The organism is Sphingomonas sp. GW821-FHT02B09 (assembly GCF_059421875.1).
On sequence record NZ_JBWKVV010000013.1, the window covers coordinates 1 to 57,141 of the forward strand.

General features: G+C 68.4%; 46 protein-coding genes, 2 tRNA genes and 1 pseudogene. 25 read left to right on the forward strand and 24 right to left on the reverse strand.

The annotated features are described in order from the left end of the window. Window positions 1–77: transfer RNA gene (locus AC07U4_RS23455), tRNA-Met, on the forward strand. Window positions 78–279: 202 nt separating this feature from the next. On the opposite strand, the gene AC07U4_RS23460 is transcribed toward AC07U4_RS23455, so the two are convergent. Genes AC07U4_RS23460 through AC07U4_RS23475 form a run of 4 tightly spaced genes read right to left on the reverse strand, consistent with a single transcriptional unit; the run spans window position 280 to window position 4,798 of the window. Continuing rightward, window positions 280–1,701 (reverse strand): efflux transporter outer membrane subunit, encoded by a 1,422-nt coding sequence (locus AC07U4_RS23460; RefSeq protein WP_495197363.1) that lies wholly within the window; start codon window positions 1,699–1,701, stop codon window positions 280–282. Beyond that, a complete protein-coding gene (locus AC07U4_RS23465) occupies window positions 1,701–2,591 on the reverse strand; it encodes an efflux RND transporter periplasmic adaptor subunit (RefSeq protein ID WP_495197364.1) in 891 nt (296 codons plus the stop codon). Before AC07U4_RS23465 ends, AC07U4_RS23460 begins: the two co-directional genes overlap by 1 nt. A gap of 36 nt (window positions 2,592–2,627) precedes the next feature. Further along, window positions 2,628–2,822, reverse strand: coding sequence for a DUF1656 domain-containing protein (locus AC07U4_RS23470; protein WP_495197365.1), 195 nt, complete (start codon window positions 2,820–2,822; stop codon window positions 2,628–2,630). Continuing rightward, window positions 2,816–4,798 (reverse strand): FUSC family protein, encoded by a 1,983-nt coding sequence (locus AC07U4_RS23475; protein WP_495197366.1) that lies wholly within the window; start codon window positions 4,796–4,798, stop codon window positions 2,816–2,818. Before AC07U4_RS23475 ends, AC07U4_RS23470 begins: the two co-directional genes overlap by 7 nt. A gap of 110 nt (window positions 4,799–4,908) precedes the next feature. Here AC07U4_RS23475 and AC07U4_RS23480 point away from each other — a divergent pair, with 110 nt between their 5' ends. Beyond that, window positions 4,909–5,604, forward strand: coding sequence for a FadR/GntR family transcriptional regulator (locus tag AC07U4_RS23480; RefSeq protein WP_495197367.1), 696 nt, complete (start codon window positions 4,909–4,911; stop codon window positions 5,602–5,604). 3 nt (window positions 5,605–5,607) lie between these two features. Here the strand turns inward: AC07U4_RS23480 and AC07U4_RS23485 are convergent, their stop codons facing one another. Further along, window positions 5,608–5,925, reverse strand: coding sequence for a hypothetical protein (locus AC07U4_RS23485; protein WP_495197368.1), 318 nt, complete (start codon window positions 5,923–5,925; stop codon window positions 5,608–5,610). Between the two features lie 77 nt (window positions 5,926–6,002). On the opposite strand from AC07U4_RS23485, the pseudogene AC07U4_RS23490 reads away from it, so the two are divergent. Beyond that, window positions 6,003–6,260: pseudogene (locus AC07U4_RS23490) on the forward strand (TonB-dependent receptor domain-containing protein); the annotation flags it as partial. 144 nt (window positions 6,261–6,404) lie between these two features. Here the strand turns inward: AC07U4_RS23490 and AC07U4_RS23495 are convergent. Beyond that, window positions 6,405–7,598 (reverse strand): MFS transporter, encoded by a 1,194-nt coding sequence (locus AC07U4_RS23495; protein ID WP_495197369.1) that lies wholly within the window; start codon window positions 7,596–7,598, stop codon window positions 6,405–6,407. Window positions 7,599–7,689: 91 nt separating this feature from the next. On the opposite strand from AC07U4_RS23495, the gene AC07U4_RS23500 reads away from it, so the two are divergent. The 4 genes from AC07U4_RS23500 (at window position 7,690) to AC07U4_RS23515 (ending at window position 11,343) form a co-directional block, all read left to right on the forward strand. Further along, window positions 7,690–8,580 (forward strand): LysR family transcriptional regulator, encoded by an 891-nt coding sequence (locus tag AC07U4_RS23500; protein WP_495197370.1) that lies wholly within the window; start codon window positions 7,690–7,692, stop codon window positions 8,578–8,580. A 102-nt stretch (window positions 8,581–8,682) separates the two neighbouring features. After that, on the forward strand, window positions 8,683–9,252 hold the full coding sequence (locus AC07U4_RS23505; RefSeq protein ID WP_495197371.1) for a TetR/AcrR family transcriptional regulator: 570 nt from the start codon (window positions 8,683–8,685) through the stop codon (window positions 9,250–9,252). A 58-nt stretch (window positions 9,253–9,310) separates the two neighbouring features. Then, window positions 9,311–10,174 carry an NAD(P)-dependent oxidoreductase gene (locus tag AC07U4_RS23510; RefSeq protein WP_495197372.1) on the forward strand — a complete coding sequence of 288 codons (864 nt, stop codon included), beginning with the start codon at window positions 9,311–9,313 and terminating at the stop codon, window positions 10,172–10,174. A gap of 5 nt (window positions 10,175–10,179) precedes the next feature. Next, a complete protein-coding gene (locus AC07U4_RS23515; RefSeq protein ID WP_495197373.1) occupies window positions 10,180–11,343 on the forward strand; it encodes an MFS transporter in 1,164 nt (387 codons plus the stop codon). 580 nt (window positions 11,344–11,923) lie between these two features. Here the strand turns inward: AC07U4_RS23515 and AC07U4_RS23520 are convergent. Further along, a complete protein-coding gene (locus AC07U4_RS23520; protein WP_495197374.1) occupies window positions 11,924–14,302 on the reverse strand; it encodes a TonB-dependent receptor in 2,379 nt (792 codons plus the stop codon). 171 nt (window positions 14,303–14,473) lie between these two features. Between AC07U4_RS23520 and AC07U4_RS23525 the strand changes: the two genes are divergently transcribed. Both AC07U4_RS23525 and AC07U4_RS23530 read left to right on the forward strand, forming a co-directional pair. After that, complete coding sequence (locus AC07U4_RS23525) at window positions 14,474–16,261, forward strand: arylsulfatase (RefSeq protein ID WP_495197375.1); 1,788 nt, start codon at window positions 14,474–14,476, stop codon at window positions 16,259–16,261. Next, window positions 16,258–17,115: an SUMF1/EgtB/PvdO family nonheme iron enzyme gene (locus AC07U4_RS23530; RefSeq protein ID WP_495197376.1), complete on the forward strand. Its 858-nt coding sequence runs from the start codon at window positions 16,258–16,260 to the stop codon at window positions 17,113–17,115. The genes AC07U4_RS23525 and AC07U4_RS23530 overlap by 4 nt, the downstream gene beginning before the upstream one ends. 220 nt (window positions 17,116–17,335) lie before the next feature. On the opposite strand, the gene AC07U4_RS23535 is transcribed toward AC07U4_RS23530, so the two are convergent. Further along, window positions 17,336–18,358 carry a LacI family DNA-binding transcriptional regulator gene (locus tag AC07U4_RS23535; RefSeq protein ID WP_495197377.1) on the reverse strand — a complete coding sequence of 341 codons (1,023 nt, stop codon included), beginning with the start codon at window positions 18,356–18,358 and terminating at the stop codon, window positions 17,336–17,338. A gap of 230 nt (window positions 18,359–18,588) precedes the next feature. On the opposite strand from AC07U4_RS23535, the gene AC07U4_RS23540 reads away from it, so the two are divergent. The 7 genes from AC07U4_RS23540 (at window position 18,589) to AC07U4_RS23570 (ending at window position 31,213) form a co-directional block, all read left to right on the forward strand. Further along, window positions 18,589–19,284: a DUF6445 family protein gene (locus AC07U4_RS23540; protein ID WP_495197378.1), complete on the forward strand. Its 696-nt coding sequence runs from the start codon at window positions 18,589–18,591 to the stop codon at window positions 19,282–19,284. 183 nt (window positions 19,285–19,467) lie between these two features. Further along, entirely contained in the window at window positions 19,468–22,680 is a 3,213-nt protein-coding gene (locus tag AC07U4_RS23545) for a TonB-dependent receptor (RefSeq protein ID WP_495197379.1), read from the forward strand. A gap of 130 nt (window positions 22,681–22,810) precedes the next feature. Beyond that, window positions 22,811–23,539 carry a SapC family protein gene (locus AC07U4_RS23550; protein WP_495197380.1) on the forward strand — a complete coding sequence of 243 codons (729 nt, stop codon included), beginning with the start codon at window positions 22,811–22,813 and terminating at the stop codon, window positions 23,537–23,539. Continuing rightward, a complete protein-coding gene (locus tag AC07U4_RS23555; RefSeq protein WP_495197381.1) occupies window positions 23,536–24,564 on the forward strand; it encodes a cupin-like domain-containing protein in 1,029 nt (342 codons plus the stop codon). The genes AC07U4_RS23550 and AC07U4_RS23555 overlap by 4 nt, the downstream gene beginning before the upstream one ends. Then, window positions 24,561–26,075, forward strand: coding sequence for a tryptophan halogenase family protein (locus AC07U4_RS23560; protein ID WP_495197382.1), 1,515 nt, complete (start codon window positions 24,561–24,563; stop codon window positions 26,073–26,075). Before AC07U4_RS23555 ends, AC07U4_RS23560 begins: the two co-directional genes overlap by 4 nt. Before the next feature lie 180 nt (window positions 26,076–26,255). Next, the gene (locus tag AC07U4_RS23565; protein WP_495197383.1) at window positions 26,256–28,487 is read left to right on the forward strand and encodes a glycoside hydrolase family 3 N-terminal domain-containing protein; all 2,232 of its coding nucleotides are present in this window, start codon (window positions 26,256–26,258) and stop codon (window positions 28,485–28,487) included. 359 nt (window positions 28,488–28,846) lie between these two features. Beyond that, complete coding sequence (locus AC07U4_RS23570) at window positions 28,847–31,213, forward strand: membrane-bound PQQ-dependent dehydrogenase, glucose/quinate/shikimate family (protein WP_495197384.1); 2,367 nt, start codon at window positions 28,847–28,849, stop codon at window positions 31,211–31,213. Between the two features lie 163 nt (window positions 31,214–31,376). Here the strand turns inward: AC07U4_RS23570 and AC07U4_RS23575 are convergent. The 3 genes from AC07U4_RS23575 to moaA all read right to left on the reverse strand — a co-directional run bounded on the left by AC07U4_RS23575 (window position 31,377) and on the right by moaA (window position 33,317). Next, window positions 31,377–31,451: transfer RNA gene (locus tag AC07U4_RS23575), tRNA-Asn, on the reverse strand. 79 nt (window positions 31,452–31,530) lie between these two features. Next, on the reverse strand, window positions 31,531–32,307 hold the full coding sequence (locus tag AC07U4_RS23580; RefSeq protein WP_038658258.1) for an NAD kinase: 777 nt from the start codon (window positions 32,305–32,307) through the stop codon (window positions 31,531–31,533). After that, window positions 32,304–33,317 (reverse strand): GTP 3',8-cyclase MoaA, encoded by a 1,014-nt coding sequence (moaA, locus tag AC07U4_RS23585; RefSeq protein ID WP_495197385.1) that lies wholly within the window; start codon window positions 33,315–33,317, stop codon window positions 32,304–32,306. The genes AC07U4_RS23580 and moaA overlap by 4 nt, the downstream gene beginning before the upstream one ends. A 107-nt stretch (window positions 33,318–33,424) precedes the next feature. Between moaA and AC07U4_RS23590 the strand changes: the two genes are divergently transcribed. Continuing rightward, window positions 33,425–35,083, forward strand: coding sequence for an EAL domain-containing protein (locus AC07U4_RS23590; protein WP_495197386.1), 1,659 nt, complete (start codon window positions 33,425–33,427; stop codon window positions 35,081–35,083). Further along, a complete protein-coding gene (locus tag AC07U4_RS23595; protein WP_495197387.1) occupies window positions 35,077–35,484 on the forward strand; it encodes a YybH family protein in 408 nt (135 codons plus the stop codon). The genes AC07U4_RS23590 and AC07U4_RS23595 overlap by 7 nt, the downstream gene beginning before the upstream one ends. Before the next feature lie 386 nt (window positions 35,485–35,870). Here the strand turns inward: AC07U4_RS23595 and mfd are convergent, their stop codons facing one another. Then, on the reverse strand, window positions 35,871–39,353 hold the full coding sequence (mfd, locus tag AC07U4_RS23600; protein WP_495197388.1) for a transcription-repair coupling factor: 3,483 nt from the start codon (window positions 39,351–39,353) through the stop codon (window positions 35,871–35,873). Window positions 39,354–39,461: 108 nt separating this feature from the next. Then, entirely contained in the window at window positions 39,462–39,728 is a 267-nt protein-coding gene (locus AC07U4_RS23605; protein WP_038658272.1) for an FAD assembly factor SdhE, read from the reverse strand. A 72-nt stretch (window positions 39,729–39,800) separates the two neighbouring features. Here AC07U4_RS23605 and recG point away from each other — a divergent pair, with 72 nt between their 5' ends. After that, window positions 39,801–41,852 carry an ATP-dependent DNA helicase RecG gene (gene recG, locus AC07U4_RS23610; protein WP_495197389.1) on the forward strand — a complete coding sequence of 684 codons (2,052 nt, stop codon included), beginning with the start codon at window positions 39,801–39,803 and terminating at the stop codon, window positions 41,850–41,852. 278 nt (window positions 41,853–42,130) lie between these two features. On the opposite strand, the gene AC07U4_RS23615 is transcribed toward recG, so the two are convergent. The 4 genes from AC07U4_RS23615 to serS form a co-directional block, all read right to left on the reverse strand. After that, a complete protein-coding gene (locus tag AC07U4_RS23615; RefSeq protein WP_245640787.1) occupies window positions 42,131–42,436 on the reverse strand; it encodes a PilZ domain-containing protein in 306 nt (101 codons plus the stop codon). A 76-nt stretch (window positions 42,437–42,512) separates the two neighbouring features. Further along, window positions 42,513–43,742 (reverse strand): tyrosine--tRNA ligase, encoded by a 1,230-nt coding sequence (tyrS, locus tag AC07U4_RS23620; RefSeq protein ID WP_495197390.1) that lies wholly within the window; start codon window positions 43,740–43,742, stop codon window positions 42,513–42,515. Window positions 43,743–43,796: 54 nt separating this feature from the next. Beyond that, complete coding sequence (locus AC07U4_RS23625; RefSeq protein WP_495197391.1) at window positions 43,797–44,933, reverse strand: peptidoglycan DD-metalloendopeptidase family protein; 1,137 nt, start codon at window positions 44,931–44,933, stop codon at window positions 43,797–43,799. Window positions 44,934–44,937: 4 nt separating this feature from the next. Continuing rightward, entirely contained in the window at window positions 44,938–46,218 is a 1,281-nt protein-coding gene (gene serS / locus AC07U4_RS23630; RefSeq protein ID WP_495197392.1) for a serine--tRNA ligase, read from the reverse strand. A gap of 101 nt (window positions 46,219–46,319) precedes the next feature. On the opposite strand from serS, the gene AC07U4_RS23635 reads away from it, so the two are divergent. Then, the gene (locus AC07U4_RS23635) at window positions 46,320–46,751 is read left to right on the forward strand and encodes a host attachment family protein (protein ID WP_038658288.1); all 432 of its coding nucleotides are present in this window, start codon (window positions 46,320–46,322) and stop codon (window positions 46,749–46,751) included. A 63-nt stretch (window positions 46,752–46,814) separates the two neighbouring features. On the opposite strand, the gene AC07U4_RS23640 is transcribed toward AC07U4_RS23635, so the two are convergent. Next, complete coding sequence (locus tag AC07U4_RS23640) at window positions 46,815–47,702, reverse strand: hypothetical protein (protein ID WP_495197393.1); 888 nt, start codon at window positions 47,700–47,702, stop codon at window positions 46,815–46,817. A gap of 439 nt (window positions 47,703–48,141) precedes the next feature. Here AC07U4_RS23640 and dksA point away from each other — a divergent pair, with 439 nt between their 5' ends. Continuing rightward, the gene (dksA, locus tag AC07U4_RS23645; RefSeq protein WP_038658291.1) at window positions 48,142–48,606 is read left to right on the forward strand and encodes an RNA polymerase-binding protein DksA; all 465 of its coding nucleotides are present in this window, start codon (window positions 48,142–48,144) and stop codon (window positions 48,604–48,606) included. A gap of 84 nt (window positions 48,607–48,690) precedes the next feature. Beyond that, on the forward strand, window positions 48,691–49,029 hold the full coding sequence (locus AC07U4_RS23650) for a PilZ domain-containing protein (RefSeq protein ID WP_052075440.1): 339 nt from the start codon (window positions 48,691–48,693) through the stop codon (window positions 49,027–49,029). Window positions 49,030–49,118: 89 nt separating this feature from the next. On the opposite strand, the gene AC07U4_RS23655 is transcribed toward AC07U4_RS23650, so the two are convergent. Continuing rightward, the gene (locus AC07U4_RS23655; RefSeq protein ID WP_081974265.1) at window positions 49,119–49,274 is read right to left on the reverse strand and encodes a DUF465 domain-containing protein; all 156 of its coding nucleotides are present in this window, start codon (window positions 49,272–49,274) and stop codon (window positions 49,119–49,121) included. Between the two features lie 169 nt (window positions 49,275–49,443). Between AC07U4_RS23655 and AC07U4_RS23660 the strand changes: the two genes are divergently transcribed. After that, the gene (locus tag AC07U4_RS23660) at window positions 49,444–49,641 is read left to right on the forward strand and encodes a YdcH family protein (RefSeq protein WP_038658294.1); all 198 of its coding nucleotides are present in this window, start codon (window positions 49,444–49,446) and stop codon (window positions 49,639–49,641) included. A 99-nt stretch (window positions 49,642–49,740) separates the two neighbouring features. Further along, window positions 49,741–50,199, forward strand: coding sequence for a DUF1465 family protein (locus tag AC07U4_RS23665; protein ID WP_495181069.1), 459 nt, complete (start codon window positions 49,741–49,743; stop codon window positions 50,197–50,199). Window positions 50,200–50,385: 186 nt separating this feature from the next. On the opposite strand, the gene AC07U4_RS23670 is transcribed toward AC07U4_RS23665, so the two are convergent. Beyond that, the gene (locus tag AC07U4_RS23670) at window positions 50,386–51,342 is read right to left on the reverse strand and encodes an NAD(P)H-dependent flavin oxidoreductase (protein ID WP_137898642.1); all 957 of its coding nucleotides are present in this window, start codon (window positions 51,340–51,342) and stop codon (window positions 50,386–50,388) included. 129 nt (window positions 51,343–51,471) lie between these two features. Here AC07U4_RS23670 and AC07U4_RS23675 point away from each other — a divergent pair, with 129 nt between their 5' ends. After that, window positions 51,472–54,057 (forward strand): M1 family metallopeptidase, encoded by a 2,586-nt coding sequence (locus AC07U4_RS23675; protein ID WP_495197394.1) that lies wholly within the window; start codon window positions 51,472–51,474, stop codon window positions 54,055–54,057. A 39-nt stretch (window positions 54,058–54,096) separates the two neighbouring features. On the opposite strand, the gene AC07U4_RS23680 is transcribed toward AC07U4_RS23675, so the two are convergent. From AC07U4_RS23680 to AC07U4_RS23695, 4 genes are all read right to left on the reverse strand, one after another. After that, a complete protein-coding gene (locus AC07U4_RS23680; protein ID WP_156143732.1) occupies window positions 54,097–54,417 on the reverse strand; it encodes a hypothetical protein in 321 nt (106 codons plus the stop codon). A gap of 104 nt (window positions 54,418–54,521) precedes the next feature. Beyond that, a complete protein-coding gene (locus AC07U4_RS23685) occupies window positions 54,522–55,100 on the reverse strand; it encodes an alpha/beta hydrolase (protein WP_495181065.1) in 579 nt (192 codons plus the stop codon). A 117-nt stretch (window positions 55,101–55,217) separates the two neighbouring features. After that, on the reverse strand, window positions 55,218–56,027 hold the full coding sequence (locus tag AC07U4_RS23690; protein WP_495197395.1) for a phosphate/phosphite/phosphonate ABC transporter substrate-binding protein: 810 nt from the start codon (window positions 56,025–56,027) through the stop codon (window positions 55,218–55,220). Continuing rightward, entirely contained in the window at window positions 56,024–56,929 is a 906-nt protein-coding gene (locus AC07U4_RS23695; RefSeq protein ID WP_495197396.1) for a fatty acid desaturase, read from the reverse strand. Before AC07U4_RS23695 ends, AC07U4_RS23690 begins: the two co-directional genes overlap by 4 nt. Window positions 56,930–57,141: the final 212 nt, after the last annotated feature.

Consider the following 57,141-nt stretch of genomic DNA (forward strand, 5'->3'; position numbering starts at 1 on the left):
CGCGGGGTGGAGCAGCCCGGTAGCTCGTCAGGCTCATAACCTGAAGGTCACAGGTTCAAATCCTGTCCCCGCAACCACCGTTACCGATAGCCAGACCGTCTCAGGGAAAACCCGGGGCGGCTTTTTTTGTGCCTGCCGGCGAGCGGTAGTGCGCCGCCGTTGCATCCCGCATGGTGCCGCTGTCCGCCGTCGCAACCGGCAAGAGTGTCTGCTCTTGTGGGGACCGAAGTCTCAGCCACTATGCGTTGGGATATCGGCGCTCCGCACCAGTCTGTTCCTTTATCCGCCGGGTGGAACGCTGGAGTCTTCGTCCTGCCAGCCACCACCGAGCGCCTTGGCGAGCGTCACGATCTGACGCAGCCGGTCGGCGCGACTGACCGCAAGGCCGTCCTCGATCGCGTGGAGCGAACGCTGGGTGGTCAGCAGGTCGAGCGTGCCGATCGTGCCGGCGCGGCGTTCGCGCGTCGCGCGGGCGACGGCGGTGCGGCTCGCCGTCAGCGCGGCGGTCAGCGCGTCGTGGCGGATCGCTTCCTCGCGGCGGGCGGCGAGCACATCCTCGACGTCGCGCATCGCGGCGCGGATGCTGCGTTCATAGTCGAGCCGCTGCGCTTCGGTCAGCGCCTGCGCGGCGCGGAGATAAGCGGCGCGCTGACCCTTGTCGAAGAGCGTCTGCGTTCCGCCGGCGGCGAGGCTCCAGACGATCGCGCCGGGCGACAGCAGGCCGGCGACGCCGCTCGCCGCGGTGCCGAGCGTCAGCGGGATGCGGAAGCGTGGCAGCAGGTCGGCGGCGGCGACATTGGCGCGCGCGGTGGCGGCGGCGAGGCGGCGCTCGGCAGCGCGGATGTCGGGCCGGTCGCGGAGCAATTGCAACGGGGCCGAGGGCGGCAGATCGGGCGCTTCGGGCAGCGGGGCGACGGCAGCGAGATCCGCGATCGCCTCACCGGGAAAGCCGCCGGTCAGCGTCGCGATGGCGTGGCGGTTGCGCGCGATCCGCTCGGCGAAGCCCGGGAGGCGCGCCTGCGCCAGTTGCCATTTGGCGCGGGCTTGCGCGACGCTCGCGCCGGTGGCGAGGCCGGCCCGGTGCAGACGTTCGGTGGCGTCGAGCGTCGCCTTCAGCCGCGCGATATCGCGCGTGGCGATGGCGTGGCGTTCCTGCGCCGAACGCAAGTCGATATAAGCGAGCGCAACTTCGGCGATCAGGCTGACGAGGATGGCGCGGCGGTCCTCCTCGACGACGCCGGCCTCGGCGTCGGCGGCGTCCACCGACTGGCGGAGCCGGCCGAACAGGTCGGGCTCCCAGCTCGCCTCGAGCCCCGCCGACAGCGTGTCCGACCGGCCGATCCCCGGCGGATAGTCGAGCCGCGTGCTCGATCGCTGCACCGAGGCGCCGGCGGTGGCGGCGATTAGCGGATGGCGCGCCGCCGCCACCGCATCGCGCTCGGCGCGGGCGGCGAGCAAATGCTGCGCCGCGATGCGCAGGTCGAGATTGCCGGCGATCGCGCGCTTGATCAGCCGGTCGAGCGCGGCGTCGTGGAAGCCGGTCCACCAGCGGTGCAGGTCGACGGCGTTTCCGGCAGCGTCAGGCTGCGGTTCGCTCCAACGCTCCGGCAGCACCGGCGCGGGTTTGGCGTAAGGCGTGACGTGCGGCGTCGCGCAGCTGGCGAGCAGCAGCGCGAGCAGCGTCGATGACCGCATGCGCATCACAGCAGCGCCCGCGTCGCGGCGAGCAGCCGGCCATGCGCGAGGCGCTCGCCGATCGCGACGCTGCACGTCATTCCCGCGGCGAGCGTCACCCCCGGCGGCACCCGGTCGATCCGGACGCGGACCGGGATACGCTGCGCCAGCCGCACCCAGGTGAAGACCGGGTCGACGCTCGGCAGGCCGCGGCCGTCGGGGCTGTCATTGGGATCGGCGATGCCGCGGCCGATGCTCTCGACATGACCGCGCAGCGGCACGTCATAGCCCATCAGCTTGACCTCGGCGTGCTCGCCGGGCGCGATCCGGGCGAGCTTGGTCTCCTCGAAATAGCCGGTGACCCAGACGCGGTCCGCATCGACGATCGCGACGCGCGTTGCGCCCACCGTCGCATAGTCGCCGGGGCGGAGCCGCAGGTTGGTCGCATAGCCGTCGACCGGCGCGGTGACGGTCGTGCGGGCGAGATCGAGCCGCGCGGTGGCGAGCGCGACCGCAGCGGCATCATAGGCGGCCTGCGCCATCCGCGCCTCGCCATCGGCCTGGTCGATCGTCTCCGCCGCGACGATATCGCTGCCCAGCCGATCGCGTCGGCGCGCGGTGGCGGTCTTGAGCAGGAGCTCGGCGCGGCGGGCGCGCAGCCCGGCTTCGGCGGCATCGACCGCCAGTGCGAACCGCGCCCGGTCGATGACGTAGAGGATGTCGCCGCGGCGGACGCGCTGGTTGTCGACGACGCGCACCTCCGCGACGCGGCCCGAGACATCGGGCATGACCTGCACGACATCCGCGCCGACCCGCCCGTCACGCGTCCATGGCGCGAGCATATAGGCGCGCCACAGGGCGACGATCAGCAGGATCGTCCCGCCCGCCACCGCAAGCGTGAGGACAGGGCGGAGCACGGCGCGAACTTTGGGTGATATCGGCATGGGCGGCCCTCAGGCGAAGAGGAGGAGAAGCGCGACGAGCGCGAGCAGGATGGCGAACTCGAACAGCGCCGGATGCCAGACGAAGCGCAGCACCCCGGCGCGGGTGAGCAGCGCGCGCGTCGCGGCGAAGAGCGGCAGCGCGGCGGCTAGATAGAGCAGCAGCGGTGGCAGGTAGATGCCGGCGACCGATAGTTCGCTCAGCATGCCGCCGCCCTCGCGCCGCGCCGGTCGAGCAGATCGGCCATGTCGGTGAGTTCGGCGGCGGCGCGGTGAGGCAGGTCGCCGGTCCGGGCGGCGTCGCGCAGGGCGGGGACGGCGGTGTCGGCTGCCGTCCCTGCCAGTGTCAGTGCGGTGCGGACCGGCGTTTCCGTCTGCGTCCGGCCGAGCATGGCATGCAGGCGCAACGCCGCCCGACCGAGATGCAGGTCGTCCAGCCCCTCGGCGAGCATCCGCTTCCGTGTCGCCGGATCGCCGCCGAGGCTCTGCGCGATCCGCACCAGCCGATGGTGCTGGAGATGCTCCCATGTGCTGCGTCCGGTCCGTACCTCCGCCCGGATCGCGGCGCCCACATCCCGCCACAGCGCCTCGGCGATCCGTCGCGCCTGCCGGTACGGCTGGTGCGGGATGAGCCGGAAGACGATCCACGTCACCAGCACTGCAAAGACCCAGCCGAACGCCTGATTGAGAAACGCCGCCGCATTCCACGCCATCGGGTTGGTCGCGCCGGTCAGCGTGTTGAACGCGACCAGATAGGCGAGCCCCGCCGGCGCCAGCTTCGGCACAGTCAGCGTATAGAGGCCCGCGATCCAGAAGGGCGCGATGCCGGCGAGCAGCAGCGGCAGGCCGGTCACCATCGGCAGCAGCACGAAGCCGCACAGCCACGCCGCCGGCACCGCCAGCGCCGTCCCCTTGACGAAGGCGATCGCGCCCGCCCCGGGATTGCCGGTCATCGCCAGCAGCACGACATAGGGCGCGAGGATCAGTGGTAGCAGCGACCATTCGCTCCACCCGGTGGCGATGCCGATCGCACCGCCGGCGAGGATCGCGAGCAGCGCGCGCAGTCCGTTGCGCCATGCGCCGCCCCAGTCGCGATGGTAGCGGAAGGCGCGGCCGCGATGCACCGTGCGCGCATGCAGGCGGATCAATCCAAGCAATGCGCCCTCGAAATCCTCGATCGCCTCGAGCAGGCGATCGAAGGCGATCAGCGTGGCGGGGCCGTGATCCGCTTCGGCCGCGTCGATCGTGCTGCGCAGGTCGTGACAAAGTGCGGCCAGTTCCACGCGCGCCGCCTCCAACGCGCCGCGCTCGATCGCCGCGATCGCGACCGGCAGCCGCCGGGCGACATCGGCGCAGGTCGGCGCCAGCGCCGGATCGTCCATCTGTCGCGCTGACCACTCCGCCGCGCCGAGCAACGCCCCGAACAACGCGGCCAGTCCCTCGCGCACCGCCCCGGCGCGCGCCGCGACATCGGGCGATTCGGCGCGGCTGAGTTCGAGCAGATCGTCGATAGCGAACATGCCCGCCGCAAGATCGGGCGCGGCACTCGCCGCCGACCGCTCGCCCGCGATCGTCCGCGTCAGCAATCGGCCGACACTGGCGATCTGCCCGGCGAACGCCGCCTCCAGCTTCGCGCGCGTCGCGCGTCCGGTCAGCAGCGCGGTGACGACGCCGAGGCACACCACACCCAGCGCGACCGTGGCGGTTCGCTCGAGCACCGCGTCGAGCGCGCGTTCCGGCTGATCGAGCGCGCCATAGGTCGCGAGACCGACCGTATAGCCCGCCACCGCCGCGCCCGAAGCGCGGAAATGACGCAACAGCGTCGCCGCCGCGGCGCACATGCCAAGCCACAGGCCGAAGCCGAGCAGGAACAGCGCCGGTGTCTGAATGAAGACCGCCATCAGCATCGTCGCGGCGACCCCGCCGATCAACGTTCCCATCAGCCGCCAGCCACCCTTGGCCAGCACCGCCCCCTGATTGGGATTGGTTACCAGCAGCACGGTCGAGGCGGCGGAGAAGGGTGCTTCGACCTGCAGCGCGAACGCTGTGCCGAGCGCCAGCCCCGCCGCCAGCGTCGACCGGGCGATGAACTGCCAGCGCGGTGTCGTGAAGTCGATCGCCACAATGCACTGTCGTGCCGCCGCCATGACCGCGGCGGCAAGCGGGAAGGAACGCACCGACATAGCTTCTACCTATCGTTTAGATAATATCATCCTATGTTTCTCGTGAGTGCGTCAAGCTGTAATGTCGTTAAAGGTGGGATGTCTGTACATTCCCTGTTAACGCGCACGGCATGTCTTCCGTCGCGCTGCCATCCGCCCCACGTCGTTCGCTCGTCGACACCACCATCGAACTGATGCGCACGCAGATCGAGGATGGGCATTGGCGGGTCGGCGATCGTATCCCGAAAGAGGCCGAACTCGCCGACATGCTGAAGGTTGGCCGCAATACGGTGCGCGAAGCGGTGCGGGTGCTGTCGCACGCGCGCGTGCTCGACGTGCGGCAAGGCGACGGCACCTATGTCCGGCTCAGCGTCGATCCCGCCGAGATCATGCACCGCGTCACTCACGCCGGTCTTCGCGACCATTTCGAGCTGCGCGCCATGCTCGAGACCGAGGCGGCGCGCATGGCGGCGCTGCGCAGGACGGACGACGACCTGGCGCGCCTTACGGACTTGCTCGACATGCGTGGCGAGGCCCCGTCTGACGACGATGTCGAGGACTTCGTCGCGCGCGACGCGGCGTTTCATCTCGCGGTGGCGCAGGCGACCCACAATGTCGCGCTCACCGAACTGTATCGCTTCTTCGCGGTGTCGGTCGGACAGAATATCGCTGCGGTGCTCGGCGGGATCGGCTTCGCCGAACCCGGCTTGCCCGCCCATCAGCATCTGCTCGATACGATCCGGGCGGGCGATAGCGATGCCGCCGCACAGGCCGCCTATGCGTTGGTCGCGCCGGTGATCGAGGCGCTCGCCAGGCTCGACGCCTGATATTCAGGCGGCGACGGCCGCCTCGGCAAGCGCACCGCCGTTCAAGAGAAACCGGGCGAGTGATTCCGCCTCCGCGGCGGTCGCGCGGGCCGCTTGCGGTGTCCCGAACGCCTTGACCAGAGTGGGGAACATCGCCTCCATCTCGGCGCGGCGTACGGGATCGGGTTCGACGACGATCAGCGCCACGCATCGCTCGGTCAGCGCTGCCTTGTTGCGCTTGAGCCACTGGCCGCGCGCCACCCGGTCCGAGTGCGCCTCTTCGCGATTGCGCTGCGGGTGGACCAGCACGAACCGACGATCGCTCGTCAGCAGCCGGTCCATCGCGGCACACCATGTCGTGGCATAGCCTTCCGTCCTCTCGCCCGTAAACCAAACGAGGTGATCGGCGCCTATACTATCTGGACACGACGGTCCGGCGCGACACCGACCCGGCGCGCATCGGCAAGCGTTTCGTCGTCGTCCCGGAGCAACTGGCGTCGCTGTGGAGCATTTATCGTTTTCCGGGCGGGATGAGCCTGTCTGCCGGGGTGCGTCATATCGGGCGGAGTGCGGGTGATCCGGGCGATACGTTCCGGGTCCCGGCCGTCACGCTGGTCGATGGCGCCGTACGCTATGATTTTGGCGCCGCCCGGCCTGCGCTGAAAGGGCTTCAGGCCGCCCTCAACGTATCGACCTGCTGGACCGGACCTATGTGGCATCGTGCTTCAATGCGGGCGGCTGCGTCTATGGCAATGACCGGATCGTCACCACCAGCCTTGGCTATCGCTGGTAGGGGATGGGGCATGATCGACCCCGCGATGTCAGTGACGCGAAACGGGCGGAAAGCCGTGCCGCCGCGATGCCACCGCAAGCGCGAGTGTAGGCAGCAGCAATGCCAGCATCGCTGGCGCGAAACCATCGGTACCGGCGTTCTGCAGGATGACGCCGCCGGCCACGCCGCCGCCGGCGATCGCCAGGTTCCAGGCGGTGACGAGCATCGACTGCGCCATGTCGGGGGCATCGCCGGCGGCGTCCGATAACGCGGTCTGAAGCAGCGTCGCGACGCCGCCGAAGGAGAGGCCCCAGATCGCCACCGCCATCCATAGAATGAGCGACGCCCTGCCGCCGATCGCGAGCAGCACGGCGACGGCACCGAACAGCGCGATGCTGGCGAGCGTCAGCCTGCGCAAATGGCGGTCGATCAGCAGGCCGACGATCCAGATGCTCGCGAGCGCGGTGCCCCCGAAGACCAGCAGCACCAGCCCGGTCTGCGCGGCCATGCCGGCCGCCGCGAGGAACGGGGCCACATAGGTGTAGAGGATATTGTGCGGCAGCACGAAGCCCAGCGTGACCAGCAGCACCGGTCGCACCCCCGGCCTCAGCACGACCTCGCGGAGCGTATGTCGCCGGTCCTGCGCCTCTCCGGCGAAGTCGGGCACCCGAGTCACGACCCAGACGATCAGCGCGAGCGTGAGCAGCGACATCATCCCGAAGCACAGCCGCCAGCCAAGAACGGTGCCGAGGAACGTCCCCGCCGGAATGCCGAGCGACAGCGCCAGCGGGGTGCCGACCATCGCCACCGCGATCGCGCGTCCCTTCAGCGCCGCGGGCACCATCCGCGCCGCATAGCCGGCGAGCAACGCCCATAGCAGCCCCGCCGCCACGCCCGCGCCGAACCGCGCGGCCATCGTCAGCCAATAGAAAGGCGACAGCGCGGTCACACTGTTGGCGACCGCGAAACCGGCGATCGCCGCGAGCAGCAGCGGCCGCCGTCTGATCCCTTGCGTCGCTGCGGTCAGCGGCATCGCCGCCAGCAACGAGCCGATCGCGTAGATGGTGACGGTCTGGCCGGCGAGCGCATCGGACACGCCGAGCCCGCGGCCGATCTGCGGCAGCAATCCGGCGGGCAGCGCCTCGGTGAGGATCGTGACGAAGCCGGCCATCGCCAGCGCGAGCAATCCGGACAGCGGCAGGCGGGCGGTGGCGGTGGGGGAGGGGGCGGGCTCGGGCGTCATGTCGCAATTTTAGGAGGCTCGCCGCTGCGGAAGAAGCGCGCTAGAGTTCCGGTCTTCCCGGACGCCCGCGTCCGCAATCGGGATCGGTCGTATGGAGCATCTCGGTGCGCTCAACGCCTTCGTCCAGACCGCCGATGCCGGCAGTTTCGCCGGCGCCGCCGCCAAGCTGGGCGTGTCGCCCTCCGCCGTCGGCAAGGCGGTGGCGCGGCTGGAGGCGCGGCTGGGGGTGCGGCTGTTCCATCGGTCGACCCGGTCGCTGACCCCGACCGCCGAGGGCGCGCTGTTCCTCGATCGCTGCCGCCGCATCTGCTGCGAGATCGAGGCGGCGGAGCTCGAACTGTCGCAGACGCGGCAGGCACCGCGCGGCCGGCTGCGCGTCAGCATGCCGTTGATCGCGATGCTGATGATGCCGCCGGTGATGGCGTTCATGCGCGCCTATCCGGAGATCAGGCTCGACCTCGATTTCTCCGACCGGCTGGTCGATGTGATCGACGAGGGGTTCGATGCGGTCATCCGCACCGGCGAGGCGCGCGATTCGCGGCTGATGATGCGCCGGGCCGGCGGCTTCGCGCACCATATCGTCGCGTCGCCCGCCTATCTGTCCGCGCACGGCACGCCGCAGGTACCCGAAGACCTGCTCGGTCATGCCTGTCATCACCACCGCTACCCCTCGACCGGGCGGCTCGAACGCTGGCCTTTGGTCCGGGATGGCGCGGACTGCGATCTCGATCTGCCGGTGGCATCGGTCGCGAGCACGCTCGAACCGCAGATCTGCCTTGCAGAGAGCGGGTTCGGGCTGGTGTGCGTGCCCGCCTTCGCGGTGCAGAGGCAATTGCGGTGTGGCACGCTGGTCAGCGTGCTGGAGCCGAATCTGCGCGCGGTCGGCGCGTTCCACATCCTCTGGCCCGCGAGCCGCCATCCCTCGCCCAAGGTGGCGGCGTTCGTCTCCTTCATGGCAGACAATCTGCTTCGCGAAGCATGACGTCACGTTGGATCGGCGCGAACCACCACGCTGAACCGCTCGCTCTTGACCACAGACAACGCAACGTTATGGTATGATCGTTCAATAACGTGGTGACAGGTGATGGCACGTCCGCGGCAGTTCGATGAGGATCGCGTGCTCGACGCGGTGATGGAGACCTTCTGGCGGCACGGCTATGACGGGACCTCGACGCAGGATCTGGTCGATGCGACCGGCCTTGGCCGCGGCAGCCTCTATGCCGCTTATGTCAACAAAGACGGGCTCTTCGCGCAGGCGCTGCGGCGCTATCAGCTTCGGTCGCGTGCGAATGCGGACCGGCTGGCGGGGTTCGCGTCGCCGTTGGCGGGGCTGCGCGACCTGCTGACGCGGACCATCGTCGCCGACGATCATGGCTGCCTCGCCACCAATAGCGCGATCGAGATGGCGCATCGCGATCCGCAGGTGGCGGCGCTGGTGGCGGAGAGTTTCCGGATCGTCACCGCCGGCATCGCCGCCGCAATCGCACGCGGACAGGCGATCGGCGAGATCCGGACGGCGGGCGATCCTGCGGCGCTGGCGCTGTTCGTACTGACGACGATGCAGGGACTGCGCGTCCTTAGCCGGACGACGCCTCCCGCCGGGCGACCGGACCTGCACAAGGTGATCGATCAGGCTCTGGCCACGCTGACCTGACCCCGCTTCAGCTTGCCCGATTATGGAACCAACATACCAGAAACAAAGGATATGCTTTATGACGAACGACAGCCTTTCGACGATCGCCGTGCTGGGTGCCGGGATCATCGGCGCGCCGGTCGCGCGCAATCTCGCCCGTGCCGGCTTCGCGGTCCGCGTCTGGAACCGCACGCCGGCCAAGGCGGAAGCGCTGGCGGCGGAGGGCGTGACGGTGGCTGCGGATCCGGCCGAAGCGGCGCGCGGCGCGGACGTGATCGTCACCGTGCTCAAGGACGGTCCGGCGGTGCAGGCGGCGATCGATGCCGCCGCGCCCGGTCTTGTGTCCGGTACGATCTGGCTCCAGCTGTCCACCGTCGGCGTCGCGGCGATCGATGCGTTGGCGGCGCAGGCGGAACGGCTGGACCTCGTCTTTTACGACGCGCCGGTGCTCGGCACGCGCCAGCCGGCCGAACAGGGCCAATTGGTGATCCTCGGCGCCGGGCCGGTCGACCGTCGTGCCGTCGTGCAGCCGATCCTCGATGTGATCGGCAAGAAGACGATCTGGACCGCGGATCGTGCGGGCGCGAGCAGCCGGCTCAAGCTGGCGCTCAACGCCTGGGTGCTGCTGCTGACGCATGGCGCGGCGGAGAGCCTGTCGCTGGCGCAGGCGCTGGGCGTCGACCCGGTCTTGCTGTTCGAGGCGGTGGCGGGCGGGCCGCTCGACTGCGGCTATCTCCACGCCAAGGGCAAGGCGATGCTGGCGGGCGACTTCGCGCCGAGCTTCTCGGTCGAGAATGGCGCCAAGGATGCGCAGCTCGTTATCGATGCGGCGACGGCGGCCGGGATGCAGGTCGATCTGGCGGCGGCGGGGCTGGAACGCTTCCGTCGGGTGATCGCGTCCGGGCATGGCGATGCGGATATCGCCGCTTCCTTCCTGGCGTGATGCCCGTGGAGACGCCTGCTCAAAAGGTGCCGGTCGGCCGCCTGCTGGCCTTCACCACTGCCGGCTTTCTCGCGATCATGACCGAGACGATGCCGGCGGGCCTGTTGCCGCAGATCGGCCGCGGGCTCGGCATCGGCGCGGCGCTCGCCGGACAGATGCTGACGCTCTACGCGCTCGGGTCGGTGGTCGCGGCGATCCCGGTGATCCCCATGACGCGCAACTGGAACCGCCGGCCGCTGCTGTTGCTGGTGATCGGCGGGCTGTTCGTCTTCAACAGCGTCACCGCGCTGTCGGCGCAGGTCGCGGTGACGCTCGCCGCGCGCTTCGTCGCGGGCATGGCGGCGGGCGTCGTCTGGGGGCTGCTCGCCGGCTATGCGCGGCGGTTGGCGCCCGTGCAGCTTCAGGGGCGCGCGCTGGCGATCGCCGGCATCGGCCAGCCGGTCGCGCTGGCGCTGGGGGTGCCGCTCGGGACATGGCTGGGCACGCTGTTCGACTGGCGCGCGGTGTTCTGGATCATGTCGGCGGTAGCCTTGCTGCTGCTGGTCTGGGTGCGCGTCGGCATCCCCGATCATCCGGGGCAGGACAAGGCGGCGCGGTTGCCGGTCGCGCGCATCGCCGCCTTGCCGGGGATCGCGCCGGTGCTGTCCGTGCTGTTCCTGTGGATCGCCGGCCACAATATCCTCTACACCTATATCGCACCGTTCCTCGCCGCGGCGGCGCCGGGACTGCGCGTCGATCTGGTGCTGCTGCTGTTCGGGGTGGCGGCGTGCGCGGGCATCTGGGGCGTCGGGCTGCTGGTCGACCGGCGGCTGCGTCCGTTGCTGCTGGTTTGCCTGAGCGGCTTTGCGATGGCGGCGTTGCTGCTGGCGATCGCGGCGCCGTCTCCGGTGCTGATCCTGACGGGCGTCGCGGCATGGGGGCTGACCTTCGGCGGGGCTCCGACCCTGCTCCAGACCGCGCTGGCCGAGGCGGCGGGCGACCATGCCGATGTCGCCCAATCGATCCTTGTCACGGTGTTCAATCTGGCGGTCGCCGCGGGCGGGATCATGGGCGGCCTGCTGGTCGATCACGGCCGGTCGGCGGGCTTGCCATGGGCGGTGCTGGTGCTGGCGGTCGTCGCGCTGGCCGGGGCGCGGACGATCCGGCGGCCACGACGGAGAACATCATGAGCGACGGGGAATGGCGCGGCCGGACAATGCTCGTCACCGGCGCGGGCAGGGGATCGGACGAAGCATCGCCACCGCTTCCGAGCTGTTCCACATGCGGGATTAGCAGTCCCGGCGCTGCTCTTTGCGCAACGCGAAACGGAAGTATCACCGCTTCGTATGAGTGCAAACATTGGGCTAATCGATGCCGGCGCTTGTTCTGTTGCTGAATCCTTGGAAAGGATGGCCAGCTTACTTTATCCCCCCTGACAATATCGATCGGTAAAGACCGGGAAGGCTGCGTTCTCGATGTAGCTGCATCTTCCGTTGCCCGATGCCATCAAACAATATCGGCCATCCCTCTTGCCGTCGATATCCTAGCCTCGCCCCTCCCGACCATCTATTTGCATATGCCCCGGACCATAACGTGTCGATCACGAGAAAACGCAGTTCGGTTTAAAGACTTGTCAATTTTATGTAGCGAGCCAGCACGAGCACGGTATGATTATTTAGCCTCATCCGCTTGTGGGTTTCCCTACCGTTTGTCGTGTGGCGGTGAGGAGGATTCTTCACGTAAAGCGTGTGGGCTTTCAGCACGCCGGACCTACCATTTCGTCCGCAGCGTCAGCCCGTAGGTGCGTGGGTCGCCCAGCGTGCCGGTGATCGCGCCGGTATTCGCCGCCGACCGCGACAGGAAATAGGCCGCGTCGGTGATGTTGCGGCCCCAGAGCTGGATGTCGAACCGGCCGTCGAGCGCGCGGATGCCGAAGCGGACGTTGACGAGACCATAGCTCGGGATGGCCGAATAGCGGCTGAGGCTCGCGCTGGTGTTGGTGCTGCTGCGATAGCTGTAATCCGATCCCAGATAGAGTTCGGTGTCATGGCCTTCGGTCGGTGCGATCGGCACCTTCACCTCGCCGCCCGTCGACGCCGCCCATTTCGAGACGCCGGGCAGGCGGCGGCCGCTGAGATCGCAGATCGTCTGGCCGGTGATCTCGATCGGGCAGGGCGCGTTGGCATAAGAGACATAGCGCGCATCGTCATAGGTGCCCGAAGCATAGGCCGACAGCCAGCGGGCAGGCGCGATGCGCACGTCGCCCTCGAAACCACGGGTGCGGACCTTGGCGGCGTTGGTGAAGAAGCTGACGCCGTTGCGCTCGATGTCGACGATCGTCGTCTGATAATCCTTCACGTCGGTCCAGAAAGCGGCGGCATTGGCGGTGACGCGACCGCTCGCCCAAGCCGTCTTCAGCCCGGCCTCGTAGCTGTCGATCGTCTCGGGGCGGATCACCGGATTGGCGGCGAACTGGCCGGTGGTGGTGATGTTCGCCAGATTGAGGCCGCCGAATTTGTTGCCGCGCGCATAGGTGACATAAGCGAGCACCGGGCTGGCGACCTTCCACGACAGCGTCGCCTGACCCGACAGACGCCCTGCCTCGGTCGATGCCGCATAGGCATTGGCGACGCCGTAGCGTGCCCGGATCGTCTGTGCCGCCGCCTGTTGCGCCGGCGTCAGCGCGGCCAGCGAGGCGCCGGTCGCGCGCTGGTCGAAATAACCCGACTTCGTCTCATAGGTGTAGCGCAGTCCGGTGGTCAGATCGACCGCGCCCGTGACGTGCCAGGTCGTCTGCGCGAACGCCGCATAGCTGTCGGTGACCGGTCGCGAGTGGCTGACGACGTCATAGCCGTTGAGCGCGGCGGCGCCGACCGCGGCATTGGTGGTCGGCGCGAGGAACCAGTCCGCCGCGCGGCTGCCGTACAGATTGACCGCCTCCGCTGCGATCGACTGATAGAGATAATAGAGACCCGCGACGTAATCGATCCGGCGGTCGCCGTTCGAGGCGATGCGCAATTCCTCGCTGACCTGCTTCTGATTGTTGCTCTGATGGAAATCGGCACCGGCGTCGAGCGACGTGCTGTCGCCGTCATTGTGCGGATACCAGTTCCAGGCGCGATATGCGGTGACCGAGGTCAGCGTCGCGCCGCCGAGATCGAAATCGGCGGTGACGTTGATGCCGTGCTGGTTCATCTTGTAGCGCGGATCGGCATTGGCGTCGGTGGTGCGCGCCGCAATGTCGGTCGACACCGGCGAATAGCCGAGCCGGGCGGCGCGGTCGTAGTAATTGTTCGCGAACACCGTGCCATTGTCATAGGTGCGGATCGCACCGAGCAGGATGCTGCCGGCGGTGAACGAGGATTGCCGCCCCCAATCGGCGATCAGGCGCAGCTTGACGCGGTCGGTCGGCTGGAACAGCAATTGACCGCGCAGATTGAGGTCGTGGAAGTCCTGGCCATAGCGGCCGTCGAAGCGGTTGAAGGTGAACCCGTCGCGATCGGTCTTCGACAGGAACAGCCGCCCCGCCAGCGTATCGGTCAGAGGCCCTGCGAGATAGGCGTGGACCTGGCGAAAGTCGTAATTGCCCAGCGATGCGTCGCCGCCGGCCTCGAAATCGAAGGTCGGCGCTTTGGTGGCGACGACGATCGCGCCGGCCGACGTGTTCTTGCCGAACAACGTGCCCTGCGGGCCGCGCAACACCTCGATCCGATCGAGATCGGCAAGATCGAAGACGGTCTGCCCGGGCCGCGCGAGATAGACGCCGTCGAGATAGACGCCCACCGCCGGTTCGAGCCCGTCGTTATAGACCGCGACATTGTTGCCCAGCCCGCGGATGTTGATGCTGGTGTTGCGCGGATTGGTGTTGGTGACGACCAGACTGGGGGTGAGCTGCTGGAGGTCGCGCAAATTGTAGGTGCGGGTCGCCTCGATCTGCGCGGCGCCGAACGCGTTGATGGCGATCGGCACGTCCTGGCTGCGTTCCGGTCGCCGGCGCGCGGTGACGAGGATGTCGCCGGTCGCACCGCTGTCCGCTTCGTCGTCCTGTCGTTCGGTGTCCGGTGTGGCGGCTTGCTGCTGCGCGAAGACGGGAGCGGCGGTCAGGACGGCACTGGCGAGAAGGAAGGACCGGACGAAGGGCGTGGACATGGGGCGGCTGTGCTTTCGTGGCGCTGGCGCGGCGGCTGCCGCATCCCCTTTGGGTAGAAAGATCACCGGCCGTAACGAAAAGCATGAATCCCCATCGGCTTGGTAGGAAATCTTTATTGAGGCTTCGGGGGCGGTGGCTATGCGTGCGTGGACCATCGCAAGGGAGCAAGCATGACCGTCAGACAGATTCTCGCAGCGACGTCGGCGTTGGTCGCGGTGGCAAGCGCCGCGCCCGGCGTCGCGGCCGGACAGGCGACGTCCGCTGCCGTATCGCCGGCCCCGGCGTCGCAGCGCCAGCCCAACTTCCTCGTCATCGTCGCGGATGATCTCGGCTGGTCGGATCTCGGCGCGTTCGGCGGCGAGATCCAGACGCCCAATCTCGATACGTTGGCGCTGTCGGGCGTGCGCTTCACCGGCTTCCATACCGCACCGACCTGTTCGCCGACGCGTTCGATGCTGATGAGCGGCGTCGACAATCACGAGGCGGGGCTCGGCACGATGGCCGAGTTGCTCGGCGATGCGACGCGCGGGCGGCCGGGATATGAAGGCTATCTCAACGACCGCGTCGCCTCGATCGCCGAATTGTTGCACGCCGGCGGCTATGCGACGGTGATGGCGGGGAAATGGCATCTCGGGCTGACCCCCGAGCGCGAACCCGCCGCGCGCGGATTCGAACATAGCTTCGCCCTGCTCCAGGGGCTGTCGAACCATTTCGGCGAGGATCAGAACGCCGCCTGGGCCGCCGCGGGCTATGCGCCGAGTTACCGCGACGACGGCAAGCCGGCGGCGCTGCCGAAGGGCAGCTACTCGGCAGATTATTTTGCGGATCGGTTGATCGGCTATCTCGACGGTGCGGCGCGGGCCGGCGATGCGCGCCCGTTCTTCGCCTATCTGCCGTTCACGACGCCGCACTGGCCGTTGCAGGCGCCGGCGGAGACGATCACCAAATACAAGGGACGTTACGACGCGGGCTATGAGGCGTTGCGTGACGCCCGGCTCGCACGCCAGAAGCAGCTCGGCCTCGTGCCCGCCGATGCCGTCGCGCATGCGACGGAAAAGGTGCCCGCCTGGTCGTCGCTCGGCGCCGAGGGGAGGGCGATCGAGGCGCGGAAGATGGAAGTCTATGCGGCGATGGTCGACCGGATGGATCAGAACGTCGGCCGGGTGATCGCTGCGCTCAAGCGGCTCGGCCGCTATGACGATACGATCATCCTGTTCTTCGCCGACAATGGTCCCGAGGGCAATGTCATCGAGGCGCCGAGCCCGCGGTTCAAACCGGCGACGCCCGGCGCAGCCGCGGCCGACGCCCCGAAGCAGCCCGAGCCTGCATTGGGCATCGACAACAGTCTCGCCAATATCGGCAGGGGCAGCAGCTACGTCGGCTATGGACCGGGCTGGGCGCAGGCCAATTCGACGCCGTCGTGGCTGGTCAAGGGCTATCCGACCGAGGGCGGCATCCGGGTCAGCGCGTTCGCGGCGGGACGCGGCGTCAAGGGCGGCGGCCGCATCGCCAACGCCAATCTCGACGTCCGCGACGTCGCGCCGACGCTGCTCGATTATGCGGGGCTGCGCCAGCCGCAGCACTTCGCCGGCCATCCGATTCTGCCGCACGAGGGGCACAGCCTGCGCCCGGTGCTCGCCGCGGAGGCGGCCGGCGTGCGCACCGCGCAGGAGCCCGTCGGCTACGAATTGTTCTTCCGGCGCGCGCTGCGCAAGGGGGACTGGAAGGCGGTCTACCTGCCGGCGGGGACCAATCGGTATACGCGGCAGGGGGTGAGTACGGGACGCTGGCAGCTCTTCAACGTCGCCGCCGATCCCGGCGAGACCAGGGATCTCGCGGTGGCGGAGCCGGGCAGATTGACCGAGCTGGTCGCCGCTTATGATGCCTATGCCAAGGCGAAGGGGGTGGTGCCGTTGCCCGCGGCGGAAACCGCCGCCGCTCCGGCGGCGCGGCCGTGACGCGCGGGGGTGCGCTGCTGCTGGCGCTGGTCGCGCTGACCGGGATCGGCGCGCGTGCGCCGGCGGTGACGGCGCGCTGCCTGACCGGGGACGCCCGCGTCTTCATCCCGGCGGGTGCGGTCCTGCTCGGCGAGGATGGCGACGGGCGGCCGGGGCAGGCGACCCCGGTCGCCGCCTTCTGGATCGATGCGCACGAGGTGACCAACCGCCAGTTCGCCGCCTTCGTCGCGGCGACCGGCTATCGCACCCGCGCCGAGCGCGACGGCGCGTCCGCGCTGTTCGTGTCACCGGCGCAGCCGGTGTCGCTCGACGACGCATCGCGCTGGTGGCGGTTCGTCAAGGGCGCCGACTGGCGGCATCCGCAGGGGCCGGGCAGCGACCTGTCGGGCAAGGCGGACGAGCCGGTCGTCCATGTCGACCGCGACGATGCGGTCGCTTATGCCGGTTGGGCCGGCGGCGCGCTGCCGACCACCGAGCAATGGGAACGCGCCGCGCGGGGCCGTCAATATGCCGGTCGCGCGCCGATGGATTGGGCGTTCCCCGGCGGCAAGCCGCGCGCGAACGTGTGGGAAGGCGTCTTTCCGATTCGCGATACCGCGGACGACGGCTATGCCGGCCTCGCCCCGGTCGGATGTTTCGACGCCAACGATTTTGGCGTGTACGACATGGTCGGCAACGTATGGGAATGGGTCGCCGGGCAGGATGCGGTCGGGCTGGTGAAAGGCGGCAGTTTCCTGTGCGCGGTCAATTACTGCGCGAACTTCCGCCCGGCGGCCTATCAGGCGCAGGAGCATGATCTACCGACATCGCATATCGGCTTTCGCATCGCGTATCGGAGTGAGCGAAGATTCTGAACACTGACGTGTGATAGACAAACGTCCGGTTCGGGGGGACGGGACCGCGGCGCTACATTGTCCCAGTCTTGGTCGGAACGACTATCCTGATTAGCCAGGGCCGGGGCCGGGCTTTGCGGACAGACCGACCAACGGCTGATTGCGTTCTCTGAGAACGGGACGTTCGGCAGGAGAGGGCGCTCGCGTCACCGATCTCGTCCGGTCTGACCAGACGGGGCTGCTAACGCTTCGCCACGCCGGTCGATTGCCGGATGATGAGCTCGTGGCGATGGCTCCGGCATAGGATCGGGGGCGTGTCCTTGAGCTGGGCGACGACCATATCGGCGGCGGCGACCGCCATGTCGAACACCGGCTGGCGGACGGTCGTGATCGCCGGCCAGGCGATGCGCGCGACTTCCGAGTCATCGAAGCCGGTGATCGACACGTCGCCCGGCACCGTCAGCCCGGCCTCCAGCGCCGCGATCAACGCGCCGACCGCCATGTCGTCGTTCTGCGCCAGGATCGCGGTCGGCCGATCGGCGCGGGCGAGCAGCGTCGTCGCGGCGGCATGGCCGCTTTCATAGGTGTAGAAGCCCTTCGCGATCCGCTCCGGGGCGATGGTGATGCCGGCCGCGGCGAATGCCTCGGCGAAGCCCTGCATGCGCGCGTCGGCCGAGGCATGGTTGGGGTCGCCGGTGATGATCGCGATGTCGCGATGGCCGAGGCCGATGACATGGGCGGCGATCTCGCGCGCGGCGGTGACGTCGTCGATCAGGTTGCTCGGTCCCGCCTCGATCAGGCGGGTGGGCGCGATCCGCGCGAAGCGGATGCTCGCCGCGGTCAGATCGGCCATGATCCGTTCGCTGTCGGAGGCGGGCGGCGCCAGCACGACGCCATCGAGCGCCGCCGAGCGGAGCAGCCCGACCACGTCCGCTTCGTGCGCCGAGATCGATGCGATCGGAATGACGACGAGCCGGTAATGTTCGTCACGCAACCGCTCGAGGACGCCCTTCTGCAGATCGACGACGTAACTGGGCGAGGGGTTTTCGTAGACCAGGCCGATCAGGTGCGAACGGCGCTGAACCAGCGCGCGCGCGAGCATGTTGGGATGGTAATTGACCGCCGCCGCAGCTTCCTTGACCCGGCGGATGATGTCTTCGGTCACGTGCGGCTGGCCATTGAGCACGCGCGATACCGTCTTGATCGACACGCCGGCGTGGCGGGCGACGTCGACGATCGTCGTGCGGTGATGTCCCTTGACCATGAGGCGGTGTACGAAGCGTCGTCGCTTTGGTCCACTCTGGATGGCGCCGCTTGGATGGCGGCATGCTGTTGACAACGTCGGACAAATTGTATCGAATTGTCTCTGCCGCCAACGAGCGGGACGGGGAGAGAGACCATCCACTACGTCGACTTGCAGACGTTGCAGCGGACGCCCGGCGCGACCTGGTATGAGGAAGTCGTCCGCCGCAAGCCGATCGTATGAGGCGTGGCATGGCATTCGCCATCGCGGATGACGCGCGGCTGACCGCCTCAGCGATCGGCGCAGAACGCGAACCGCTGCTCGATGCCGCGGGGCTGCTAGCCGATCCCGCCGCGCTGGTCGATGTCGCGGCGGCGAGCCGCTTCACCCCGGCTTATGGCCCGACCGGCGGCTATCCTGGCCTGCGGGCGGCATTGCCTGATGCCTATATCCAGTCGGTCGTCGACGTGCTGGTCGGACCGATCGCCGAGGCGTTCGGGCTCGGGGCGGTTCGTCCGAGCCGCGCACAGGGGGCGTTCTCGCTGGTGACGCTGGCGCCGACGGCCCTGGCACCACCGCAGCGTTCGCCGCACGTCGACTCGGTCGACCCGGCGCAATTCGCGATCCTCCATTATCTGTGCGACGCCGGCGCCGGTGGCACCGCCTTTTATCGCCATAAGGCGACGGGGTTCGAGCTGCTCGATGACTGCCGGCTTGCCTCCTATCGGGCGGCACGCGCGACCGAGGCCGCCCCGCACGGCTATGTCGACGACGGCGCACCCTGGTTCGAGCGGACGATGCAGGTCGGCGCCGCGTTCAACCGGGTGATCGTCTATCGCAGCTGCATCCTCCATTCGGGGACGGTGCCGACGCCGGATCGGTTGACCGCCGATCCACGCAGCGGAAGGCTCACCGCCAACATCTTTTTGACTCTGGCTTCGGGCTGATCCGTCCGCGAGCCGATGACGCCCAATGTTGTTTTGTCGCACATAACAAAAGCGCAACAAAACGTCGCGATTTGGTATACTTTTATTGCTATTGACAACGTAGGACACGACAGTAGGTCTTGGCCCCGAGGCAAGCCAGGGTCGCCGACGACAGGCGGCTGCTTGACCATAAGGGGAGGAAGCATGAGGGGATTTTCGCCATTGAGGGCGCTCGTCTGCACGACATCGGTCGGCGCGATCGCATTGTGTCTCACCACGCCCGCATCGGCCCAGGTCGTCGGCGGCGGTGACGACAGCAACGCGCCCGCCACCAATGCGCAGCCGGGATCCGAAGACGCGCCGCGCGCCGCGCAGGACGGCGCCACCACCGCCACCGCGGAAGGGTCGGGCGAGGACATCGTCGTCACCGGTATCCGCGCGTCGCTCAATCGCGCGATCGACATCAAGCGCAACTCGAACGGCATCGTCGACGCGATCTCGGCCGAGGACATCGGCAAGTTCCCGGACACCAACCTCGCCGAATCCCTGCAGCGGGTCAGCGGCGTGTCGATCAACCGGGTCAACGGCGAGGGCGCCGAGGTGACCGCTCGCGGCTTCGGCGGTGGCTTCAACCTCGTGACGCTCAACGGCCGGCAGTTGCCTGCGACCAACCTGCAGGGGGTCGGCGGCGACCAGAGCGTCGACTTCGCCACCGCGACCGGCCGTTCGTTCGACTTCGGCAACCTCGCGTCGGAAGGCGTCAGCACGCTCGAAGTCTACAAGACCGGGCGCGCCGCCATCCCGACCGGCGGTATCGGCGCGACGATCAACGTCATCACCCGCAAGCCGCTCGATTCGCGGCAGTCGGGCCTGTCGGGATCGATCGGCGCCAAGGCGTCGTACGATACCAGCATCTCCAAGGACGAAGACGGCCTGGCGAAAGTCACGCCGGAAGTGTCCGGTCTTCTGAACTGGAAAAATGATAGCGATACCTTCGGTGTCGCGCTGTTCGGCAGCTACCAGAAGCGCAACTCCGCCGCCGCCAGCTCGACGTCGAACGCCTGGAACATCCGGACGATCGACAATCCCGGCGACATCTTCGGCGCCAATACGGTGATCAACAACCGCCCGCCCGCGGGCAGCCTGATCGCCTTCCCGAACGATGCGCGCTACCATTTCTCCGAATCGACTCGCGAGCGCATCAACGCTTCGGGCGTCATGCAATTCCGCCCGGTGGAAAGCCTGCTGCTGACCGCGGATGTGCTGTGGGCGCAGAACCGCCAGAACGAGGCGCGGCAGGATCAGACGAATTGGCTCAACCGGCCGTTCGGCACTGTCACCTTCGACAACAGCCCGGTGCCGACCGCGACGGTCATCTCGCAGGCGGTGCCCGATCCCAAGGACACCGGCTACGAGCAGCAGTTCCGCGCCACCAAGGACAAGCTGGAGGAATATGGCCTCAACGCGGCGTGGGACGTCAGCGACAAGTTCAAGCTGGTCGCCGACATCCAGCATTCCAAGTCGCAGGCGCTGCCCGACGCATCGAACGGCGCGAGCTCGACCCTGTTCTCGATGGGTGCGAACGTCGTCAACGGGCAGACGATCGACTGGTCGCGCGGCTTCCCGCAGGTCAGCGAGACGATAAACGACTGTAACGCACTGTCTTCCAGCGCCGGACCGGGCCGCGTGATCGGCAATTGCAACGGCCAGCTCGACGCAGGCGATCTCGGCACCCAGGTCGCCCGCACCAACTCCGCGCGGCAGATCCAGACGATCAATCAGGCGCAGCTCGGCCTCGGCTGGGATCTCGGCGGCGGCAGCAAGGCCGAATTCGGTGGCAGCTACATCGATTCGAAGCTTCGTTCGACGCGGACCCAGACCACGCAGACGCTGGGCGACTGGAGCATCAGCAATCCCGGCGAGGTCGAGGCGCAGGCCGCAGGCCTGATCAAGACCTTCTGCCTCGTCTGCAAGTTCGATCACTTCAAGCCCGGCGTCACCGGCCCCGGCCTCAATGCCTTCCGCGGCAATGCGGTGGCGCTGAACAACATTTTCTCGCCGCTTTATGCCGCGCGCGGCAATCCCGTCACCGCCGGCTCGGCGAATGACGACAGGATCGAGGAGAAGATCGCCTCGGCCTATGGCCAGCTGACCTGGAAGGGCCAGATCGCCGGTGCGGATGCGACCATGGTCGTCGGCGCACGCTACGAAGTCACCAAGGTGAGGGCGTTCTCGCTGGTCAACGGACCGTCGGCGATCATCTGGACGTCGGACAACGACTTCAACGTGCCGGGCTCGTCGGCGGCGACGCCGCTGTCCGGCCGCGGCAGCTACGACAATCTGCTGCCCGCGATCGATTTCCAGATCTCGCCGTTCGAGAACGTCATCACCCGCGTCTCGTTCAGCAAGACGATCGCACGCCCGTCCTACGGCGACCAGTTCGTCAGCTCGACCGCCGCTGCCGGCAGCCGCGCGACGCTGTTCGGCGGCCAGCCGAATGGCACGACGGGCAACCCGAACCTGCGCCCGCTCGTGTCGGACAATTTCGACATATCCGCGGAATGGTACTTCAAGTCGTCGAGCTACCTGTCGGCGGGCTTCTTCGACAAACGGGTGCGCAACTTCGTCGGAACGGGCTTGTCGAACGGCAATCTGTTCGGCCTGCGCGACGCCACCACCGGAGCGGCAGGCTCGCGATCCGGCACGGCGGCCGAGGCGCTCGGCCGGCTCGGTCTCGACCGGACCGACATCAACCTGTTCAGCTATACGGCCCGGCTGGTCCAGAACGGCGGCAACGTCGCGCAAACCGACGCCGATATCCGCGCCAACAGTTCGGGCACCTCGGTCAACGGCGGCTATTTCGACCAGCTGTCGCGCTCGGTCGACATCACGCCCGACGCCAACGATCCGCTGGCGATCTTCTCGATCGCGTCGCCGATCAACAATCGCGACGCGGAAATCTACGGTGCCGAGTTCGCCGGCCAGTATTTCTTCGGCCGGACCGGCATCGGCGTCGCGGCGTCCTATACGTTGGTGCGCGGCAATGTCGGCATCGACGTGCTGGCGGCGCCGACCGCGGATCAGTTCGCCTTGCTCGGCCTGTCCGACACGGCGAACGCCTCGCTGATCTACGACAAGAACGGTCTGTCGGCACGCCTGACCTACAATTGGCGCGCCAAATACCTGTCGGAGATCGGCCGTGGCGGCACCACCGATCGCAATCCCGTCTTCTTCGCGCCGTATAGCAGCGTCGATGTCAACGTCAGCTGGGACATCAATCAACAGATCGCCGTCTCGCTCGAAGGTATCAACCTGACCAGCGAATCGGTGCGCAGCTACGGACGCTCGGAAAACCAGACCTTCTTCGCGCAGGAAAACAAACCGAGACTATTGCTCGGCGCGCGTTATCGATTCTGAACTTATCATCGATTACGTCTCCCCTTGGGGTCGCTCTTCGGAGCGGCCCATTTTTTTGGAAGACGCTTGCTGACCCGGACGATGCACGGTACGCCATCGGCAGGGACAGGATCACGATTTACCAAGAGAGATGCTGACGGCGATGAACCGCGTGCTGCTCAACAATATCGATCATGCCGATCTGCGCGTCGCGATCCGCGCTGGCGCGGCGTTCGGCGATGGCGTCAACCAACTGCCGATCTTCCCGTCCGAATTCGAGGAGGCGCAGCGCGTCTTCCCGATCATCTTCCGCGAGGAGAACGGGGCTCTACAGCCGTATGCGCTGCTGGGTCTCGACCGTGACGAAAATCTGTTCCTCGCGGGCGATCGCTGGACGAGCGACTATGTCCCCGTCTTCCAGCGCCGCGGACCCTTCTCGATCGCCGTCGGCAAGACGGCCACAAGCGGCGACGACGAACCGATGGTGCATGTCGACCTGGACGATCCGCGGGTCGGCGCGCCCGACGGCCTGCCCCTGTTCAAGGAGCATGGCGGCAACGCGCCGCTGCTCGACCATATGACCGACGTGCTGCGGACGATCTTCCAGGGTATGGAAACGACCGCGGCGATCTGCGCGGCGTGGCGCGACGCGGGACTGTTGCGCGCGATCACGCTGCAAATCTCGCTCGACGACGATCGGACCTATGAGGTGCCCGATATCCTCACCGTCGACCGTCAGGCGCTCGCCGGTCTGTCCGGTGAAACGCTGGAGCGTCTGCACCGTCACGGCCTGCTCGAAGACGCGATATTCGCCGCGGCATCGCTCGGCAACGTCCAGCGGCTGATCGCGCTGAAGGCAGCGCGGCAGGCGGGCCGGTGAGCGCTGCCGCCATCACCGACCGGCGCGTGGCGGAGGTGGCGGCCACGGACGCCGCCTTCGATCCCGACGCCCTCGTCCGGCGCGGCGAGCCGGTGATCGTGCGCGGCCTGGTACGCGACTGGCCGCTCGTCGCCGCCGGCCGCCAAGGCAATGCGGCGGCGGCGGACTATCTGCTGTCCTTCTATAGCGGTCGGCCGGGTGTCGGCTACACCGCGCCGGCGGGAGCGGGCGGCCGCTATTTCTACGACGAGAGCCTGACGCGCCTCGATTTCGCGGCGGAGCGCGTCGACCTCGCCGCCTATCTCCGCCGCATGCTCGCCGGCACGGAGGCGGGCGCCGCATTCTACGTCGGCTCGACCGACCTCGGTCAATTCTTTCCCGGCCTCGCAGCGGCCGGCAACGATTTGGCGCTGGACGAGGCGGCGTTCGGGCAGGCGTTGCGCAGCATCTGGATCGGCACGCGCACGATCGCCTCGGCGCATTACGACATGTCGAACAACATCGCCTGCGTCGCCGTCGGCAGGCGGCGGTTCACGCTCTTCCCTCCCGACCAGATCGCGAACCTCTATCCCGGTCCGCTCGAGCCCACGCCGGGCGGGCAGGTTGTCTCGCTGGTCGACTTTCGCGCGCCCGATCTCGATCGCTTCCCGGCCTTTGCCGAAGCGCGGCGGCATGCCCGCGTCGCCGAGCTGGAGCCGGGTGATGCGGTCGTCTACCCCGCTTTGTGGTGGCATCACGTCGAGGCGCTGTCCGACTTCAACGTCATGATCAATTATTGGTGGAATACGGCGCCGGCTTTCATGGACTCGCCGATGACGACGATCCTGCACGCCCTGCTCAGCCTGCGCGACCGCCCTGCGCCCGAAAAGGCGGCCTGGGCGGCGATGTTCGACTATTACGTCTTTGGCGAATCCGGTCGTGCCGCCGCACATCTGCCCGCGCCGGCGCAGGGCGCGCTCGCCCCGCTCGACGCGCGTGCGGCGCGCCTGCTGCGCGCCCAATTGCTGCAACGGATCAACCGATGAACGGGCCGGCGACGCCCCGCCGCATCGTCATCGCCGGCGGCGGCACCGCGGGCTGGCTGGCGGCCGCGATCCTGACCCGCCAGCTCGGTCCGTTCGCCGACGTCACGCTGGTCGAATCGGACGAGATCGGCACCGTCGGGGTCGGTGAATCGACCATCCCGACCGTCCGCGCCTTCCACGCGCTGATCGGCGTCGACGAACGCGAATTCATGCAGGCGACCGGCGCCAGCTTCAAACTGGGGATATCGTTCGAGAATTGGGCGCGCGAGGGGGACCGCTACATCCATTCGTTCGGCGATGTCGGCCAATCGACATGGATGAGCGATTTCCACCATTTCTGGCTGGAGGCGCAGGCGCGCGGCGTCGCCGAACCGTTCGGGTCCTATTGCTACGAGCATGAGGCCGCCGCGGCCGACCGCTTCGCCATCGGCGGGACGCCGGCGCTCAACTACGCCTATCATTTCGATGCCGGCCGCTATGCGCGGTTCCTCCGCGGCAAGGCGGAGGCGAACGGCCTGCGCCGGCTCGAAGGCAAGATCGACCGGGTCGTCCGCGATACTGAAAGCGGCGATATCACCACGCTGATCCTCGACGACGGCACGGCCGTCGCCGGCGATCTGTTCTTCGATTGCACCGGCTTCCGCGCGCTGCTGATCGGCGAGGCGCTCGGCGTCGGGTTCGAGGATTGGGGCGACTGGCTGCCGACGAACCGCGCGCTGGCGATGCAGACCGAGGCGACCGGCCCGGCGTGCCCCTACACGCGGGCGATCGCGCACGATGCCGGCTGGCGGTGGAAGATCCCGCTGCACCATCGCGTCGGCAACGGGCTGGTCTATTGCGCCGACTATCTCAGCGACGATGCCGCGCACGCGCGCCTGTTGGCGACGGTCGAGGGCGCGGCGCTGATCGAGCCACGGCTGATCCGCTTCCGCACCGGCCGGCGCAAGGCGGCGTGGCAGCACAATTGCGTCGCGCTCAGCCTGGCGAGCGGGTTCGTCGAACCGCTCGAATCGACGAGCATCCACCTCATCATGATCGCGCTGACGCGCTTCCTGCAATTGCTGCCGAGCGAGCGGCCAAGCGCCTCGGCCATCGCCCGCTTCAACGTTCAGGCCGCCCAAGAGATCGAGGGCGTGCGCGACTTCATCATCCTCCACTATCATCTCACCGGCCGCGACGAGCCTTTCTGGCGCGACCGGAGAGCGATGGCGATCCCTGACAGTCTGTACGACCGCATCGCGCTCTTCCGCGACAGCGCCAACGCCTATCAGGCTGATCACGACCTCTTCCGCGTCGCGTCGTGGCTGCAGGTGATGCTCGGCCAGCGCCTTGCCGCCGCGAGCCACCACCCGCTGGTCCGATTGATGCCGTCCGATCAACTGCGATCCGCCTTGCGGGATATGCGCACGAGGATCGCGCGGTCCGTCGACGGTTTGCCATCGCATCAGGTTTTTCTGGATGGCTACGTTCGACCAGCAGCCGATTCAGGTAGCAGTCCGCCCGAGCCGTAACGCCGGGCAAGCGGCGATACCGGCGCCGAAATCGTCGATCTTGGTAGATGAACGACGGCTCGACATTGGCAGGATTGTCGGTAGCCTTTCCGGCAGGGTGCATGCGCGACGCGATCGCGGTGCTCGTAAGGGAGCCGGTCTCGGACATTCGTCCCACTGGTCCCACATGCGGAGAGAGCCATGGTTTCCCGCCGATCTGTTCTATTGGGCATGTCGACGCTGCCGGCTTGGCCTGCGCTCGCCCGGGAGGCGCAGGATCGGATCGACGACCTCATCGGGCGCATGACGATCGAGGAGAAGGCGGGGCAGTTGTCCTGCTTCTCCGATACGATCCGGCCGCTCGGTCGACCGACCAATCCGGGTGAGGCTGCGCGCGACGCCGCTGCGATGCTGACGGCGATCCGCGCGGGGCAGATCGGCATGCTGTTCAACGGCCATGGCGTCGCGGGCGCCCGCAAGGCGCAACGGGCGGCGTTGCAGAGCCGGCTCGGCATTCCACTGGTCTTCGCAGCCGACGTCATCCACGGCTATGAGACGATCTTCCCGATCCCGCTGGGGGAGGCGGCGGCGTTTGATGCTGCCTTGTCGGAACGGATCGCACGGGCGGTGGCATCCGAGGCGACCGCGGGCGGCCTCCACTGGACGTTCGCACCGATGGTCGACGTCGCCCGCGATCAGCGCTGGGGCCGGGTCGCCGAAGGCGCCGGCGAAGACGTCCATCTCGGCTGCGTGCTGGCCGCGGCGCGCGTAAGAGGGTTTCAGGGCGACGATCTGTCGGCGGACGATGCGCTTTGCGCCACCCCCAAGCATTTCGCGGGTTATGGCGCCGTCGCCGGAGGCATGGAATATGGCGCGGTGGACGTGTCGTCCGCGACGCTACGAGCCGTCCATGTCCCGCCGTTCGCCGCGGCGTTTGCAGCCGGTGCCGGCGCGGTGATGGCGAGCTTTACCGACGTGAACGGCATACCCGCCACCGCCAACCGCCCGCTGCTGACCGGTTTGCTGCGCGACGAGCTGGCGTTCCGCGGGCCGTGCGTCTCGGACTATCAAGCGGATCTCGAGCTGATCGCGCATGGCGCCGCCAGCGACGGAGCCGACGCGGCGCGGCGGGCCATTCTGGCGGGTACGGATGTCAGCATGCAAAGCGGCCTCTACAATGCGCATCTGCCGGCATTGGTCGCGGCAGGACGGGTGCCGATGGCGCGGGTCGATGAGGCGGTAAGGCGCGTCCTGGGGCTGAAGATGCGGTTGGGGCTGTTCGATCGACCATTTCGCTCGCTCGACCGTGCCGCGGAACGGACCCGGATCGGCACGTCGGCGACACGCGCGCTGGCACGGGAAGCCGCCACACGTGCGGTCGTTCTGCTCCGCAACGATGGCGACCTGCTGCCGCTGTCGTCCGCAACCAAGCGTATCGCATTGATCGGACCGTTCGGTGACGACCCGGCGCAACTCGACGGCCCCTGGAGCTTCGCCGGCTACCGGCGCACGGGCATCGATCTGGCCACCGCGCTGCGCGGCAGGATCACCGCCCCGACACGCTTGATCGTGGAGCCGGGCAGCGGGATCGAGGCGCCGATCCCCGGCGGGATCGATCGCGCCGTCGCGGCTGCGCGGGGCGCCGATATCGTGTTGCTCGCGATCGGCGAAGGCGGTGACATGTCGGGGGAGGCGAACAGCCGCACATCGATCACCATACCGGTTGCCCAACAGGCGCTGGCCGATGCCGTCGCCGCGACGGACAGACCCATCGTCGTGCTGCTGCGCCACGGCCGGGCGCTCGCGCTGCAGGGAGCGGTGGCGGCAGCGCCTGCGATTCTGGCGACCTGGTTTCTCGGCTGCGAGACGGGGCCGGCGCTGGCCGACATCCTGTTCGGCGACGTCGAGCCTACCGGCCGGCTGCCGGTGAGTTTCCCGTTCGCAACCGGTCAGGAGCCCTGGTCCTACGATCGGCTCCCCACGGGGCGGCCGCCACCAGCCGAACCGCAGCCACAGGGTGGTACGGGCAGGTGGCGCGATGCACCGGATGCCGCGCGTTATGCGTTCGGCCATGGCCTCGGTTACACGCGATTCGCGCTCGAGACCGTCATCGCCCCGCCCGTGCTGGCGGACGCGAGCGACGTGGTCGTCACCGTCCGCAACATCGGCGCACGGCGAGGGACGCATCTCGTGCAGCTGTACGTGCGTCAGCGCGTCGCCAGCCTCGCCCGGCCGGTGCGGCAGTTGAAGCGCTTCGCCCATGTGACCCTCGACGCAGGCGAAAGCCGGGCCGTCGCCTTGCCCCTCGGCCCGGCGGATCTGGCGATAGTGGATGGCACGGGCGCGCGACGGATCGAGCCCGGTGATGTCGACATCTGGATCGCGTCTAGCTCCGCCGATCCGGGCTTGCACGCGGTGACACGGCTGGTGTGACAGATGACCGTGCCATATCGCGCGTGGGTCATCGTACGGCCACTCGGACGGCGCGCCACTCTCCTCGCCAATCATAGAGTTCTGCCGTCGTCGCGTACTCACGCAGGTGTGCCAGTCTGCCGTCGCACAGCTTCGCGATAGTGGCGCCGTCGAAACTCTTTTCCTCGCCGCGCCAACTATAGTGAAAGGTCCATTCCGCGGTCTCACCGTCCGCCGAGGATCGTGGGTTACGGACGGTCCAGTCGATCACCCGGCCGTTCTCAGCCGGCGTTGGGTAAGCTCGTCGCCGGTCGAGAGGCTCGTCTGAAACTTCACCCTCTTCGCGCGTTGAACGGGAAACAGTTCGAAAGGGAATGGCAATGGCTCGGCACTACCGGCTGGCGATCGCATGGTGTGTGGCCATTCTCGGCGGTTTGTTCGCCGTCGCCGGCGGCGTGCTCGCCTCGCTCGGCGGGTCGCCATATTATCTGGTGGTCGGCATCGCGATGGTGGTCAGCGGCGCGCTGCTTGGCCGCGCCGCTCGGCTCGGCCGTATGTTGTTCGTGGGCCTCTGGATAGGCACGCTGATCTGGGCGGTATGGGAGGTCGGGTTCGACGGGTTGCAACTCGTCCCGCGCTTGGTAGCGCCGACCGTCCTGCTGGCGCTGGTGCTGCTGACTGGATGGCGGTCGCGATCGTGGCGATCACGGGCGCACACCGTGCCCGCCGCGGCGGCGGTCCTGCTCGTACTCGGCATCGGCGGCACCATGGTGCACGGCGATGGCGTCGAGGCACAGGATGCCAACCAAGGCGCTGCGCTTTCCTTCGCGCCGACGGGCGAGGCCGACGGAGACTGGCGCGACTATGGCGGCACGCCGTCGGGACGACGCTTTTCGGCGCTCGCCGACATCACGCCGCAGAATGTCGGCCGCCTGCAACTTGCTTGGACGCAGCGCACCGGCGACCTCCCCGCCGCGGCCGAGAGCAAGGAGCACAAACGCGAATATCATTCGGAAGCGACACCGATACACATCGGCGACACGCTCTACACCTGCACGCCGCACTCGTTCGTGCAGGCGATCGACGCGACGACCGGCAGGACGAAGTGGAGCTGGCACGAGGACGCGCCGATACAGGGCAATAACTACCTGGTCTGTCGGGGTGTCACCTATTTCGAGGCACCGTCAGGAACGCCGTGTCCGCATCGCATCTTCGCCCCCACGTTCAATGCCCGGCTCGTCGCGCTCGACGCGGATACGGGCCGCCCGTGCGAGAGCTTCGCGAACCGCGGTGCGATCGACCTGCGCACCAACATGGGTACGTCGAAGCCTTCGGATCAGATCGGCACCACGCCGCCAGTAGTCGTAAACAACCGGCTGATCATCGGCGAGCGGATCATCGACAACGTCAACCGCGACATCCCCTCGGGCGTCGTGCGCGCCTATGATCCGGTGTCCGGTGCGCCGGTTTGGGCGTGGGACGTCGGCCGCTCGCAGGACGCGATCGCGCCGCTGCCGGCCGGACAGACCTACACGCGGGGCACGCCCAACGTCTGGGGTGCGATCACGGCCGACGCGGCCAACGGGATCGTCTACCTCGGCACGGGCAACGCTTCGCCCGACTATTGGATCGGATATCGCCGGCCGTTCGACGACCGGTTCGGCTCGTCGATCGTCGCGCTCGACATCGCGTCGGGCAAGCTGCGCTGGACGCGCCAGCTCGTCCATCGCGACATGTGGGACATGGATCTGCCGATCGGCCCCTCGTTGTTCGACTATCGTGCGCCGAACGGACAGGTGATCCCGGCGCTGATCCAGACGACCAAGATGGGGCAGGTGTTCTTCCTGAACCGGCTGACCGGCGCGCCGATCGCGGCCATCACCGAGAAGCCGGTGCGCACCGACGGAGCGACGCCGGGGGTGCGCGTGTCGCCGACGCAGCCCTTCTCGACCGGCATGCCGAGCTTCACTCCGCCCGCGCCGACGGAGGTGGCGACATGGGGTGCGACGCCGATCGATCAGTTATTTTGCCGCATCGACATTCGGCGAGCGCAAGGGGCCGGCATCTACCAGCCCATGGGGCTGAGGCCGATCATCGGTCATCCCGCGTTCGACGGCGTCACCGACTGGGGCGGCGCGGCGGTCGATCCGGTGCGCGGCGTGATGACGGTCAACACGATGGAGATGCCGTTCAAGCTGTGGCTGATGCGCCGCGACGATCCGCGCGTCGCCCAATTGATGAAGCAGAAGCAGGGAGGCGAGAATGCCATGCAGGCGCAGCTTCAGACACAGTACAACACGCCTTATGTCGCGGTCGTAAAGGCGTGGGTCGGCATCTTCGGCGCACCCTGCGTCGCGCCGCCCTGGGGCCATTTGACCGCGGTCGACCTCGGCACCCGCAAGATCCTGTGGAAGAAGGCCCTCGGCACCGCGCGCGATACCGGGCTGTTCGGCTCGCATCTCGGCGTGCCGATCAAGACGGGCGTGCCCAATCTCGGCGGCTCGATCATCACCGCGGGCGGGCTCGCGTTCATCGGCGCGACGACGGACCAGTACCTACGGGCCTTCGATCTCAATACCGGAAAGGTGGTGTGGAAGGCCAGGTTGCCGGCTGGAGCACAGGCCACCCCGATGACCTATCGAGGGCGGGACGGGCGGCAGTATGTCGTGATCACTGCGGGCGGACATGGTGCGCTGGGCACACGCTACGGCGATTACACGCTGGCCTATGCCCTGCCGAAGAGCTGAAGAACGATGGCCAACCATTCGCGAGCGACCACCGAATCTGGGTGAGCACGGCCCTGCATTGCCCGCTGCCTATCAGGCGGTGTCCACCAGCCGTCCGGTGCTCTGCCGAGGCACGTATATGGGGAGGGGGTTAGACCGACGCCGACCCCGCAATGGGGGGAAATGGCTCCCTGAGTAGGATTCGAACCTACGGCCGCTCGATTAACAGTCGAGAGCTCTACCGCTGAGCTATCAGGGAACGTTGCGTCGTGGAGGGGGTCTATAGCCGCCAGAAATCGGAGTGCAACCCCGTTGTCACCTTTTTCCACAGCTTCGTGTCAGGAGACGAACTGCTCCATCGTGATGCGGTCGTCGAGCGCGTGCTCGGGGTCGAACAGCAAGGTCAGCTCGCGCGCGCGGTCCATGCAGATCGCCACCTCGGCGACGTCGCGGAACTCGCGCTGGTCGGCGACCGCCGAGACCGGGCGCTTGGCGGGGTCGAGCACGCGCAGCGTGATCCGCGCCTTGTCGGGCAGGATCGCGCCGCGCCAGCGCCGCGGCCGGAACGGGCTGATCGGGGTCAGCGCCAGCATGTTCGAGCCGAGCGGCAGGATCGGCCCCTGCGCCGACAGATTGTAGGCGGTCGACCCCGCCGGCGTCGCGACGAGGATACCGTCGCAGGCGAGTTCGGGCATGACGACGCGGTCGTTGACGGTCACTTCCAGCTTGGCGGTCTGCCGCGTCTCGCGCAGCAGCGACACCTCGTTGATCGCCGGCGCGCGATGGACGCGGCCGTCGATGCCGGTGATCGTCGCGGCGAGCGGCGTCACCTTGAACGACTTGGCGCGGTCGAGCCGCTCGCCGATGCCGTGGCGGCGCCATTCGTTCATCAGGAAGCCGACCGTGCCGAGGTTCATCCCGAACACCGGCACCGGCGCCGCGCGCCGGTCGAGCAGCCCGTGCAGCGTCTGCAACATGAAACCGTCGCCGCCCAACGCGATGATCACGTCGGCCTCGGCGGGATCGACCCAGTCGAGCGCGTCGGCAAGCTCCGCCGCCGCGGCCTGCGCGGGTGCCGTCGGGGAGGCGACCAGCGCCCGCCGCTCGTAGCTCATCCGCCGGTGACGCTCATGTGGCGGGCGACCGCGGGCGCGGCGTCGCGGCCGATGCGGAAATCGTGCCGCGCCGGCTTGCGGGTGAGGCCGAGATCGATCGCCGCGTCGAGCCCGTCGATGCCGCCGTCGCGCAATGCCGCCTTGAGATCGACCTGATCGTCGTGGCCGAGGCACAGATAGAGCTTGCCCTCGGTGGTCAGCCGCACGCGGTTGCAGCCATCGCAGAAGTTGGCGGTGAGCGGCGAGATCAGGCCGAGCTTCGTATCGGTTCCCTCGACCCGCCAGTAACGGGCCGGGCCGCCGGTGCGATGCGCGTCGCGGTGCAGGGCGAATTGCGTCTGTAGGTCGGCGAGCACGCGGGTCAGCGGCACGAAGCGATCGGTGCGATCCTCGTCGATCGCGCCGAGCGGCATCGTCTCGATCAGCGACAGATCGTGACCTTCTTCGACGCACCAGCGCAGCATCGCCGGGATCTCGGCCTCGTTGAGCCCGGCGAGTGCGACCATGTTGATCTTGACCGCGAGCCCCGCCGCCTTCGCCGCGGCGATCCCGCGCAGCACCTGGTCGAGGTCGCCGTGGCGGGTGATGTAGCGGAAGCGCGCGGCGTCGAGGCTGTCGAGGCTGACGTTGATCCGGCGGATGCCGGCGTCGACCATCTCCTGCGCATGCTGGTCGAGCCGCGTCGCATTGGTCGTCATCGTCAGTTCGTCGAGCCCGGCGCCGACGTGGCGGCCGAGCCGCCGCACCAGATCGCCGACGTCGCGGCGCACCAGCGGCTCGCCGCCCGACAGGCGGATCTTGGTCACGCCGCGCGCGATGAACCGCTCGGCGATGATCGCGATTTCGTCGAGGCTCAGCAGCTTGGCACGCGGCAGGAAGGTCATCTGCTCGGCCATGCAATAGCGGCAGCGCAGGTCGCACCGGTCGGTGACCGAGATGCGCAGATAGCGGATGGTGCGACCCTGGGGATCGACCAGCGCCGCGGCGGATTGGGGGAGAACGCTGGTCATAGGATGGAGCTAGGCGGTCAACCGTCCAGCGACAAGTCCGTTCCCGTTCGACAGATCGCCACCACCTGCCATTGCCGCTTTGCGGTCAGGGGCTTAGGCAGGGGGCAATGGGTATCGAGGCCGAGCGGGCGACGCTGTTCATCGTTTCGGGCGCGGCCCGCAGTGCGGGCGACGCCGCGGTCGGCGATCTGCCCGGCTGGCGGATCGTCGCCGACGAGGGCGGCGAGGGGGTCGCGGCACGCGCGCTGGCGAGCCGGCCGGCGCTGTTGCTGGTCGACGGCCGCGGCGATCCCGCCGGCGCCCTCGCCGGCGTCCGCGCGCTCGGCGGTCTCGCCGGGGCGACCGGCGGCGCGTTGCTCGCGGTGGTCGACGACGGCGCGGCGCTCGACGAACTCCACGTCGCCGGCGCCACCCACTTTCTGATCGACCGCGGCGATCCCGCCGAGCTCCACCAGGCGATCCGCTTCGCCGCCCGCACGCCGCCACGCGAGCCCGGCGAGCGCCGCGGGCGCGGCATCGGCATCAGCGTCGAGGCGGGCGATGCCGAAGCCTGGATCGGCAGCCGCCTCGTCGCGGGCACGCCGGTCGGCGTGCTGATGATCGCGCTGTCGCGGCTCGACATCCTCAATGCGGCGCGCGGCCGCGCAGTCGGCGACGCGCTGATCGCCGCGGCGCGCGCGCGGGTCGAGGCGATCACGCTGGCGCTGCTCGGCCCGGCCGGCTTCGTCGCCGCGCCGACCGGCGGCGACATGATCGTCGCCGCCGCCGCGGCGCCGGCGACGCTCGCCACGCTCGCCGCCGCGCTCGACGCCGCGCTCGCCCAGCCGCTGCTGGTCGGCGCGCGCCAGGCGGTGCTCGGCAGCCGCTGGGGCATGGCGGCGAGCGGCCCCGACGACGATGCCGCGCGGCTGCTCCGCCGCGCCGGCGAGGCGCTGGTCGCCGCCAAGGCGAGCGACGGCGCGATGATCCGCGTCGCCGGTCCGGAGGGCGCCGCGCCGCTCGATTCGCTGGCGATCGACCTTCATCTCGCGATCGAACGCGGCGAGATCGACGTGCTGTTCCAGCCGCAGGCGCGGATCGATGCGCGGACGATCACCGGCGTCGAGGCGCTGGCGCGCTGGCATCACGGCCGGCTCGGCCCGCTCGGCGCCGACGCGCTGTTCGCCGCCGCCGACCGCGCCGACCTCGGCATCGCTCTGTCCGATCACATCCAGCGGCTGGTGCTCGCCCGCGTCGCCGCCTGGCCCGCCGCGCTGTCGGCCCTGCGCGTCTCGCTCAACCTCACCGCCGGCGACCTCGGCCGGCCGGGCTTCGCCGCGCTGTTCCTCGACCGGGTCGCGGCGAGCGGCGTGCCGTTCGACCGCCTCACCGTCGAGATCACCGAGACCGGCGCGATCCGCAATCTGGAGGCTGCCGCCGAGGTCCTCGCCACGTTGCGCGCGGCGGGGGTGCGGGTGGCGCTCGACGATTTCGGCACCGGCTATTCGAGCCTCGCCTATCTCACCGCGCTGCCGCTCGACTATCTCAAGCTCGACAAGGCGCTCGCCTGCGGCATCGCCGCGACCGCGCGGCAGCGCGGCGTGGTGCGCGCGGTGATGACGCTGGCGCGCTCGCTCGACCTGCCGGTGATCGCCGAGGGGGTGGAGACCGACACCCAGCGCGCTTTGCTCGCCGCGGAGGGCTGCGCCTATCTACAAGGCTATTGGCTCGCCGAGCCGCTCGACGAGGCGGCGCTCGCGGCGATGGTGGAGGGGACGCGATGCTGATCGTACCGATGATGCTCGCCGCAGCAGCGGCACCGACGACCGCGGAGGCGGCGATCACCGCGGCGATGACCGACAGCGCCGCCGGCTGGAGCGCGGGCGACATGCCGCGCTTCCTCGCCGTCTATGCCGAGGATGCGGTGTTCGTCACCAAGGATGGCCTCGTCCGCGGCAAGCCGGCGATCGCCGCGCGCTATGCGAAGACTTACGGTGCCGATCCTGCCGCGCGGGGGCGATTGTCGTTCCGCATGCTCGGCTTCCGCCGGATCGACGCGAATCATCGGATGCTCTGGGCGAAGTGGCTGCTCGACTATCCCGGCGGCAAGCAGGATGCCGGCGTCACCTCGCTGCTGTTCGAGCGGCAGGCGGCCGGCTGGAAGATCGTCTCGGACCACAGCAGCTGAGCGGAATAGGGCGGCGTTCGATCAGCCAGCTCCCGCCTGTCCTCCCCCTCCGTCACCGCTTCGCGGTGCCACCTCCCCCTGGCGGGGGAGGACTAGGCTTTGGCGTGCGCAACCAATCCTCGCAGCCGGCACGATCAAATCCTCCCCCGCCAGGGGGAGGGGGACCGCTCGGCGCGAGCCGAGGGGTGGAGGGGGAGGATGGGGCGGGAGCTTCGATGAGGTACCCGACGGCACGATCTGTCGGCGGGAGGAATGACTACTCCGCTGCCTTCACCAGACCCTCCAACCACCGCACCCACCTCCGTTCGCCCTGAGCTTGTCGAAGGGCAGGTGAGGCTCACGCCCACCGACAAGCTCGGGGCGAACGGCGCATGGCCGCGAGCCGTTCACCCCGCCGCCTTCGCCAGCCCCTTGGACAATTGCAGCGCGCCATGCAGCCGCGATTTCGCATCCGGCCACGCCCGTTGCAGCACCAGCTTGCTGTCCGGCCGCAGCTTCGCGACGCCGTTCAGCCGCTCGACATAGGCCAGCAGCCCGGGAACGTTGGGCGGCGTATCGTCGTGGAAGCCGACCAGCACCCCGCGCGGCCCGACGTCCATCTTGGCGATACACGCCTTCCTCGCATTGAGCTTGATCTCGATCACCCGGATCAGATTGTCGGTCGCGTCGGGCAGCGGCCCGAACCGGTCGATCATCTCGGCGGCGAACGCCTCGATCTCGCGATTGTCCTCCAGCTCGTTCAAGCGGCGATACAGGCCCATCCGCAAATCGAGGTCCGGCACGTAATCGTCCGGGATCAGGATCGGCGCATCGACCGTGATCTGCGGTGAGAAGTCGCGCGGGCGCAGCGCCATGCCGCCCGCCTTGGCGTCCATGATCGCCTCTTCCAGCATCGACTGGTAGAGTTCGTAGCCGACCTCCTTGATATGCCCGGATTGCTCGTCGCCGAGCAGATTGCCCGCACCGCGGATGTCGAGATCGTGACTGGCGAGCTGGAACCCCGCGCCGAGCGAGTCGAGATCCGACAGCACCTTGAGCCGCTTTTCCGCGGTCTCGGTCATCTGCCGCTCGGGCGGCGTCACCAGATAGGCATAGGCGCGCGTCTTCGACCGGCCGACCCGCCCTCGCAGCTGATAGAGCTGCGCCAGCCCGAACCGGTCGGCGCGGTTGACGATGATCGTGTTTGCCGAGGCGATGTCGATGCCGCTCTCGATGATCGTCGTCGAGACGAGCACTTCGAACTTCTTGTCGTAGAAGGCGCTCATCCGTTCCTCGACCTCGGTCGGGCTCATCTGGCCGTGCGCGACGACGTAGCGGATCTCCGGCACCTCGTTGCGCAGATATTCCTCCAGATCGGGCAGGTCGGCGACGCGCGGCGTGACGATGAAGCTCTGCCCGCCGCGATAATGTTCGCGCAGCAGCGCCTCGCGCAGCACCACCGGGTCCCAGGGGATCACGTAGGTGCGCACCGCGAGCCGGTCGACCGGCGGCGTCTGGATGACCGACAGCTCGCGGATGCCGCTCATCGCCATCTGCAACGTGCGCGGGATCGGCGTCGCGGTCAGCGTCAGCATATGCACGTCGGCACGCAGCGCCTTCAGCCGCTCCTTGTGCGTCACGCCGAACCGTTGTTCCTCGTCGACGATGACGAGGCCCAGGCGCTTGAAGTCGATATTCTTCGCCAGCAACGCATGCGTACCGATGACGACGTCGACCGTGCCGCCGGCGAGGCCTTCCTTGACCGCCTTGGCCTCGCCCGCGGGGACGAGCCGCGACAGCCGCCCCATGTTCATCGGAAAGCCTTCGAAGCGGGCGCTGAAATTGTTGTAATGCTGGCGCGCGAGCAGCGTCGTCGGACAGACGACCGCAACCTGCTTGCCCGCCATCGCCGCGACGAAGGCGGCGCGCAGCGCGATCTCGGTCTTGCCGAAGCCGACGTCGCCGACGATCAGCCGGTCCATCGGCTTGCCCGCCGACAGGTCGCCGAGCACGTCCTCGATCGCGCGATCCTGATCGTCGGTTTCGGCATAGGGGAAACGGTCGACGAAGCTCGGATAGCCGCTGACATCGGGTTCTAGCACGTCGCCGGGATGCAGCGCGCGCTCGGCGGCGGTCTTGATGAGCTCGCCCGCGATCTCGCGGATCCGCTCCTTCATCTTCGACTTGCGCCGCTGCCACGCCTCGCCGCCGAGCCGGTCGAGGCTCGCACCCTCCTCGTTCGAGCCGTAGCGCGACAGCACTTCGAGATTCTCGACGGGCACGAACAATTTGTCGCCGCCGGCATATTCGACCGCGACGCAATCGTGCGGGCTCTTGCCGACGGGAATCGAGGTCAGGCCGAGATATTTGCCGATGCCGTGATCGCTGTGGACGACGAGGTCGCCCGGCGTCAGCGCCGCGATCTCGGCGAGGAAGGCGTCGGCGGACTTCTTGCGCTTGGCGCGCCGCACCAGTCGGTCGCCGAGCATGTCCTGCTCGGTGAGCACCGCAACGTCGGGCGCGGTGAAGCCGTGGTCGAGCGGCAGCACGACGAGCGCGACGCCCGCCGACTTGCCCGTATCGGCGACGCCCAGCGCCTCCTGCCAGCTGTCCGCCGCCTTGCCGCCGTGGAGGCCATGGTCTTTGAGCAGATTGCCCAGCCGCTCGCGCGCACCGACCGAATAGCTCGCGAGGATGGGCTTCTTGCCCGCCTTGCGTAAGCCCTTGAGGTGGTCGACCACCGCCTCGTAGACGTTGGCGCTCGCCGATCGCTCCGGCCCGAAGTCGCGCGGCCCGTCGACGTCGAAGTCCAGTACGGTGGCGCTTTCCGGCTCGTGGAACGGCGTCGTCAGATGCGCACGCGACGCATCGAGGCTCGCCGCCCATTCCTTGGCGTCGAGATACAGCGTCTTCGCGGCGAGCGGCCGATAGCTGCCCGGCTGCGCCGCCTCGGCGCGCTGGCGATTCTCGTAATAATCGGCGATCGATTCCATCCGCCCCTCGGCGGCGCCGGTGACGCCGAAGTCGCGCACCACCACGTCGTCGGCGGAGAGATGGTCGAACAGCGTCGCCAATTTCTCCTCGAACAGCGGCAGCCAATGCTCCATGCCGGCGAGCCGCCGCCCGTCGCTGATCGCCTGATACAAAGGATCGCCGGTCGCGGTGGCGCCGAATTTGTCGCGATAGCGGGTGCGGAAGCGCTTGATCGATTCCTCGTCGAGCAGCGCTTCCGACGCGGGCAGCAGCGTGAAGCCGTCGATCCGCCCGGTGGTACGCTGGTCCTCGGGGGAGAAGGTCCGCACCGTCTCGATCTCGTCGCCGAAGAAGTCGAGGCGCAGCGCCTGTTCCTCGCCGCTCGGGAACAGGTCGAGGATGCCGCCGCGCACCGCATATTCGCCCTGGTCGTGGACCGTTTCGGTGCGGACATAGCCGTTCGCCTGCAACAGCCGGGCGAGATCGTCGCGATCGATCCGCGCGCCGGGCTCCAGCGTCGCGACGAGCTGGCGGATGCGGAACGGCGTCAGCACGCGCTGCGTCGCCGCATTGGCGGTGGTGAGGACGAGTTGCGGCGTCTTCTTCGGTCGCTGCAACTGCCACAAGGCCGCGATCCGCTCCGCCATGATGCGCAGCGTCGGGCTGGCGCGATCATAGGGCAGGCAGTCCCACGCCGGGAAGCTGATGACCTCCAGCTCGGGCGCGAAGAACGCCGCCGTCGCCGCGACCGCGCGCATCGCCGCATCGTCCGGCGCAACGAACACCGCACGGCCGCCCTTGCCGCTATGCGCCGTGGCGCGCGCGAGATCGGCGAGCAGCGACGGCTGGAACCCGGCGGGCACGCCGGCGAGCGTCAACGGGGATTTGGCGGACAGGATCGTCTTCAGATCGGGCAAGGCATGGTCTTCTGTTATCGTGCTCCTGCGAACGCAGGAGCCCAGGGTCACGAGCGACATCGTCTGCCGCTCCGGGTTCCTGCCTGCGCAGGAACATTGGTCATGCGATCAGCGGCTGACCGGCACGTAGCTCAGCGAACGCATCTGCATCATCATCGGCCCGTCCCATTCGGGCGGGCAGGGCAGCGATCCGATCGCCCAGCCCATGATGTCGACATCCTGCTCCTCCAGCAGCGTTTCGAACCAGTCGAGCTGTTCCGGCGTCCAGTCCGCGCCGTGCGCGTCGAAGAAGCCGCCGATCATCAGATCGGCCTCCTTGGTGCCGCGATGCCAGGCACGGAACTTCATGCGCTTGAGGCGGGTGGCGTGATCCATCGACAATCCCATGCAAATCGCCCGGCAACCGCTGGCCGCGGCGGTCGGGTACGGTATAGCGGTCATGTAGTCATGCGCCCCGATATCCTCAATCCGCTGTTCGCCGAGGTCACCGCCCTGAAGGGGGTCGGCCCCGGCCTCGCCAAGCCGCTCGACCGGCTCGGCCTCGCCCGCGTCGTCGACGTCGCCTTCCATCTGCCCAGCGGCTGGATCGATCGCCTGCCGCGCGACGCGCTGGATGTCGCCGATGCCGGCCGCATCATCGCTATCACATTGATTCCACGCGATTATAAGACGAGCGCCGGACGCGGCCCGACCCGCGTCCAGGCCACCGACGCGGCCGGCAATAGCGTGAACTTAGTGTATTTTGGCGGCTCGTCGGGCTGGGTGAAGAAGCTGCTGCCGCTCGGCGAGCCGCGTCGCGTGTCGGGCAAGCTCGAAAGCTACGGCGAGACGCTCCAGATCATCCACCCGGACCTCGGCGAACCCGACGAGGTCTTCCGCGAGCGCGAGGCGATCTATCCGCTGTCGGAAGGCCTGACTTCGCGCCGTCTCGCCGGCTTCGCCGCGCAGGCGATCGAGCGCGCGCCCGAGCTGGCGGAGTGGATCGAGCCCGGCCTCAAGGCCAAGCGCGGCTGGCCCGACTGGCGCGAGGCCTTGCAGCGCATCCACGCCGACCCCGCCGACAAGACCGCCCGCGAACGCCTCGCCTATGACGAGATCTTCGCCAACCAGCTCGCGATGACGCTGGTCCGCGCCGATACGCGCAAGCGGCGGGGCAGGGCGCTGGTCGGCGACGGCCGGCTGCGCGACCTGCTGCGCCTGCCCTACACGCCGACCGGCGCGCAGACCCGCTCGGTGGCGGAGATCGAGGGCGACCTCGCCCAGACCGCGCCGATGCTGCGGCTGCTGCAAGGCGATGTCGGTTCGGGCAAGACGCTGGTCGCCGCCATGTCTCTGCTGATCGCGGTCGAGGCGGGGGCGCAGGGCGCGATGCTCGCCCCCACCGAGATCCTCGCCCGCCAGCATTACGACAGCCTGCGCAAACTGCTCGCCGGCCTGCCGATCAAGATCGCCGTCCTCACCGGCCGCGACAAGGGCAAGGCGCGCGAGGCGACGCTGATGGCGCTCGCCAGCGGCGAGATCGACATCCTCGTCGGCACGCACGCGATCTTTCAGGAGGCGGTCGGCTACAAGGACCTCGGCCTCGTCGTCGTCGATGAGCAGCACCGTTTCGGCGTCGCGCAGCGCATGCTGTTGCAGGCCAAGGGCAAGGCACCGCCGCACCTGCTCGCGATGACCGCGACGCCGATCCCGCGCACGCTGACGCTCGCGCAATATGGCGAGATGGACGTCAGCCGGCTCGACGAGATGCCGCCCGGCCGCGAGCCGATCGAGACGCGCGTTGTCTCCGAAGACCGGCTCGACGAGGTGATCAACGCGATCGGCCGCCATATGGCCGACGGCGGTCAGGCCTATTGGGTCTGCCCGTTGGTGGAGGAAAGCGAGAAGAGCGACCTCGCCGCAGCGGAGATGCGCGCCGAGACGCTGCGCAACCGCTTCGGCGAGCGGATCGGCGTCGTCCACGGCCGGATGAAGCCCGCCGAGAAGGACGCGGTGATGGAAGCCTTCTCCGCCAACCGGCTGAGCGTGCTCGTCGCGACGACGGTGATCGAGGTCGGCGTCGACGTGCCCAATGCGACGCTGATCGTCATCGAACATGCCGATCGCTTCGGTCTCGCCCAGCTCCACCAGCTTCGTGGCCGGGTCGGGCGTGGCGGCGGTCTGTCGCGCTGCCTGCTGCTGCGCGGTTCGGCGCTGAGCGAGACGTCGCGCGCCCGGCTCGCCCTGATGCGCGAGAGCAACGACGGCTTCCGCATCGCCGAGGAGGATCTGCGCCTGCGCGGCGGCGGCGAACTGCTCGGCACCCGCCAGTCGGGCGAGGTGACCTTCCGCCTCGCGCTCCCCGAGATGCTCGCCGACCTGCTGCAATGCGCGCAGGACGACGCCCGGTTGCTGATCGATCGCGACGGCGGGCTGGAGGGACCAAGGGGGCAGGCGGCGCGCGTGGCGCTCTACCTATTCGACCGCGATGCCGGGGTCGCGCTGCTGCGATCGGGGTGACGCGCCCAGAGAAAGCGTGCTTTATCCTCTCCCCTTGTGGGCAGGGCTATCGCATATGAATGATCGAGTGACCCGGGCGACTTGCCAAACCCGATCCGTCACCCCGGCCTTGCGCCGGGGTCCCGCTTCTTCGGACGATGCGAAGAAGCGGGATGCCGGATCAAGTCCGGCATGACGGGGATGTAAATACCGTCGCAAAACTCCGAATAGTCATCTGCGATTGCCCCGCCCCGCAAGGGGGAGGACAAAGCGGGAGCGCCGCGATCCCGCAGGAACCGCTATCCTGCCATCGCCCCCAGCACGGCATGATAGCGGTTCGCGGGGATCGGCCGCTCCAACTGGCAGCCGATCCGGCCGCCCAGCGCCCAGCGCACGACGACGCGGACGTCGCCCACCGCGGGCAGCCGGATGAAGAGCCAGTCGCCGGCACCCACCGCCACGTCGCTGCGGATCATCAGACCCGATGGCGACAGGTTGACGATCAGCACCGTGACTCGACGCTCGTCGGCGAGCATCGCGCTGCTGCGATGATGCACCTCGTCGCGCGGTTCGCTGCGGTCGTCGGACAGGGTCGCTGCAATCACCACCAGACTCCTCCGAAACGATCCTACTCCAGACCATTTCGGACTTATACCTACAGGGTGATGCGTTTACGAGTCCTTACCGTGCCGGGGTGAGCAGCCCGTGCAGCTTCTTGCCCGCCGACACCCGCACCTCGGCCTCGCCGAGCGCGATCGTCGCCGCCTCGTCGCTCACCTTCTCGCCGTCGATGCGCGCGCCGCCACCGGCGATCAGCCGCCGTGCCTCGCCCTTCGACTTGGCGAAGCCGAGCGCGACCAAAGCATCGACCACCGCGATCGACTCGCCGGATACCGCAACGCTCGGCAAGGCATCGCCGCTTGTGCCCTCCTCGAAGGTGCGCCGCGCCGTCTCCGCCGCCTGGTCCGCCGCCGCACGACCGCGGCACATCGCGGTCGCCTCGTTGGCGAGCACCTTCTTCGCCTCGTTGATCTCCGCCCCCGGCAACGCCTCCAGACGCGCGATCTCGTCGAGCGGCAGGTCGGTGAACAATCGCAGGAAGCGGCCGACGTCGCGATCGTCGGTGTTGCGCCAGAACTGCCAGTAATCGAAGTGCGGCAATTGATCCTCGTGCAGCCACACCGCACCGGCCATCGTCTTGCCCATCTTGCCGCCGTCCGCGGTGGTGATCAGCGGCGTGGTGACGCCGAACACCTCGCTGGCGTCCATGCGTCGGGCCAGCTCGATGCCGTTGACGATATTGCCCCATTGATCGCTGCCGCCCATCTGCAACCGGCAGCCGGCGCGCCGCGACAGCTCCAGGAAGTCATAGGCCTGTAGGATCATATAGTTGAATTCGAGGAAGCTCAGCGATTGCTCGCGGTCGAGACGCAGCTTGACCGAGTCGAACGACAGCATCCGGTTGACCGAGAAATGCTGGCCGACGTCGCGCAGGAACGGGATATATTCCAGCCGGTCGAGCCATTCGGCATTGTCGACCATTACCGCATCGGTGGGGCCGTCGCCGAAGGTCAGGAAGCGCTCGAAGATCCGCTTGATCGACGCCACGTTCGCCTTGATGCCATCCTCGCCGAGCAGCTTGCGCGCCTCGTCCTTGAAGCTGGGATCGCCGATCTTGCCGGTACCGCCGCCCATCAGCACGATCGGCTTGTGGCCGGTCTGCTGGAGCCGGCGCAGCAGCATGATCTGGACGAGGCTGCCGACGTGGAGCGACGGCGCGGTCGGGTCGAAGCCGATATAGCCCGGCACCACCGTCTTCGCCGCGAGCGTATCGAGCGCGGCGGCATCGGTGAGCTGGTGGATATAGCCGCGCGAGGCGAGCGTGCTCAGCAGATCGGACTGGTAGGTCATGGCGTGCGGTTAGCAAGCGTTGCGGCGTCCGTCACCCTCCGCGGCGGCGGGACGTCACCGCCTCGGCAACTGGCTTTGCGGATCGACCGGTGTGCGGCCCTTGCGCAATTCGAAATGCAGTTCGGGCTGGTCGGCGAAGCCGGTGTCGCCCGACAGCGCGATCGTCTGGCCGCGCTTGACGCTCTGCCCGCGCTGGACGAGCAGCTTGGCGGCATGGCCGTAGACGCTGGTCCAGCCGTTGCCGTGGCGGACGATGACGAGCCCGCCGAGCGCGGCGATGCCGTCACCGGCATAAGCGACGACCCCGTCGGCGGTCGCATGGATCGGCGTCGACACCGGCACCGCGATCTTGATCCCGTCGTTGCGTTCGCCGCTCTTGCCCGGCCCGAAGCGGCGGACGACCTTGCCGTCGACCGGCCAGACGAAGCCGCCCTGCAACCGTGCCGGTGCCGCGACGACGGCGGTCGGCGGCAGCACGCGGCCGGGGTTGGCGACCGGCTTGGCAGGGGCCTGACGCGGTGCCGCCGCGGGCTCGCCACCGGTCAGGATGTCGTCGATGTCGAGCTTGAACGCCGCCGCGCGATCGGCACGGCTTGGCGCGGCGCCGGGATCGCCGGGGATCAGCACACGCTGCCCGGCGCGCAGCACATAGGGTTCCTCGAGCGCATTGGCGGCGACGATGCGCGACCATTCGACGCCATAGGCGCGGGCGATGGCGATGCCCGTCTCGCCGGGACGGACGAGGTGATAGCGCCCGCCCGGGATGGTCAGCCGCTGGCCGGCGCGGATCGTATAGGGCGGCGCCAGCCCGTTCGCGCGCGCGATCGCCTCCGATCCCGCGCCGGTACGCTCGGCGACGCGGCGCAGCGAATCGCCGGGCGCGACGACATAGCTCTGCTCGGCGACGACCCGCGCATCGGGCGTGACCGGCCGTGCCTCCCACGCCGGGCGCGCCGTGCGCGGCATCGCCACGTCGCCGCGTGCGGCGGGACGGGTCGGCGGCAGGTGGCGAACGGGCGGGGTGGACCGCGGCGGCGGCGGTTCGTTGCGCGGCGGGGGTTCGCTATACTGTGGGGCGCGTTGCGGCGGCGGCGCGCGCTCCACCGATGGCGGCGCATCGACGCTCGGGATACAGGCGGACAGCGTCAGGCCGGCCAGCGCCAGACTGCCTGCGATCCGCCCCCGCGCCATGCCGTCAGCGCTTGGCTTCGAGCCGGTCGAGCCCGCCGAGATACGGCTGGAGCACCGCCGGCACCGCGACCGAGCCGTCCGCCTGCTGGTAATTCTCCAGCACCGCGACCAGCGTCCGGCCGACCGCCAGCCCCGAACCGTTGAGCGTGTGGACGAAGCGCGTCGCCTTCTCCCCCTCGGCACGGTAGCGCGCGTTCATCCGCCGCGCCTGGAAGTCGCCGCAGGTCGAGCAGCTCGAAATCTCGCGATACGTATCCTGCCCCGGCAGCCAGACCTCGAGGTCGTAGGTGCGCCGCGCGGTAAAGCCCATGTCGCCCGCGCACAGCAGCATCCGCCGATAGGGCAGGTCAAGCGCGTCGAGGATGCTCTCGGCACATTGCGTCATCCGCTCGTGCTCCGCCTCGGACGCGTCCTCGGCGACGATCGACACCATCTCGACCTTGTCAAACTGATGCTGGCGGATATAGCCGCGCGTGTCGCGCCCCGCCGCACCCGCTTCCGAGCGGAAGCAGGGCGTCAGCGCGGCGAAGCGCAGCGGAAGCTCGCTTGCCGGCAGGATCGCCTCGCGCACGATATTGGTCAGCGACACCTCGGCGGTCGGGATCAGCCAGCGGCCGTCGGTGGTGCGGAACAGGTCTTCGGCGAATTTGGGCAATTGCCCGGTGCCGAACACCGCCTCGTCCTTGACCAGCAGCGGCGGCGCCACCTCCTCGAAGCCATGGTCGCGGGTCAGCGTGTCGAGCATGAATTGGCCGAGTGCCCGTTGCAGCCGCGCCGCCGGCCCGCGCACCAGCGTGAAGCGCGCGCCGGCGATCGCGACACCGGTCTCGAAATCCAGGCCGATCGCTGGCCCGATCGCGTCATGTTCGCGCGCCGGGAAGGCGAAGGCTGGCGGCGTGCCGCGCTGGTGGACGACGACGTTGCCGCTCTCGTCCTCGCCGGCGGGCACGTCGGCGGCGGGCAGATTGGGCAGGGCGGCGAGCGTCGTGTTCAGCCGCTCCGCCGCACCGGCCTCGCCGGTCTCGAGCTGCGGCAGCAGATCCTTGAGCGCGGCGACCTCGGCCATCAACGCCTGTGCGCGCGCCTCGTCCTTCTGCGCCTTGGCCTGGCCGATCTGCTTCGACAGATCGTTGCGGCGGGTCTGCGCGTCCTGCGCGGCGGCGATCGCGGCGCGGCGCGCATCGTCGAGCGACAGCAGCGCGGCGGCCTGCGGGGCGACGCCGCGGCGGGCGAGGGCGGCGTCGAAAGCGGCGGGATCGTCCCGGATGGCGCGGATGTCGTGCATGATCCGGCGGCTATGCCGCCGCGCCCCCGACCGCGCAAGTCGGCAACCCCATCGCCCTCGGCGGCGTTGACCCCCCGAGTCCAACGATCAGGAGTAACCCGATGCAGGTCCCCCACAATGCCTTCGTACTGGTCGCCGACGGCCGCAAGGCCCTGTTCTTCCGCAACGAGGGCGATGCCGAATTCCCCAACCTGCAGGTCGAACACGCCGAGGAACGCGTCAATCCTGCCGATCGCGACCAGAAGACCGATGCCGCCGGCGGTGCCAGCGCGACGCAGATGGGCACGATGGACGAGGTCGATTTCCATCAGCAGGAGGAGGATCGGTTCGCCGCCGACACCGCCGACATGCTCAAGCGCCGCGCACTCGCCAACGAGTTCGATTCGCTGATCATCGTCGCGCCGCCGAAGACACTTGGCGAGTTGCGTCGCCACTATCACAAGGAGGTCAGCAACCGCCTCGCCGGCGAGCTGGCCAAGGATCTCACCGGTCATCCGGTGCCCGACATCGAGAAGGCGCTCAGCGCCGCCTGACGACAGCCTGATGCGACAAGGGGTGCCGGACGCGAGTCCGGCACCCCTTTGCCTGTCCGTCGATCAGGCCGCCTGTGGCTTGGCGAACCGCTTGCGGGCGATCAGCGCGGCGGCGGCGGCACCGAACAGCAGCACCATCGGCGGGGCCGGCACCGGCGCGGGCGGACCGCCCGACGATCCCGGCGGTCCCGGCGGGCCGCCGTGATGGCCGCTCGACGTCCAGCCACCGTTCGACGACCAGCCGCCGCTGGTGCTCCAGCCCTTCGAGCTCGACCCGTAATTGTTCTGGTTCTGCCCCTGGCCCTGATTCTGGTTCTGATTTTGGCCCTGGTTTTGATTTTGCCCTTGGTTCTGGCTCTGGTTGTTGCTGTTGTTGTTCGTGTTGGAATTCTGGTTGTTGTTCGAATTCTGATTGCTGTTGGAATTGTTGTTATTGTTGTTGATGTCGACGTTGGCGCCACCGGTCGAGCTGCTGGTCGACGACGAGCTCGATATGTTGCCCGACGACGAACTCGACACGTTGCCCGACGACGACGAACTGCCCGACGAGGAACTGCTGGTCGAGCTTGACCCGCCGCTCGACGTCGACGAGATCACGACGCTGCCGCTCGATCCGGACGATCCGCCGCCGAAGAAGCCACCGCCGAACCCGCCGCCAAAGCCGCCGCCGAACCCGCCGCTGCCGCCGACCACCACGGGTACGCCGCCGCCACCGCCGCCGATGAAGCCTTGCGCCGCGGGCAGCGGCACCGGCACGGGCGCCGCCTGGCTGGCCACCGTCACCACCGCGGGGGCGCAGCTCGTCGTGGTCGTCGTGACGACGCGGCGGCGCACACCCTGGCGCTGCACCGCGGCGACCTGCCGCCGCACGACGACGCGCTTCTTGACCTGCTTGACGTAGACGGGTCGGTTCGGTCGCTCGGCGACGTGCACGGCACCGCCACCGATCAACGCTCCCCCGCATGCGCAAGCGCATAATTTCGCCAAGGCCATCCTTACGGACATAAGGTCTCTTTCTCGTTGCTGGTGGCCATGCCCCAGAATCCCGCTCGCAGCACGGCGGTGCTGCCATAGGACAAAGGGCCAAAGAAACGATTAAGTGCAAGAACCTTCGGCACTTTGTCGCACCGATATCGCCTTTTCACCGCGCCGATGTGTCGCGATCGCCGTTAACGTACCAGAGTGGAACAGATGTTTGATTCGCCGTTAACCACGACCGCCCCGTCGCGCCGCGGTCGCATTCTGTCCGCCGGCATGCTGCAATAAAAGAACGCCGAGGCGTACGATTCGGCAACTCTCATCGCTTGTGGTTCCTTTCGGGCGCGATTATAGGCGCTTCAACCATTTGGGGGCGGCCCCGAGGTCATCATGGGGCCGGAGGGAGAGTGGTATGGCAACGCAAGTCAGTCAGATAGACGATGTAACGACCAATCCGCCGGCGGCCAACGATGCCGACGATGGCTATCGACCCAGCAACGACGAACCGTTCATGACGCGGCGTCAGCAGGCGTATTTCCGCAACAAGCTGCTGCGCTGGAAGGATGCGATCCTCCAGGATGCGGCGGGCACGCTCAACCAGCTCCAGGTCGACTCGCTGCGCGAGGCCGATCTCACCGATCGCGCGTCGAGCGAGACCGACTGGTCGATCGAGCTGCGCACCCGCGATCGCCAGCGCAAATTGGTTTCGAAGATCGAGGCGGCGATCCGCCGTATCGACGAGGGCGAATACGGCTATTGCGAAGTGACCGGCGAACCGATCAGCCTCGGCCGGTTGGAGGCGCGTCCGATCGCGACGATGACGCTGGAAGCGCAGGAGCGGCACGAGCGCAACGAGAAGATCTCGCGCGAGGATTGAACCGGCGTGGGCGGTTAACGCTTTCGCCACCATCGGCCATTAGGCGCCGGCGCCTAATCCCGCACGGTCACACAGGCTTCGTTTATGGACAGCTACTCCCACGACCCGTTCGACAAGGCCGATGCGGCCGGTGGGTCGCAGCGCAGCCGTTCGCGCGACAGCCTGTTCCTCATGGCGCAATTGCGCTTCGAGGAGGAGACGACGGTCCGCGACGTGCGCGTCCGCAATCTGTCGGAGGGCGGGCTGATGGTCGACTGCGCCCGCGTCAAGGAGCCGGGAACGCCGGTTTCGCTGGAGCTGCGCGGTATCGGCAAGGTGACCGGCAAGGTCGCCTGGTGCACCGAAGGCCGGATCGGCATCGCGCTCGACTCGCCGATCGATCCCAAGAAGGCCCGCAAGCCGGTGAGCGGGGCCAAAGGATAAGGCGGGATCGACCGTCGGGGCATCTGAGCAGGGGTCCTGCATGACCCTGATGCAAAAGGCCCCTCCGCGACGGGAGGGGCCGAAGGGCCTTACAGGCCGCTGAGCTCTTCCTTGAGCTTCAGCTTCTTGCGTTTCAGGTCGGTGAGGATTGCGGCGTCGGGCAACGGGCGGTGGACCTCGTCGGCGATGCGGCGGTCGAGCGCGGCATGCTTGGTCTCCAGTGCCTGTTGATGCGTCGTCTGCATTTCGGTTCCTCCTGATGCATGCGTGTTGGGGGACTGAGTAAACCATCGAAGAGGTTAAAAGTCCTCATCGCAAAGCGACGAACGCGATTAGCCGAGTGGCTACGTGCGACGACTTGGTCCGCGCCCGCGGCTGGGCTAGGGGAGCCACGCAGGCGGCAGGGGATTAGGCATGGACGAAGCACAGATCATCGCCCGGCTCGACGCGCTGCGCACCGAACATCGCGATCTGGATGCCGCGATCGACGCGCTCACCGCGACCGGCGTGCCCGACCAGTTGCAGGTCGCGCGACTCAAGAAGCGCAAGCTGCGGCTGCGCGACGAGATCGCCAATTGCGAGGATCAACTGATCCCCGACATCATCGCCTGAGATTATTTTGCCCCGGACCGAATCACTTCGGCACAATCGGCACAATCGGGACCGTTGCGGCACCTGTCCAAGCCGGGGGGCTTGTGCCACCCAACGGTCATGACCCGCAGCAGCAGCGAATCACGCATCCACGATCGTCTGATCGACTCGCTTTATACCGAGGCGATGCTGCTCGCCGACGAGGCGCGCGACTATTTTGACAGCGAGGGCCGGCTGGAGCGCGAGACGCTCGATCCGCTGATCCGCGTCGGCTTCTCGTGTGAATCGCTCAAGATCACCACGCGGTTGATGCACGTCATCGCCTGGCTGCTCACCCAGCGTGCCATCGACGCCGGCGAGATCAAGCCGCGCGAGGCACTCGACCCGACGCGCCGGCTCGGCAGCGCGCCGCAGTTCGACGCCGATCTCGTCCGCGCGCTGCCGGTGCGCGCGCAGGGTCTGGTCGCCGCCAGCGCCAATCTCCATCGCCGCGTCGGCCTGCTCGACGATGCGCAGGTGCCGCACCCGACGCCGAGCCCGGTCCACCATCTCCACGATCGTCTCGCGCTGGCCTTCTGACCCGCGGTCTGTCCTACATCGTCGACGCCCGCTAGACCGAGGGTATGGCGCCCCCGATCTCCTCCAACGTATTCTCCCCAGCCTGCAACGGAAGGGCTGGCGTCATGTCAAAAACGGAAACGATCTGGGCTGATCGTTTCCGTTAAGGTGTCCATCTTGTCCATGTCGTCCAACACGACGCACGGCTTAGCCGAGCAGGCGCGCCTTCGCTGCGGCATATTCCGCCCCGAATCGTGCGACGCGGTCGGCGACGCTCTCGACCTTGTCGATCACGCCGATGCCCTGTCCGGACCCCCAGATGTCGCGCCACGCCTTGGCCTTGCTGCCGTCGCCGCCGCCGAAATTCATCGTCTTGAGGTCACCCTCGGGCAGATTGTCGGGGTCGAGCCCCGATGCGGCGATCGAACTGCGCAGGTAATTGCCGTGCACGCCGGTGAACAGATTGGAATAGACGATGTCGGCCGCGCGGCTGTCGACGATCGACGCCTTATAGTCGGGCGCGGCATTCGCCTCTTCCGTCGCGATGAACGGCGAGCCGATATAAGCGAAATCGGCGCCCATCGCCTGCGCTGCGAGGATCGCACCGCCGCTGGCGATCGATCCCGACAGTGCCAGCGGTCCGTCGAACCATTGGCGGATTTCCTGCACGATCGCGAACGGCGACAGCGTGCCGGCATGGCCGCCGGCACCCGCCGCGACCGCGATCAGCCCGTCCGCGCCTTTCTCGATCGCCTTGCGCGCGAAGCGGTCGTCGATCACGTCGTGGAGCGTGATGCCGCCCCAGCCGTGCACCGCGGTATTGAGGTCCTCGCGCGCACCGAGCGAGGTAATGACGATCGGCACCCGCCATTTGGCGCAGGTGGCGAGGTCCTGCTCCAGCCGATCGTTCGACTTGTGGACGATCTGGTTGACCGCGAACGGCGCGGCGGGCGCCTCGGGATGGTCGCGGTCGTGCGCGGCCAGTTCCTCGGTGATCCGGTGGAGCCATTCGTCCAGCAGCGCCTGCGGCCGCGCGTTAAGCGCCGGGAACGAGCCGACGATCCCCGCCTTGCATTGCGCGATCACCAATTCGGGACCGGAGATGATGAACAGCGGCGAACCGATCACGGGCAGGCGCAGGCGGTCGAAGATCGGGGGTGTCATGGCGGCGGTTTCCTCTCAGGATCGGTTGTTTAGCGCAACCGATCGGCCTGTCCAGCAAGCCCCGTCTTGCCCGCGCCGCCCAAAGGCGTATGGGCCGAATGATACAGTGTTTCCGGAGTATATCCTTCCATGAAGCTAGCCGTCGCCGCCGCCCTTGCCCTGACCGTCTCCACCCCCGCGCTCGCCGCCGGCAGCCTGCCCGCGACCGTCGTCCCGGTGCTCTACGACATCGACGTCACGCCGAATGCGCAGGCGATGACCTTCACCGGCAGCGAGACCGTCGAGATCGACGTCAAGGCGGCGACCGGGACGATCACGCTCAACGCCGCCGACCTGGCGATCGCCGCGGCGACGTTCGACGGCAAGGCGGTGCCCTTCGCGCTCGACAAGGACAAACAGCAGCTCGTCCTGACGTTGCCCGCGGCGGCGAAGGTCGGCCGCCACACCGTCGGCTTCCGCTGGAGCGGCAAGATCAACCAGTCCGCCGCCGGCCTGTTCGCGATCGATTACACCAATCAGGACGGCTCGAAGGCGCGGATGCTCGCGACGCAGTTCGAGGCGCCGGATGCGCGCCGTTTCGCGCCGATGTGGGACGAGCCCGCGTTCAAGGCGAAATTCCGGCTGAAGGCGACCGCGCCCGCTGGCCAGCTCGCTTTCTCCAACATGCCCGCCGCCTCGGTGGCGAAGCAGGCGGACGGCACCCAGCTCTACAGCTTCGCCGAGACGCCGGTGATGTCGAGCTATCTGCTCTACCTCGGCATGGGCGATCTGGAGCGCAAGACGGTACAGGCGGGGAACGTCGAGATCGGCGTGATCACGCGTCGCGGCGTCGTCGACCAGGGCGATTACGCGCTGGCCGAAGCGAAGCGGCTATTGCCCTATTACAACAGCTACTTCGGCCAGCCCTATCCGCTGCCCAAGCTCGACATGGTCGCCGGGCCGGGGTCCAGCCAGTTCTTCGGGGCGATGGAGAATTGGGGCGCGATCTTCTATTTCGAGCCCGAATTGCTGTTCGACCCCAAGCGCGCCACCGAAAGCGGCCTTCAACGCATCTTCACCGTCGTCGCGCATGAGATGGCGCACCAATGGTTCGGCGACCTCGTCACGATGAAATGGTGGGACGACCTCTGGCTCAACGAGGGGTTCGCCTCGTGGATGGAGAACAAGTCTGCCGCCGACCTCAATCCGGCGTGGAAGGCCGATGCGGCCGCGGTGTCGACCGATCGCGAGGCGGCGATGGGCATTGACGCGACCGCCGCGACGCATCCGATCATCCGCAAGATCGAGACCGTCGACCAGATCGGCGAGGCGTTCGACGGCATCACCTATTCCAAGGGGCAGGCCGTCATCGGCATGCTCGAATCGACGCTCGGCCCCGACAAGTTCCGCGACGGCATCCGCCGCTACATGGCCAAATACAAGTTCGGCAACACCGTGACCGAGCAGCTCTGGGCCGAGCTGTCGGCCGCGGCCGGCCAGCCGGTGGCGGAGATCGCCCACGGCTATACGCTGCAGGGCGGCGTGCCGCTGGTGACGCTGACCGGGACGCGCTGCACCGGCGGCACCACCACGGCGACGCTGGCGCAGGGCCGCTTCGGTCTCGACGCGGCGTCGAAGACGCCGCAGACGTGGCAGGTGCCGCTGGTCGTCGCGACGATCGGTGGCGGCGAGACGCGGACGATCGTCACCGGCCCGGCGACCACCGTCTCGGTCAAGGGTTGCGGCACGTTGCTGCTCAACAAGGGCAAGGGCAGCTACACCCGCGTGCTCTACGACCAGCCCGGCCATGACGCTCTGGTTCGCGACTATACGCGGCTGCCGCTCGAGGATCGGCTCGGCACGCTCGCCGACGATTATGCTTTGGCGGCGGGGGGATATCAGGACCTGTCGCGCTATTTCGCGGTGATGGGTCAGGTTGGCGCCGGCGCCGATCCGCTCGAATGGTCGCTGGTTTCCGGCCGGCTCGGCGGACTCAACGGGCTGTTCGAGGGGACGCCGCTGGCCACGCCGCTGCGCGCGCGCACCGTCGCGATCCTCGGTCCGGTCCTCCAACGCATCGGCTACACCGCCCGGGCGGACGAATCGCCGCTGGTCGGCAATCTGCGCGAGAATCTGGTCGGCCAGCTCGGCGCCAACGGCGATCCGGAGGTGCTGCGCCAGGCGCGCAGCTACGTCGCCAAGCTGGCCACCGATCCGACCGCGATCCCGCCGGCGATCCGCCAGCCGATCCTCGCCACCTTCGCCGCCAATGCGAGCGCGGCGGACTGGGACCTGCTGTTGCGCCTCACCAAGGCGGAGACCAATCCGGTCGCCAAGAACCGCTTCGTCTCGTTGCTCGGCTACGCCAAGGACGATGCGCTGGCGACGCGCGCGCTGGAGTTGCTCAAGACCGACACGTTCACCGCGCCGCAGCGTGCCGCGCTGCTGCGCGCGGTGTCGGGCGAACATCCCGACATGACGTTCGACTGGGCGGTGGCGAACCGCGCGCTGGTCGAGGGGTTCATCGAGGACAGCAGCAAGGCAAGCTTCATCGTCGGCCTCGGCGGCGGCTCGGTCGATCCGGCGATGCCCGGCAAGATCAATGCCTTCGCCGCGACGATGCCGGAAACCTCGCGGGGTCCCGCCAAGCGGGTGGTGTCGAGCATCGCCGTCCGCAAGGCAGCGGCGGAGCGCCTGCGTCCGGCCGTCCAGACCTGGCTCGGCAAGAGCGCCTGACCGGGCAGGGGGCGGCCTCGCGGCCGCTCCCTCGTCGGATCAACCGCCGGCGCGAGCCGGAATGCCGGTGACTTCCGCCACCCCGTCGTCACCGAGTGCGACCAGCCACGCGCTGCCCTCGATGCACCGCACCGCCCATACCGGCTTGCCCTTGCGATCGGCTTGGCGGGTTACCGCAGCGACGCCCTGGCACGGCTGTTTGGCATCGTCGATCGCCCGGTAAAGCACGCCGTTGAGCTGCCGCGGCGGCAGCGCGGTGACCTTGGCGATATAGCCGGTTTCCTTGGGTGCGGCGCTGGCGATATTGGCGGCCTGCGGTTCGGGTTGCGATCCGCAGCCGGTCAGGGCCGCGGCCAGCATCAGCATCAATCCATTTCGCATTGCCGTCTCCATCGTCCTGTCCGCCCGAAGATAGGCGGGGGAGGCCGGGATCGACAAGGCTCCGTGTGAGGCTCCGGGGCGCTTCAGCGCCAGCCGGTGATCGCCCGCCCGCGGTCGACGTCGTGGTCGACCACTTGCTGGGTCAGGCGCAGGAACAGCCGCTGCGCCTGCCGCCATGCGACCGCGCCCGCGCGCCGGTCGCGAACGCGATCGCCGACGACCAGCCGGCTGCCCCAATCGTCGACCGCCGCCGCCAGATCGTCGGGCGCGCCGCCGGGGCGGATCACCAGCGAAGGAAAGGGCAGACGCGATCGGGGGGAGGCGAACAGGTCGCCCGCATCGGCCGGCGGCGCGAACAGCAGCGCGCCGGCGACCTTGCGGACGTCGTCGGTCGGCGACAGCCGCGCCCACCATGCGCTCGCCGCGCAGCCCAGTCCCTCGGCGACGATCAGCACGCGCGCATCGGCCTCGCGCACCGCCCGGTCGAGCTTCGCCGCCCAGATGTTGCGCGTCGCCGGCGAGCGCGCATCGAGCGGCACCGCACCCGATCCGCCTGCGGGCCAGCCGAACATGCGCTGCCACGCGGGCGTCTCCTCCCCGTCGCCGATCGTGACGATCGACAGGCGGGGGTCGGCGAAGGGCAGGGCGGCGATAGCGGTCATGCGCGTCTCACTCCTCAACGCCGGGCGACTCGGCGAAGGTCGAAGTATGAACGCTTCCTGACGCCGGACCAGCCCCGATGCGCTCTGGCGCGCCGAAGCGGGCGGCGGGCGGGACGATCATCGCAGCAGCGGGTAGCCGAGCGCGATCGCATCGCGCTCCGCCGATCGGACGGGCGCCAGTGCATTCTCGTCCGCTGGTACGACATCCCGCAGGAACAGCGCGTCGCGGGCGGTCGCGAGCGTCGGATCGGCGATCACCGCCGCAAGCGCCGCCCGGATCGCGGCGAGGTGCGCGTCCGACGACGCCGCGGCGGTGACGAAGGGCAGCGCCGGGGTGGCGCCCGTCGTCGCGATCACCCGCAGCCGCCCGGTCGACACCGGCTCATGGCGTCGCAGCGCCGCCCAGGTCACGCAGTCGATCGCGGCGCAATCGACCTCGCCGCGGACGATCGCCTCGGCACTGGCTTGGTGGCTCCCCGTCACGACGACCTGCGAGAAGAACGCCGCCGCGTCGGCCAGCGGTGCCACGACGGCACGCAACAGGTTCATGCCGGTGTTGGAGGCCGGCGTGTTGATCGCCACCCGCGATCCCCGCAAGTCGGCGACGGCATCGATCCGATCCGCCGCCCGCACGACGATCACGCTGCGGTGGCTCGTTCCGTCGCAGCCGGGGGCGTCATAGGTCGGCAGCGCGACCACCCGCACCGCCGGCGCGTCGGCGGCGGTCAACGGATAGCCGCACGCCTGCGCGAACAGCAGGCGAGCGTCGTACCAGATCGCCTCAACCGATCGCGACCGGTCGAGATCGTCGGGCACGCCGGGAATGCCCGCGACCCGCAGCCGATGTGCGAGACCGCGCCAGAGCGCGTCGTTTGCCGCTCGCTGTGCCGGGTGATCGTACATCCCGAGCGACGCGACCAGCGTCACGCCGCGTGATCCGGCCGATAGGCGGGATGGTGCAGATCGTCGTGTGCACGGAACGCAAAGCGACGCAGCACCTCGCCATATCCGCGATAGATGCGGCCGCCCTCGGCGACGAACCGGTCGCGGTGCGCGCGGTGGTAGGCGGGCAGGCGATACCACGGCAGGCCCGGCCGCTCGTGATGCGCGACATGAAGATTGTTGTTGAGGAACAGCAAGGCGAAAGGTCCTCCACGCTCGACGATCGCCGCATGGGCGGTGGTTGCGAGGTCGGCGCGATGCTCGGCATAGCTGCGCAACAGCGTCAACGCGATGCCGGGATAGACGAAGGCGACCAGATAGGTGCCGATCGGCAGGCCGACATGGCCGAGCCACGCGAGCAGCAGCGCCACCCCCGCCAGATGCGGCAGCCAGTCGCGTGCGACCGCGCCTGGCGCGCGCCTCATCCGCCCGATCTCGCCGGCGAGGAACCGCCCGATCACGATCGCCGGTCCGAAGACCAACTGACCGATCAGGGTCGCCTGCACCGCCGCCAGCCGCCGCGCCACGCCGCGACCGGCATGATAGCGCGATTCGGGATCGGCGGCGGGATCGGTGATCGCGCCGCAGCCGTGATGGGCGAGATGCGAGCGCCGGTAGATCGCATAGGGCAGGTACAGGCTCAGCGGCGGCATGCCGATCATGTCATTGAGCAGCCGACGATCGGTCGGATGACCGTGGATCGTCTCATGCTGCAACGACCCCTGCCAGCCGACGATCGCCCCGCCGAGCAACGTCAGTACCGGCAGCGGCAGCAGCGCATGCCAGGCGGTGAGCGCCAGCCACCCACCGTAGACGACGATTGCGACGGCGATCGTCGGCCAGTCGACGGCCGCGGAGGCACGTCGTTGAGGATCGGAGCGAGGCATACAGTCTCCTGACGTTCTCCCATCAATCTCCACGCTTTCGATAGGATTTGGCAAGCCAAGGCCTGCTTGTCACGGAGATCGCTCAGCTTGTTGGGTACGGGGCATCGTCAAGCGGCGCTTCCTCGGCTAGCGAACGGCTGCGGCCGTCGATGGCCTCGCGAAGACGGAGCAGACAGACGATGCCGAAGACGTTGGTAACCGGGGCGGCGGGT

Excerpts from the sequence above, each read along its gene's own strand:
- AC07U4_RS23460 (WP_495197363.1), bottom strand. The coding sequence starts at position 1,701 with ATGCGCATGCGGTCATCGACGCTGCTCGCGCTGCTGCTCGCCAGCTGC.
- AC07U4_RS23470 (WP_495197365.1), bottom strand. The coding sequence starts at position 2,822 with ATGCTGAGCGAACTATCGGTCGCCGGCATCTACCTGCCACCGCTGCTG.
- AC07U4_RS23475 (WP_495197366.1), bottom strand. The coding sequence starts at position 4,798 with ATGTCGGTGCGTTCCTTCCCGCTTGCCGCCGCGGTCATGGCGGCGGCA.
- AC07U4_RS23480 (WP_495197367.1), top strand. The coding sequence starts at position 4,909 with ATGTCTTCCGTCGCGCTGCCATCCGCCCCACGTCGTTCGCTCGTCGAC.
- AC07U4_RS23485 (WP_495197368.1), bottom strand. The coding sequence starts at position 5,925 with ATGGACCGGCTGCTGACGAGCGATCGTCGGTTCGTGCTGGTCCACCCG.
- AC07U4_RS23495 (WP_495197369.1), bottom strand. The coding sequence starts at position 7,598 with ATGACGCCCGAGCCCGCCCCCTCCCCCACCGCCACCGCCCGCCTGCCG.
- AC07U4_RS23500 (WP_495197370.1), top strand. The coding sequence starts at position 7,690 with ATGGAGCATCTCGGTGCGCTCAACGCCTTCGTCCAGACCGCCGATGCC.
- AC07U4_RS23505 (WP_495197371.1), top strand. The coding sequence starts at position 8,683 with ATGGCACGTCCGCGGCAGTTCGATGAGGATCGCGTGCTCGACGCGGTG.
- AC07U4_RS23510 (WP_495197372.1), top strand. The coding sequence starts at position 9,311 with ATGACGAACGACAGCCTTTCGACGATCGCCGTGCTGGGTGCCGGGATC.
- AC07U4_RS23520 (WP_495197374.1), bottom strand. The coding sequence starts at position 14,302 with ATGTCCACGCCCTTCGTCCGGTCCTTCCTTCTCGCCAGTGCCGTCCTG.
- AC07U4_RS23525 (WP_495197375.1), top strand. The coding sequence starts at position 14,474 with ATGACCGTCAGACAGATTCTCGCAGCGACGTCGGCGTTGGTCGCGGTG.
- AC07U4_RS23535 (WP_495197377.1), bottom strand. The coding sequence starts at position 18,358 with ATGGTCAAGGGACATCACCGCACGACGATCGTCGACGTCGCCCGCCAC.
- AC07U4_RS23540 (WP_495197378.1), top strand. The coding sequence starts at position 18,589 with ATGGCATTCGCCATCGCGGATGACGCGCGGCTGACCGCCTCAGCGATC.
- AC07U4_RS23545 (WP_495197379.1), top strand. The coding sequence starts at position 19,468 with ATGAGGGGATTTTCGCCATTGAGGGCGCTCGTCTGCACGACATCGGTC.
- AC07U4_RS23550 (WP_495197380.1), top strand. The coding sequence starts at position 22,811 with ATGCTGACGGCGATGAACCGCGTGCTGCTCAACAATATCGATCATGCC.
- AC07U4_RS23560 (WP_495197382.1), top strand. The coding sequence starts at position 24,561 with ATGAACGGGCCGGCGACGCCCCGCCGCATCGTCATCGCCGGCGGCGGC.
- AC07U4_RS23565 (WP_495197383.1), top strand. The coding sequence starts at position 26,256 with ATGGTTTCCCGCCGATCTGTTCTATTGGGCATGTCGACGCTGCCGGCT.
- AC07U4_RS23570 (WP_495197384.1), top strand. The coding sequence starts at position 28,847 with ATGGCTCGGCACTACCGGCTGGCGATCGCATGGTGTGTGGCCATTCTC.
- AC07U4_RS23580 (WP_038658258.1), bottom strand. The coding sequence starts at position 32,307 with ATGAGCTACGAGCGGCGGGCGCTGGTCGCCTCCCCGACGGCACCCGCG.
- moaA (WP_495197385.1), bottom strand. The coding sequence starts at position 33,317 with ATGACCAGCGTTCTCCCCCAATCCGCCGCGGCGCTGGTCGATCCCCAG.
- AC07U4_RS23590 (WP_495197386.1), top strand. The coding sequence starts at position 33,425 with ATGGGTATCGAGGCCGAGCGGGCGACGCTGTTCATCGTTTCGGGCGCG.
- AC07U4_RS23595 (WP_495197387.1), top strand. The coding sequence starts at position 35,077 with ATGCTGATCGTACCGATGATGCTCGCCGCAGCAGCGGCACCGACGACC.
- AC07U4_RS23605 (WP_038658272.1), bottom strand. The coding sequence starts at position 39,728 with ATGGATCACGCCACCCGCCTCAAGCGCATGAAGTTCCGTGCCTGGCAT.
- recG (WP_495197389.1), top strand. The coding sequence starts at position 39,801 with ATGCGCCCCGATATCCTCAATCCGCTGTTCGCCGAGGTCACCGCCCTG.
- tyrS (WP_495197390.1), bottom strand. The coding sequence starts at position 43,742 with ATGACCTACCAGTCCGATCTGCTGAGCACGCTCGCCTCGCGCGGCTAT.
- AC07U4_RS23625 (WP_495197391.1), bottom strand. The coding sequence starts at position 44,933 with ATGGCGCGGGGGCGGATCGCAGGCAGTCTGGCGCTGGCCGGCCTGACG.
- serS (WP_495197392.1), bottom strand. The coding sequence starts at position 46,218 with ATGCACGACATCCGCGCCATCCGGGACGATCCCGCCGCTTTCGACGCC.
- AC07U4_RS23635 (WP_038658288.1), top strand. The coding sequence starts at position 46,320 with ATGCAGGTCCCCCACAATGCCTTCGTACTGGTCGCCGACGGCCGCAAG.
- dksA (WP_038658291.1), top strand. The coding sequence starts at position 48,142 with ATGGCAACGCAAGTCAGTCAGATAGACGATGTAACGACCAATCCGCCG.
- AC07U4_RS23650 (WP_052075440.1), top strand. The coding sequence starts at position 48,691 with ATGGACAGCTACTCCCACGACCCGTTCGACAAGGCCGATGCGGCCGGT.
- AC07U4_RS23655 (WP_081974265.1), bottom strand. The coding sequence starts at position 49,274 with ATGCAGACGACGCATCAACAGGCACTGGAGACCAAGCATGCCGCGCTC.
- AC07U4_RS23660 (WP_038658294.1), top strand. The coding sequence starts at position 49,444 with ATGGACGAAGCACAGATCATCGCCCGGCTCGACGCGCTGCGCACCGAA.
- AC07U4_RS23665 (WP_495181069.1), top strand. The coding sequence starts at position 49,741 with ATGACCCGCAGCAGCAGCGAATCACGCATCCACGATCGTCTGATCGAC.
- AC07U4_RS23670 (WP_137898642.1), bottom strand. The coding sequence starts at position 51,342 with ATGACACCCCCGATCTTCGACCGCCTGCGCCTGCCCGTGATCGGTTCG.
- AC07U4_RS23675 (WP_495197394.1), top strand. The coding sequence starts at position 51,472 with ATGAAGCTAGCCGTCGCCGCCGCCCTTGCCCTGACCGTCTCCACCCCC.
- AC07U4_RS23680 (WP_156143732.1), bottom strand. The coding sequence starts at position 54,417 with ATGCTGGCCGCGGCCCTGACCGGCTGCGGATCGCAACCCGAACCGCAG.
- AC07U4_RS23685 (WP_495181065.1), bottom strand. The coding sequence starts at position 55,100 with ATGACCGCTATCGCCGCCCTGCCCTTCGCCGACCCCCGCCTGTCGATC.
- AC07U4_RS23695 (WP_495197396.1), bottom strand. The coding sequence starts at position 56,929 with ATGCCTCGCTCCGATCCTCAACGACGTGCCTCCGCGGCCGTCGACTGG.